Source organism: Microbaculum marinum, assembly GCF_037855135.1.
Classification (GTDB): Bacteria; Pseudomonadota; Alphaproteobacteria; order Rhizobiales; family Tepidamorphaceae; genus Microbaculum; species Microbaculum marinum.
Map to the genome: position 1 here is coordinate 1 of NZ_JAZHOF010000014.1, position 55,511 is coordinate 55,511.

The window sequence follows — 55,511 nt, forward strand, 5'->3', positions numbered from 1 at the left end:
GAATTCCACCCACGGTTCCCGTCCTCCATCAAGGGCGAGGAAGGCGTGCGCCGAGAAGCGTGGCCGCATGATCACGATCCGGTCGTGCTGCAAATGCTGGGGTCGGACCGAATGCGGGGCATCGCCCACCGTTCCCCTCTCCTCGGTGGGTAAGGCGTGTGCGCAGAGGTGGGGCGGCGCGACCCGGTCGTCGGACAGATACTGAGCACAAGGCTGAATTCGCAGCCTCGCCCCCGGTTCCCCCTCCCCCTTGATGGGGGAGGGTCGGGGTGGGGGTGCGCGGGCCGCCGGCTCGATGCCGGCGGGCTGCGGCGGCCGAACCGCGGACTCAACGTCCAATCATGCACCCGACAGGCGGAAACTGCGAGCGGGGTGCCCCTCGCACGCCATCCACCCGCGTCATCCCGGCCGCAGGCGAAGCCGGAGAGCCGGGATCGCCCGGGGCCGCAGAGACTGCCGTCGCAGAGAACCGCCGCGCCGCAATGATGGCACGCAGCCGAAAAAATTTGGGCGGCCGCGGGCAGTTCCTGCCGCCCGCAGTCACGGCACCAGGGGTCGCCTCAGACCGCCCTCGGCCACTCCCGCACGTCAACGAAATGGCCGGCGATCGCCGCTGCTGCGGCCATTTCGGGGGAGACTAGATGGGTGCGGCCCTTGAAGCCCTGGCGGCCCTCGAAGTTGCGGTTCGACGTCGACGCGCACCGCTCGAGCGGCGCCAGCCGGTCGGCGTTCATGGCAAGGCACATCGAGCAGCCCGGTTCGCGCCAGTCGAAGCCGGCCGCCCTGAAGATCGCGTCGAGGCCTTCGGCTTCCGCCTGTTCCTTGACCAGGCCGGATCCCGGCACGACCATCGCGTTGACGTCGGGATGGACCGTGTGGCCCTCCGCGATTCGGGCGGCGGCGCGCAGATCCTCGATCCGCGAATTGGTGCAGGAGCCGATGAAGACCCGCTGCGGCCGGATATCCGTGATCTTCATTCCCGGCGTCAGGCCCATGTATTCCAGCGCCCGGATCTTCGCCTGGCGCAGCCCCTCGTTCTCGATCAGAGAGGGATCGGGGACGACCCCGGCGATCGAGATGACGTCCTCCGGGCTCGTTCCCCACGACACGATCGGCGGCAACGCGGAGCCGTCCAGCGTGACGACATGGTCGAAATAGGCGCCCTCGTCGCTCGGCAGCGTCTCCCAGTAGGCCCGGGCCATGTCCCAGGCCGTGCCCTTGGGCGCCATCGGCCGGCCCTCGATATAGGCATAGGTCTTCTCGTCGGGCGCGATCAGGCCGGCGCGCGCCCCGCCTTCTATCGACATGTTGCAGACCGTCATGCGGCCCTCCATCGACATGTCGCGGAACACCTCGCCGGAATACTCGATGACGTGGCCGGTGCCGCCGGCTGTGCCGATCTCGCCGATGATGGCGAGAATGACGTCCTTCGGCGTGACTCCGTCCGGCAGCTTGCCGTCGACCTGCACCTTCATGTTGCGCGCCTTGCGCTGCATCAGCGTCTGCGTGGCGAGCACGTGCTCGACCTCGGAGGTGCCGATGCCGTGGGCGAGCGCCCCGAAGGCGCCGTGGGTCGAGGTGTGAGAATCGCCGCACACGATGGTGGTGCCGGGCAGGGTGAAGCCCTGTTCCGGGCCGATGACGTGGACGATGCCCTGCCGAATGTCGTTCTCGTCGTAATACTCGACGCCGAACTCGCGGGTGTTCTTCGCCAGCATCTCGATCTGCAGGGCGGCTTCGGGATCGTCGATGCCGTGGCTGCGGTCGGTGGTCGGCACGTTGTGGTCGACGACGGCCAGCGTCTTCTGCGGCGCGCGCACCCTGCGGCCGTTCAGGCGCAGACCTTCGAAGGCCTGCGGGCTCGTCACCTCGTGGATGAGGTGACGGTCGATATAGAGCAGGCAGGTTCCATCCTCGCGGGCTTCGACCAGGTGGTCGTCCCAGATCTTGTCGTAAAGGGTTCTCGGTTCGGACATTGTGCTGAATTCCATCGGGGGGATCTAACTGGCGCAGGCGTCAGGCCGGGCGCACCCGGCCGGGGCGGCGTCAAAGGAAGCCGTCGGCCGCGTGCAGCGAAGGATGAAAGCGCCAGGGCAGCAGCGCGTGGTCGTGCAGCGGCGCCGCGCCGGGGCAGCCCGGCAGCAGGCCGGGCCGTATCGCCCGGCGCCCGGTCGGTGCGCTCGTGAATGTCCGGCGTCGTGTCATGGCGGCAACATAGGACCTGTCCGGCCTTACGGCAACGTTCTTGCGTCGGACCGAATCAGCTCTCCGGATCCTGCAGGACGTGGGCATCGCGGCCTGCGTACCAGCCGGCGACCGCGTTCAGGCTGGCCACGGCGAGGAAGAACGCCGCCGGCAGAACCCAGTTGCCGCCGGCATCGCGCAACAGGCCGGCGACGATCGGGCCGAGAGCGGCGATGATGTAGCCGACGCTCTGCGACATTCCCGACAGGTCCGTCGCCACGTGGCTGTCCGGCGCGCGCAGGACGATGAACAGGATGGCGATGCCGATGGTCGCGCCGAGCCCCAGTCCCTCGATGACCGCAAACAACAGGGCCGTCGACGGCGGCGCGAACAGGAGGCCGAGGAATCCGATGGCCGAAACGGCGATGGAGACGATGGCAACGGCACTCTGGTTGCGCATCCGGGCCGCGAAATGCGGCACGGCAAGTGCGGTCAGCGCCTGCGGGGCGATGGCGATCGCGGTGATGAGGCCGGCCCGGGCGCTGTCGTCGCCGCGCTGCTCCAGGATCAGCGGCATCAGCCCGATCATCATGTAGGCCAGGCAAGACTGCAGCCCCATGAAGCAGGTGACTGCCCAGGCGAGCGGATCGCGCCACAGCCGGCCGGGGCGCGCGGCGCGCGGCGCCGGCGACTGGCGCACGAAGGCCTGCGGCAGCCAGATGATCGCAGCCGCCAGTGCCGGCAGCGCCCAGGCGGCCAGCGACAGCCGCCAGCTTCCCAGCGTCTGCTCAAGCGGAATCGCCAGCCCGGCGCCGATCGCCGCGCCGAGACACAGGTTCATCGTATAGAGCCCGGTCATCGTGCCGGCGTGGCGCGCGAAGTCGCGCTTGACGATGCCGGGCAGCAGCACCTGGATGACGCCGATGCCCAGGCCGGCGAGGATCATGCCGCCGATCAGGGCCCCGAAAGATCCGGTGCCGCGCAACGCGATTCCCGCGGCAAGGACGACCAGCAGCGCCAGGATCACCCGCTCCGGTCCGAACCGCCGGGCAAGCCGTGGCGCGGCGGCCCCGAAGACGCCGAGGCAGATCAGCGAGATCCCGGTCACCCCGCCGGCCAGCGCGGTATCGATGCCGAACTCGCGCATGATCTCCGACAGGAGAGGCCCCGGGCTCGTCAGCGCCGGGCGCAGATTGAGCGAGATCAGGCCGATCGCCGTGACGAGCAGGACGAGCCGTGCCGCACGGGAGTCGGACGCCTTGACGGGAGGCAATGGAGGCATCGGTCCGCTCATACCGCCGGCGCGCGACCGGAGGCGGTCGCCCGCCCGGTTCTGCTGGCTGGCCCGTAGACGGGGCCGGACATATCGGACATCCACCCGCCCTCGCGCCCGCACCGTCGGGGGAAAAACGAAAACGGGCGGCCGATCGGCCGCCCGTCAGGAAAGCATCCCCGGGAAGGAGAACCTCAGTCCTTCTTCTCTTCGGTGGCCTCCTCGGCCGGCGTCTCCGCGGCAGCGTCTTCGGCGGGCGCCTCGTCGACCTGGATCTCGTCGACGGTCGCCTCGGCGATCAGGGCGCGGGCCTGGCCGATCCAGTCCTCGCGCTCGATCCGGCCCTTGAAGTCGAGGACCTCGTCGACCCTGGCGATGTCCTCGTCGGAAAAGTTGGCGATCTGGTCGAACTTGGTGATGCCGAGCTTGTGGAGCTTCTCGACCAGCACCTCGCCGACGCCGTCGATGCGGGTGAGATCGTCCGGAGCGCCCTTCGGACGGAAGAACAGCGCCTTCAGTTCCGCCGGCTTGGCTGCCGCCTCCGTGGCCGCGCCGCGCGCGCCGGCCCGCGTATCGACACGCTCGGCGATACGGGCCGACTTGCCGCGGCGTTCGCGCAGGTAATAGAGCTTTGCACGGCGCACCTTGCCGCGGCGCTTCACCTCGATAGACTCGATGTTCGGCGAATGCACGGGGAAGACGCGCTCGACGCCTTCGCCGTAGGAGATCTTGCGGACCGTGAAGCTCTCGTTGATGCCGTGGCCGCCGCGGGCGATGCAGACGCCTTCATAGGCCTGCACGCGGGTCCGCTCGCCTTCGACGATGCGCACGTTGACGCGCACCGTGTCGCCGGACTGGAACGCCGGCACCGGGCGGCTGGCGGCGAGCGTTGCGGCGTGCTCTTTCTCGATTTCCTGCAGTATGTTCATCTGATTACTTCCTTTAACTCTGCGCTCGTTCCCGGCACCTGAGCCGCCGCCTGCGCATTGGTTGACGTTCGTCTACTTGAAACCTTCTAAATTGTCGAGACGGGCGCCCTGCAGTCTGCTGTAGGACGCCCACAGATCCGGCCGGCGCTGACGGGTAATGCGCTCGGCCTCGGCGCGGCGCCAGCGGGCGACGCGGCCGTGATCGCCGGAGACCAGGACGTCGGGGATCGCCCGGCCTTCCCAGACCTGCGGCCGGGTGTAGTGCGGATATTCGAGCAGCCCCTGCTCGAAGCTCTCCTCCGACGCCGACGCCTCGGCTCCCATCACGCCGGGCAGCAGCCGGACGCAGGCGTCGAGCACGGCCAGCGCGGCGATCTCGCCGCCGGACAGCACGAAGTCGCCGAGCGAGACCTCCTCGAGGCCGCGCGCCTCGATGACGCGCTCGTCGACGCCCTCGAAGCGGCCGCAGACGAGGATCGCGCCGGGACCCTCGCAGAGCGCGCGGACGCGGGCCTGGGTCAGCGGCGCGCCGCGCGGCGACAGCAGGATTCGCGGACGCTGCGGACCGGCGGCCTCGGCGTCGTCTATCGCCGCGGCGACGATATCGGCCTTCATCACCATGCCGGGACCGCCGCCGGCCGGCGTGTCGTCGACGGTGCGGTGGCGGTCGGATGCGAAATCGCGCATGTCGCGGACGTCGAGACGCCACAGGCCGGACTCCAGCGCCCGCCCCGCCAGGGCGAGCCCGAGCGGGCCGGGAAACATGCCCGGATAGATGGTCAGCACGGTGGCGTGCCAGCCGCTCATCTCTCGTCCTCGTCCTCGTCCAGAAGGCCGTCCGGCGGATCGACGATCAGCCGTCCGGCCGCGATATCGACGTCCGGCACCACGGTGCGGTTGAACGGCACGAACACCGTCCGCCGGGACTCCGACAGGGCGACCTCGAGGAGATCACCGCCGCCGAAATCCTGCACCGCCGTCACGGTGCCGATCTTCGCCCCGTCCACGCCCACCGCCGACAGCCCGACCAGGTCGGCGTGGTACCACTCGTCCTCGTCCGGCTCCGGCAGCCTGTCGCGGTCGACATAGAGCCGCCTGTTCTTCAGCGTCTCGGCCGCATCGCGATCGGTGATGCCTTCGATGGAGGCCACCACAACACCCTTGGCCGGCCGCACCGACCGGATCGTCAGCGTCCGTCCGTCTTCCGTCGACAGCGGCCCGTAGGCGGCTATGTCGAGCGGATCGGCGGTCTCGCTCTTGATCCGCACCTCGCCGCGGACCCCGTGCGGGGCGCCGACAACGCCGACACAGACGCGGTTGCTCTTGCCAGTCATCGGCCTTTGCTCCCGCGGGAGACCTCAAGCCGACACCGGAACCCCTCACCCGGCTGCTGCGCAGCCGACCTCTCCCCACGGTAGAGGTGGGTCTCAGCGTATGCCGCCACCTCTCCCCCACGAAGTCGGGTGTTCCCGACTTCGCTGCTTCTGGTAGCAACATCGGAAGCATCCGATGTCGCTGGGGGAGGGCTCGAGCCAACGGCCCAGGTGAGGGTGCTCAGGCCTGTCATCTGGAGCACGCACGCCGATCTTTCCGGAAACGGGCCGCGCTCGTCAGCCGGCGGCCTGTTCCTCGCCCGGCGCGGCTTCGGCGGGAGCCTCCTCGGCGGGCGCTTCCGCCGGAGCCTCGGCGGCGGCCCTGGCCTCTTCCTCGGCCTGGCGCCTCAGCTCGATGCGCTCCTGCGCCTTCTGGCCCGGCTTGCCCTTGTTCGGGTTGTTGCGGGCCGGGCGGGTCATGACGCCGGCGGCGTCGAGGAAACGCAGCACACGATCGGTCGGCGTTGCGCCCTTGGCGAGCCAATCCTTGGCCTTGTCGACGTCGAGGACGACGCGCTCGGCGTGGTCCTTCGGCAAGAGCGGGTTGAAGGTGCCGAGCTTCTCGATGAAGCGGCCGTCGCGCGGGCTGCGGGCATCGGCCACCACGATCCGGTAGAACGGCCGCTTCTTGGCGCCGCCGCGGGCGAGTCTGATTCTCAGGGACATCCAGTTTCTTCCTTTTTTACCGTGTAACTTTCAGAGCTGTTCGTTCGATTTCACCAGAGCCGCGCGCTCTCACTTCTTCTTGCCGAAGCCCGGCAGGCCCTTGGGCAGCCCGGGCAGGCCGCGGCCGGGGACACCCAGGCCGGGCGGCAGTCCGCCGGCGCCCAGTCCGGGCGGCAGCTGCGGCATCTTCGGCATCTCGCCAGGCTGTCCGCCACCCTGCAAGGCGGCGAGTTCCTCCGGCGAAAGGTTCGGCATTCCGGGCGGCATCCCGCCCGGCATTCCCCCAGGCATCCCGCCGAACAGGGCGCCCAGGCCCCGCTTGCCCTTCTTGCCGCCCATGGCCTTCATCATGTCGGCCATCTGGCGGTGCATCTTGAGCAGCTTGTTGACTTCCTCGACGCGCGTGCCGGAGCCGGCGGCGATGCGCTTCTTGCGGCTTGCTTTGAGTATCTCGGGCTTGCGCCGCTCCTGGCGCGTCATCGAAGAGATGATGGCGGCCTGACGCTTGATGACTCGGTCGTCGAGATTGGCGCCCTCGAGCTGCTTCTTCATCTTGCCCATGCCCGGCAGCATGCCCAGCACGCCCTGCATACCGCCGATCTTCTCCATCTGCTTGAGCTGCTCGGCGAGATCGTCGAGATCGAATGCGCCCTTGCGCATCTTCTCGGCCATCTTCTGCGCCTGCTCGGCGTCGATGGATTCGGCGGCCTTCTCGACGAGGCTGACGATGTCGCCCATGCCGAGGATGCGGTTGGCGATGCGTTCGGGATGGAATTCCTCGAGTTCGTCGAGCTTCTCGCCGACGCCGGCGAGCTTGATCGGCTTGCCGGTGACGGCGCGCATCGACAGCGCCGCGCCGCCGCGACCGTCGCCGTCGAGGCGCGTCAGCACGATGCCGGTGAGGCTCAGCCGCTCGTCGAAGGCGCGGGCGAGGTTGACCGCGTCCTGGCCGGTAAGGGCGTCCGCGACCAGCAGCACCTCGTGCGGATCGGTGGCCTTCTCGATCTCGACCATCTCGGCCATCAGCGCCTCGTCGACGAACTGACGGCCGGCGGTGTCGAGCAGGACGACGTCGTAGCCGCCGAGACGGGCGGCCTGCATCGCGCGCTGGGCGATCTGCACGGGCGACTGGCCCGCGACGATCGGCAGGGTGTCGACGGAGACCTGCTCGCCGAGGATCTTGAGCTGTTCCTGGGCGGCGGGACGTCGGGTGTCGAGCGAGGCCATCAGGACCTTGCTTCGGCCCCGCTCGGTCAGCCGCTTGGCGATCTTGGCGGTGGTTGTGGTCTTGCCCGAGCCCTGCAGGCCGACCATCATGATGGCGACCGGCGGGGCGGCGTTCAGGTCGATCGGCCTGGCGTCCGACCCCAACGTCTCGACGAGGGTGTCGTGGACGATCTTGACGACCATCTGGCCGGGTGTCACCGACTTGACGACGTTGGCGCCGACGGCGCGTTCGCGCACGGTCTCGACGAAGTCGCGGACGACGTCGAGCGCGACATCGGCCTCCAGCAGCGCGCGCCGCACCTCGCGCAGCGCCGCCGAGACATCGGCCTCGGTCAGCGCGCCGCGCCGGGTCAGCGTGTCGAGAATGCCGGACAGTCGTTCCTGGAGGCTGTCGAACATCGGCCTGAACTATCCTTCGATCGCTTTGTCGATGGCTTCGTCGAATGGGGCGGTGGCGGCGGCGAACTTGTCCCGGCAGCCGGGATTGCAGAAGCCGACCACCTCACCGCGGTACCGGGTCAGCGAATCCGGGCTCACGGGCTTGCCCGACCAGGGGCAGACCTCGTTGATGCAGTCCTCGATGTTCAGTGTCTCGGCCATGTCAGCCTCGCCACGCCCGTTTATCCAAACGAAAAGCGCACCCGCGGGCGAACCTTCGCTGGCGGGTGTCGATCCCGTCCGCCTCATGTGCGGAGCGACCGTCTCGAATTCAATCCGTGTTCATAGAGAACGGGCGAGTGATACGCGCGAGGGCGGCCGGAGTCAAGAAATGTCGGGATACCGCAAGAAGTCGCTGCGGCATGACGCTTGCGAATGTCCTCCCCTCGTGCCGGCGAAAGGTGGAATCAAAGGCGGCGGCTGCGCCGGGCTTTGACGCTGGATCCCCGTTTTCACGGGGATGAGCGGAGTGTGTGCTTTGACTTGCGGACGAGGTAGCCTGGATGGAGCGGAGAGCAATCCCGGATCGGCCTCGCGATACGGCACCGACGTCTCCCGGATTTCGCTGGCCCTTCATCCGGGCTACGGGCTGGCTCGAAAACGTGCGGTGTCACCACGTTGACGCCCAACATGTTGCCATGCCGATCTCCTGCGCGGTCGAGAAGTCGTACGCCGAAACAGGATATCGTACACTCCCGAACGGCTATGAAGGCGAATTCAGCGATGGTTCCAAGCACGCACGATTTTCGGGTCGAGCTTGAGGCTCAGCTCAGTCGGGCCGAAAGACAAGGTCGGTCACACGTGGAAATAAATGCCGGCGAATTGCACAGGGTAGTCGGCGGTTACCCTGGAGGATCGCATCGAATGCCAATGTGCTGCGGCGCCATGCGGCAGCAGATGACCGCTACTGATGAAATCGTCTTTGCGCCTGAAGCTGGCGATGGAGCGTCACTAACGATTCGCTATACGTTGCCACGATAGATCGCTTGCCGACAATTCTACCATTGCCACTCCGAATCGTCCCATTCGGATACCATGCCGTCCGGAAACAGAGGTGCGTCGTCCCCGGCGGCTGCCATTTGCTTGAAGGCAGCCTCCCAGTCCACTCGTAGCTCAGGATCTCGGCCGTCGCGCATCACTTGTTCGTCGCAGCTGATCCTCACCGCCGCCGGAAGTTGCCGCCGCCACGGCGAGGGCCGCCCGGTGCGGGGCCTGCGGTGCGGTGACGGAAGTTGATGCGCCCGCGCTCCAGGTCGTAGGGGCTCATCTCGACGGTAACGCGATCGCCGGCGATGGTGCGGATGCGGTGCTTGCGCATCTTGCCCGCCGCGTAGGCGAGGATCTCGTGTTCGTTGTCCAGCTTCACACGGAAGTTGCCGTCCGGAAGCACTTCCGTGACGGTTCCTTCGAATTCGAGCATTTCTTCTTTTGCCATTCAGGTCTCCTTGCGGATCTCCTCGTGCCTTATTTGAGGGGCGTTATGCCACGGGTCGGGCGCGAATTCACCCTATCCCTGCATGAAAGGCATGGCGGACAGTGCGTGGCCCGGATTGGCACCCGACTCCCCCGGGCCGGAGCCGCGGCGAGCCGGAGCGACATTGGCCTTGCCCTGCGCGTGCGGCTTCTTGCTGCGCCGGCGGCGGCGGCCGGGGCGGCCGGGATTCGCCGACTTCGGCTTGTCCTCAGCCCTGTAGGCGATCGGGCGGGCATCGCCGGCGGCGTCCGCGGCGGCACCCGATGCCGGTATCGGCATGCGGATCAGCTTCTCGATCGCCTTGAGCAGCGGCCGTTCCTCCACGTCGCAGAAGGCCACGGCGATGCCGTCGCGTCCGGCGCGGGCAGTGCGGCCGATGCGGTGGACATAGGATTCCGGCACGTTGGGCAGGTCGTAGTTGACGACGTGGCTGACGCCCGGGATGTCGAGGCCGCGTGCGGCGATGTCGGTCGCGATGAGCGCGGAGATCTTGCCGGCCCGGAAGGCGGCGAGCGTGCGCTCGCGCTGATTCTGGGACTTGTTGCCGTGGATCGCCGCCGACTTGATGCCGGCCTTGTCGAGCGAGCGCACGACCTTGTCGGCCCCGTGCTTGGTGCGGGTGAAGACCAGCGCCTGCTCGATCGCCGGATCGCTCAGCACCTCGGCGAGGCGTGACGGCTTGTCGGCCCGGTTCACGTGGATGACGGTCTGCTCGACCTTGTCGGCGGTCTTGGCGACCGGGGTCACCGACACGCGGACCGGATCGTTCAGGAACTGACGCGACAGGTCGGCGATCGCCGCCGGCATGGTGGCCGAGAACAGCAGCGTCTGGCGTTCCTCGGGAAGCAGTCTGGCGATCGCGCGGATCGCATGGATGAAGCCCATGTCGAGCATCTGGTCGGCTTCGTCCAGCACCAGCACCTCGACGGAATCGAGCCGCACGGCGCGCTGTTCGACCAGGTCGATGAGGCGACCCGGAGTGGCGACGAGGACGTCGACCCCGTGGCTCATGGCGCGGATTTGGCGGCCCATCGGCACGCCGCCGATGACCAGCTCGACGCGCGGCCTGATATGGCGTCCGTAGCCCTTGAAGGCATCGACGATCTGGCCGGAGAGCTCGCGGGTCGGGCTCAGCACCAGCACCCGGCAGGACTTCGGCGCGACGTGGCCGGCGCTCTTTTCCAGATGCGTCAGGATCGGCAGCGCGAACGCGGCGGTCTTGCCGGTGCCGGTCTGGGCGATGCCGATGAGATCGCGTCCGTTCAACAGATGGGGAATGGCCTGCGCCTGGATCGGTGTCGGCGTTTCGTGGCCGGCTTCATCGAGCGCGCGCATCAGCGGGGCGGACAGGTTCAATTCGGAAAAAGTCGTCAATTAATACGCTTTCGTTGTCGCGCGCCGGCGCACCAACGGGATTGGGCGTCGCGAGCACGCGATTCTGCGGGTGAAGACATCCCGCGCAGCCTGGGTTGTCGATTGGGTCGAAAGAGGTTTGGTCTGGCGGACAGAAAACCCGGGCAGGGCCTCGTGCAACGCGGTCCGCGAGCCTCAAGCGCGCCTTACATGGCGGATTTGCGGAGGTTTTTCAAGATGTAAAGCGAGTCTTTTTGCGGTAGCGAAGACGCGATAGTGTGTTTTGTGCAATTGCAAACCGCGTTCCGAGCCGCCCGACCCCTTACCGCAGCCGAGGAAGCCAGCCGATGATCAGCGAAGACGACGTTCGCGCCCGCGCCTATGCGATGCCGCTCACCAGTCCGGCCTATCCGCCCGGGCCGTACCGGTTCGTCGACCGGGAGTTCTTCATCATCACCTATCGCACCGACCCGGATGCGCTCGCCGAGGTGGTCCCGGCGCCGCTCGAGCTCGGCGCCGACCCGATCGTCAAGTTCGAGGTGATCCGCATGCCCGATTCCACGGGCTTCGGCGACTACACCGAGTCCGGCCAGGTCATTCCGGTCACCTACAAGGGCCAGGCGGGCGGCTACGTGCACGCGATGTATCTCGACGACGATTCGCCGATCGCAGGCGGCCGCGAGCTGTGGGGCTTTCCCAAGAAGCTGGCCAGCCCGAAGCTGCAGGTCGAAAAGGAGACGCTGGTGGGCACGCTCGACTTCGGCGCCATCCGCATCGCCACCGCGACGATGGGCTACAAGCACAAGGCGCTCGCCGAGGCCGACGTGATGCCCTCGCTGACGGGGCCGAGCTTCCTCCTGAAGATCATCCCGCATGTCGACGGCACCCCGCGCGTCTGCGAACTGGTGCGCTACTACATGGAGGACATCGTCTTCAAGGGCGCCTGGACCGGTCCGTCGGCGCTGGAGCTGTTCCACCACGCGCTGGCGCCGGTCGCCCAGCTGCCGGTGCTGAAGGTGCTCGGCGCAACCCACATCCAGACCGACCTGACGCTCGGCCTCGGCGAGGTGGTGCACGACTACCTGGCCTGAGCGCGCTGCCACGACCGTCGCGGGCTCCGGCTTCCTCCAGGGAACGACGGCCACGGCCAGGCATTGTCCCGTCAGGTTCGATCCAGCACGGGATATCTGTCATGGCCAGGCCGAACAGGAGCGAAATGGCAAAACGGCTGCTCGACAGCTACGGACGCACATACAGCGGCGAGCTTAGCATAGACATCGCCCGCAACACGCCCTCGCCGCTGTTCCGCTGGCTGGTCGCCTGCCTGCTGTTCAGCGCCCGGATCCGGGCGGACGCGGCAGCGTCCGCGGCGGCGGCGCTGTCGAAGCAGGGCTGGCGCACGCCGGCCAGGATGATCGACGCCGGCTGGCGGGCCCGCACCGACGTGCTCAACCGGGCCGGCTACGCCCGCTACGACGAGAGCACCTCGCGGATGCTGGAGGACACCGCGCGGCTCTTGCAGGAGAGCTACCGGGGCGACCTGCGCCGGCTGCGCGAGGCGGCCGGCCGCGATTCCGCCGAGGAGCGCCGGCGGCTGAAGGCGTTCAAGGGCATCGGCGACGTCGGCGCCGATCTGTTCTTCCGGGAGATGCAGGCGGTATGGACGGAACTGTATCCGTTCGCCGACAAGCGGGCGCTGCAGGCGGCCGACAAACTGAAACTCGGAGTTGACGCCAGGGCCCTGTCGAAGCTCGTCTCGAAGCAGGACTTCCCGCGCCTGCTGAGCGCGCTGGTGCGGGTCGATCTCGACAAGGGCTACGACACGATCACGGCGAAGGCGGCCTGATCGCCGCGGCAAGGGTGGCGCTGGCCCCCGCAATGGCCATATAACGGGCGCAAGCCGGAGCGACGGGCAGCGACCCGGGCCGGCGCGGAGTTTCGTGATGAGTGCGCCTTCGATCCGCTACCGCAAGATGAACGGGCTCGGCAACGAGATCCTGGTCGTCGACCTGCGCGCGCAATCCGTGTCGCTGACCCCGGCCTTGGTCCGGGAGATCGCCGCGCGGCCGGACACGCATTTCGACCAGATGATGGTGCTGCTGCGCCCGCGCAGCCACGGGACCGACGCCTACGTGCGGATCTTCAACACCGACGGCTCGCTGTCGGCGGCCTGCGGCAACGGCACGCGGTGCATCGCGGCGCTGGCTATGGAGGAGACCGGCAGGTCGGAGGCGACCTTCGAGACCGACGCGGGGCTGCTGCCGTCCTGGGATGCCGGCGACGGGCTGATCACCGTCGACATGGGCGCGCCGAAGTTCGGCTGGAGCGAGATCCCGCTGGCCAGGGAATTTGCCGACACAAGGGCGATCGACCTGCGGGTCGGGCCGGCCGAGGCGCCGATCCTGTCGCAGCCGAGCGTCGCCAACATGGGCAATCCGCACGCGATCTTCTGGGTCGACGACGTCGGGGCCTACGACCTCGCGCGGCTCGGCCCGCAGCTGGAAACCGATCCGGTCTTTCCCGAACGCGCTAACATCAGCCTGGCGCAGGTGACGGCGCCGGACGGGATCACCCTGCGGGTGTGGGAACGCGGCGCCGGCCTGACCCGGGCCTGCGGCTCGGCGGCCTGCGCGGCGGCGGTCGCGGCTGCGCGGCTCGGACTGACCGGACGCTCCGTCACCGTGACGCTTCCCGGCGGCCCGCTTCTGATCGAGTGGCGCGAGCGCGACGATCACGTGCTGATGACCGGCCCCTGGGAATTCGAGCACGAGGGCATGCTGCCGGCCGGATCCCTCGAAACGGCGGCCTGAGCCAATGCCGGAGACATCCAACCGGGCCGATATCCTGACCTTCGGCTGCCGCCTCAATGCGGTGGAATCGGAGACGATCCGCCGCGCCACCGACGAAGCCGGCCTCCGCGACGCCGTCATCGTCAACACATGCGCGGTGACCGGCGAGGCGGTGCGACAGGCGCGCCAGGCGATCCGCCGGGCACGGCGCGACAACCCGACCGCCCGCATCATCGTCACCGGCTGCGCCGCGCAGACCGAGCCCGAGACCTTCGCCGCGATGGCCGAGGTCGATCTGGTCCTCGGCAACGCCGAGAAGCTGCAGCCCGCCAGCTACCGCTTGCCGTTCGACCTGGAGGCCGAGGAGAAGGTCCGGGTCAACGACATCATGGAGCTGACCGAGACCGGCGCCCATCTGGTGGAGAGCTTCGAGGGGCGCACGCGCGCCTTCGTGCAGGTCCAGAACGGCTGCGACCACCGCTGCACCTTCTGCATCATCCCCTACGGCCGCGGCCCCTCCCGCTCGGTGCCGATGGGCGCGGTCGTCGACCAGGTCCGCACGCTGGTCGGCAACGGCTACGCGGAGGTGGTGCTGACCGGCGTCGACCTGACCTCCTACGGCCCCGACCTTCCCGGCGCGCCGCGCTTCGGCACGCTGGTCCGGTCGATCCTTCGCAACGTTCCCGAGCTGCAGAGGCTGCGCCTGTCCTCGATCGATTCGGTCGAGGCCGACGAGGACCTGATGCGGGCGCTTGCCGAGGAGGAGCGCCTGATGCCGCACCTGCACCTGTCGCTGCAGGCCGGCGACGACATGATCCTCAAGCGCATGAAGCGCCGCCACAGCCGGGCGCAGTCGGTGCAGTTCTGCGAGGACGTCCGCAGGCTGCGGCCGGATACCGTGTTCGGCGCCGACCTGATCGCCGGCTTCCCGACCGAGTCCGACGCGATGTTCGAGAACACAAGGCGCATCGTCGAGGATTGCGGCCTGACCCATCTTCACGTGTTTCCGTTCTCGCCGCGCACCGGCACGCCGGCGGCCCGGATGCCGCAGCTCGACCGGCGCCTAGTCAAGGAGCGGGCCGCACGGCTCAGGGACGAAGGCGCACGCGCGCTGTCGCGCCATCTCGACGGCGAGGTCGGCCGGGCGCGGCGAGTCCTCGTCGAGGCGGAAGGCACCGGCCGGACCGAGCAGTTCACGATCGCGAAGCTCGCCGCGGAAACCCGCGTCGGCGCCATCGTCCCGGCCCGCGTCACCGGCCACGACGGCCGCCACCTTCAGGCAGACGTCGAGATGCAGGCGGCATGAGCGGAGACAAGAGTCGGCCGAGCTTCATGGACCGGATGCTCGGGCGCAGCGCTCCCGCGCCGGCGCCGGCACCCGCCGAACCCGCCGCCGAACAGCCGAAGACCGACGAGACCGATGCCGGCCGGCCGGAGTCCGCAGCCGTCGCCGGCAAGCCGAAGAACTGGTTGCAGCGCCTGACCTCCGGCCTCGCCCGCTCCTCCAGCGCGCTTGGCCAAAACCTGACCGCGCTGATCCGCAAGCGCAGGCTCGATGACGAGACGCTGCAGGATCTCGAGGACATCCTCGTGCAGGCCGACCTCGGCGTCGAAACGGCGGTGCGCATCACCGAGCGGCTCGCCCGCGACCGCTACGACAAGGAGATCGACGACGCCGAGCTGCGCGAAGTGCTCGCCTCGGAGATCACCGGCGTGCTGGAGCCGGTGGCGCGGCCGCTGGAGATCGACGGCGCCCGCCGGCCGCATGTGGTCCTCGTCGTCGGCGTCAACGGCTCCGGCAAGACCACGACGATCGGCAAGCTCGCCGCGAAGTTCCGCGCAGATGGCAAGTCGGTGGTGCTCGGCGCCGGCGACACGTTCCGGGCGGCGGCGATCGAACAGCTCAAGATCTGGGGCGAGCGGACCGGATCCACGGTGGTCGCCCGCCCGCAGGGCTCGGACGCCTCGGGCCTGGCCTTCGACGCCCTCAAGCTTGCCAGGGAGCAGAACGCCGACCTGCTGATGCTCGACACCGCAGGGCGCCTGCAGAACAAGGCCAACCTGATGGCGGAACTGGAAAAGATCGTCAGGGTGCTGCGCAAGCAGGACGAGACGGCGCCGCACACGGTGCTGCTGGTGCTGGACGCGACCACCGGCCAGAACGCCATGAACCAGGTGGAGATCTTCACGCAGGTCGCCGGGGTGACCGGCCTGGTCATGACCAAGCTCGACGGCACCGCCCGCGGCGGCATCCTGGTGGCCATCGCCGCCAGGCACGGCCTGCCGGTGCACGCGATCGGGGTCGGCGAGGGAATCGACGACCTGCAGCCCTTCGAGGCGAAGGAGTTCGCCCGGGCGATCGTCGGCGAAACAATCACGGAGGCAGGCGACGATGCGGCCTGAGACGATCGAACGTCATCCCGGTCCGCCGGAGTGGGTGCGCCCGGCGCTGGAGATCGGACCGCTGGTGATCTTCTTCGCGGTGAACTGGAAGCTAGGAATCTTCTGGGCGACCGGCGTGTTCATCCCCGCGACGCTGGTCTCGGTCGCGGTCTCCTGGGCAATGCTGCGCACGACCCCGGTGATGCCGCTGGTGACGGCCGTGTTCGTGACGGTGTTCGGCGGCCTGACGCTCTGGCTGCAGGACGACACCTTCATCAAGATGAAGCCGACCATCGTCAACCTGCTGTTCGCGGCGATGCTGCTGGTCGGGCTCTATTTCCGCCGCGCCTTCCTCAAATACGCCTTCGGCAGCGTCTTCCGGATGACCGAGGAGGGCTGGCGCATCTGCACGCTGAGATGGGCGGCGTTCTTCGTGTTCCTCGCGGTGCTCAACGAGATCGTCTGGCGCACCTTCTCGACCGACACCTGGGTGAGCTTCAAGGTCTTCGCGATCATGCCGTTGACCATGCTGTTCGCCATGGCCCAGCTGCCGTTGCTGAAGAAGTACGGGCTCGACGAGGAGGAAGAAGGCAAGGCGGTCTAGGCGTCCTCGCTTTTCAGCGGCGTCCCGCCGGGCAGTAGATCGCCGTTCTCGCCCTGCGGATTGACGAAGGGCGGCGATGCCTGGCCGAGCTCGGTCGCCCGGTCGTGGTTGAGGGCCCAGTGGACCGACGGGAAGGCGATCTCATCCCACGGAATGCCGTCCCACTCGAAGAGGTCCACGTCCAGGCTCTCCTCACCCGGCGCGAAGCCGCCGACCAGGGTGGCGCGGAAGATCACCTGCACCTGCGACAGGCGGGGGACGGAATAGACGGCCAGGATTCCGGAGATGTCGAGTTCGGCGTTGGCCTCCTCGCGCGCCTCGCGGCGGGCGCCGGCCTCCGGATCCTCGTTCAGCTCCAGGTAGCCGGCCGGCATCGTCCAGAAGCCGCGGCGCGGGTGGATCGCGCGCCGGCACAGCAGCACCTTCGACCCCGATCGCACCACCGAGCCGACCACCACCTTCGGATTGTCGTAGTGGATGAACCCGCAGCGGGTGCACACCCGCCGGGACAGCGTGTCGCCGGGCGGGACGGCGTGATGGAAGTCGGGTTCGTGCTCGGCCATTCGGGGATGGTGCCTTGGAGACGGCGGGAAAATCAATGCGGTTCGGGCCGTGTCGGAGGTCGGGGCCTGCATGGTTCGAGACGCGCCCCTCGGGCGCTCCTCGCCATGAGGGTCAAGGTTTGGCGGCTGGCCGGCGACAACAGTGACGGCTGCACGCATCCACACTCTCGCCTCATCCTGAGGACCGGCGCAGCCGCATCTCGAAGGATCGAGGCCCGGGCGCCGCCGCCCGTTCACCTCTGCGTCGATCGACGTCAGGATGCCGGCTTCGGCGCCAGCGCCTTCTCGATCTCCGGCATCAGCCGCTCGGAAATCGACTGCGGCGTCAGCGGGCCGATATGCTTGTAGACGATCGCGCCGTCGTCATCGACGATGAAGGTCTCCGGCACCCCGTAGACGCCCCAGTCGATCCCGACCCGGCCGTTCGCATCGGCGCCGACCGCCTCGAACGGGTTGCCGTAGCGGCCGAGGAAGCGCCGCGCGTTGTCGGCACCGTCCTTGTAGTTCATGCCGAACAGACGGAACCTGTCGTCGCGGGCGAGCTCGCTCAGCAGCGGATGCTCCTCCCGGCACGGCACGCACCACGAGGCCCAGACATTGACCAGCGTCACGCCGTTGCCCTTCAGGTCGCCGGAGGCGAAGCCGGGCACCTGCCGGCCGTCGCTCTCCAGCCCGTCGAGCGGCGGAAGTTCGAACTGCGGCACCTCGCGGCCGATCAGCGCGGAGGGGATGATCGAGGGATCGCCGGCGTAGAGACGGAACAGCAGCAGGCCCGCCAGCCCGACGAACAGCGCCAGCGGCAACAGCAGCAAAAGCCGCATCGTATCGACGCGCCGCTTGCGGGTCCCCGGCCCGGTGGTCTCGTTCGAACTCATGAGGCCCGGTCGCTCCGGCGGCGGATGCCGCGCCTGTCGAGCTCGTCGAGTGCCGCCTTCTGCGTGCGGCCGTCGGCCACCACCCAGGCGATCAGCCCTACGAGCACGATCGCGGTGACCGCGTAGGCGGCGAAGATGAATCCGTAGTGCGACATCGCGTAATCCTATTCCGCCGGGGCCAGCACGCCGCCTGCCGCCCGAACGCGCATGGCGCGGACGCGGCGGCGCATGATCTCGTTGCGCATCGCCGCCGTATGCAGGGCGAGAAACAGCAGCGTGTAGCCGACCGCCATCACGAGGAGCGGCCACAGCATCGCCGGATCGATCGTCGGCCCGTCGAGGCGGAAGACGCTGGCCGGCTGGTGCAGCGTGTTCCACCATTCCACGGAGAACTTGATGATCGGCACGTTGACGAAGCCGACCAGCGCCAGGATCGCCGCGGGCCGGGCCGCGCGGACCGGGTCGTCGAAGGCGCGCCACAGCGCGATCAGGCCGAGATACATCAGGAACAAGAGCAGCACGGACGTGAGGCGGGCGTCCCAGACCCACCAGGTGCCCCACATCGGCTTGCCCCACAGCGAGCCGGTGACCAGCGCCAGGAATGTGAACGCCGCGCCGATCGGCGCCGCCGCCCTGGCCGAAACGTCGGCGAGCGGATGGCGCCAGACCAGCGTGCCGAGCCCCGACAGGGCGATGATCGTGTAGCACATCATCGCCAGCCAGGCGGCCGGCACGTGGATGTACATGATCAGAACCGTGCGGCCCTGCTGGTAGTCGGCGGGGGCGCGGAACGCCATCACCAGCCCGGCGATCGTCACCAGGGCCGCCGCCGCCCACAGCCAGGGCAGCAGGCGCTTCGACAGCGCCATGAAACGGGTCGGGTTGGCGAGTTCAATCATCGGAATTCGGGGGCTTCTGATCCGCCAGTTACGGCGATTATATCGGCCGTGCGTTGATATGAAACAACTGCGGCATGTTGCTGTATGTCGCCCACCCGGGACGAGGCCGTCATTCCAGCGCCAGGCGCAGGGCGGCGGCGGCCGCGAGCGGCGCCAGCACCAGGCTGAGCAGCGTCAGGGAGCCCAGCACCGCCAGCGGCGTCGATATCGACATCGGTCCGGCGATGGCGGCGCCGGTGGCGCTGACCCCGAAGATCAGTATCGGAACGGTCAGCGGCAGCACCAGCACCGGCACCAGCAGCCCGCCGCGTCTGAGCGCCACCGTCAGCGCGGCGCCGATGGCGCCGACGAAGGTCAGTCCGGGGGTGCCGACCAGCAGCGTCAGCGCCACGGCGACAAGCGCACCGGGCTCGACGTTCAGCATCAGCCCGAGCACCGGCGCGACGATCACCAGCGGCAGGCCCGTCGTCACCCAGTGGGCGGCGGCCTTGACGGCGACAATCACCACCAGCGGCGTCTCGGTCATCGTCATGAGGTCCAGCGAGCCGTCCTCGTGGTCGGCCTGGAACAGCCGGTCGAGGCCGATCAGGCTGGCGAGCAGGGCGCCGACCCACAGGATCGCCGGGCCGACGCGCTGCAGGAGGTTGAGGTCGGGGCCGACCGCGAACGGCATGATGACGACGACGGTCAGGAAGAACACCGCGCCCATCATGGCGCCGCCACCGACCCGCACGGCGAGCCTCACCTCGCGCCTGAACAGCGCCAGCGCCGCGCCGCTCACGCGCCGGCTCCGGGTGGCGCCGCGCCGAGTTGGAGCGTCTGCCCCTCGACCGGCAGGTCGTCGTGTGTCGCGATCATGACGAGACCGCCGGCGTCGAGATGATCGTGGATGAGGACGAACAGGCGGTCGCGCGCCGCCGCGTCGATGGCGGTGGTCGGCTCGTCGAGCAGCCAGAGCGGACGCGGCGCGGCGGCGAGCCGGGCGAGCGCCAGCCGCCGGCGCTGGCCGGCCGACAGGATTCCGGCGGGGAAATCGGCCAGCGGCGCGAGCCCGGCCCGCTCCAGCGCAGCGCCGGCCGTTGCGCGGGTCCCGCCGAGCATGTCCGCCCAGAAGCCGAGGTTCTCCAGCACCGTCAGGGCGGGCTTCAGCGTATCGAGATGGCCGACATAGTGAGCCTGCTCGGCAATCGGCACGTCCTCGGGTCCACCGTCCAGATCGAGATCGCCGGCGCTCGGCCGCAGCAGGCCGGCGACGAGGCGCAGCAGCGACGACTTGCCGGCGCCGTTGGGTCCGCGAAGCTTGATGAGGCTGCCCGCCTCGATCCCGAACGAGACGCCGGAGAACACCTCGCGCCCGCCGCGAACGCAGGCCAGGTCGCGGCCCCTCAGGCGCATGCCGGCGTCCAGCTGCGAGGTCCCGCGGTCGCTGCGGAGGGGGTCGCCATCGGGCGGATCTGCCTTTGCCGTCATTCGCCGTATTGGCACCAGTCTTAGAAATTCTCTATATACGCGGCAAGCGGGGCGCCGAATGATCGACATGAACGGGCCGAAGGCCTATGTCGGACGGGTACTCCGATCCTGCCACTGACCCCCGAACGCAAGAGGCCGAAACACGTGACCTCCACCTCCCTCGACAGTTTCAAGGCGCGCAAGACCCTCAAGGTCGGCAACAAGACGTATGAGTATTACAGTCTGAAGGCCGCCGAGAAGAACGGCTTGAAGGGCATCTCCAGCCTTCCCTATTCGCTCAAGGTTCTGCTCGAGAATCTGCTGCGCAACGAGGACGGGCGTACGGTCAAGAAGGCCGACATCAAGGCGATGGCCGCCTGGCTGAAGAAGAAGCGGTCCGACCGCGAGATCGCCTTCCGGCCGGCCCGCGTGCTGATGCAGGACTTCACCGGCGTGCCGGCGATCGTCGATCTGGCGGCGATGCGCGACGCGATGACCGTGCTCGGGGGGGATCCCAAGAAGATCAATCCGCTGGTGCCGGTCGACCTGGTCATCGACCACTCGGTGATCGTCGACGAGTTCGGCAATGCCCGCGCCTTCCGCGCCAACGTCAAGCACGAATACGAGCGCAACGGCGAGCGCTACCGCTTCCTGCGCTGGGGCCAGGAGGCGTTCGACAACTTCCGCGTGGTTCCGCCGGGCACCGGCATCTGCCACCAGGTGAACCTGGAATATCTCGGCCAGACGGTGTGGACCAAGAAGCAGAAGGTCACTGACGCCAAGGGCAAGACGACCACCGTCGAGCAGGCCTTCCCGGATACGCTGGTGGGCACCGACAGCCACACCACGATGGTCAACGGCCTCTCGGTGCTGGGCTGGGGCGTCGGCGGCATCGAGGCGGAGGCCGCCATGCTCGGCCAGCCGATCTCGATGCTGATCCCCGAGGTGATAGGCTTCAAGCTGACCGGCAAGCTGAAGGAAGGCGTCACCGCCACCGACCTGGTGCTGACCGTGACACAGATGCTGCGGGCGAAGGGCGTTGTCGGCAAGTTCGTCGAGTTCTACGGCGCCGGCCTCAACCACCTGCCGCTCGAGGACCGCGCGACGATCGCCAACATGGCGCCCGAATACGGCGCGACATGCGGCTTCTTCCCGGTCGACGAGGACACGATCCGCTACCTCACCCAGACCGGGCGGGCGAAGGGCCGCGTCGAGCTGGTCGAGGCCTACGCCAAGGCGCAGGGCATGTTCCGCACGCCGCGGGCGGCCGACCCCGAGTTCACCGACTCGCTGCAGCTCGACCTCGGCGACGTCGAGCCGTCGATCGCCGGGCCGAAGCGCCCGCAGGACCGGGTGCTGCTGGCGGAGGCCAAGCCGAAGTTCCTGGAGGCCCTGAACTCGGAATTCGGCAAGGGCGAGGAGGTCGACAAGCGGGCCAAGGTGACCGGCGAGTCGTACGACCTCGGCCACGGCGACGTGGTGATCGCGGCGATCACCTCGTGCACCAACACCTCCAATCCCTACGTCATGATGGCCGCCGGCCTGGTGGCCCGCAACGCCGCCAAGCTCGGCCTGAAGCCAAAGCCGTGGGTGAAGACGTCGCTGGCGCCGGGCAGCCAGGTGGTCGCCGAATACCTTGCCGAGTCAGGCCTGCAGAAGGAGCTCGACAAGGTCGGCTTCAACCTGGTCGGGTTCGGCTGCACCACCTGCATCGGCAATTCCGGGCCGCTGCCCGAGCCGATCTCCAAGACCGTCAACAAGGCAGATCTCGTCGCCTGCTCGGTGCTGTCGGGCAACCGCAACTTCGAGGGTCGCGTCAATCCGGACGTCCGGGCGAACTATCTCGCCTCGCCGCCGCTCGTCGTCGCCTACGCGCTCGCCGGTTCGATGCAGGTGGATATCACCACGGAGCCGCTCGGCACCGACAAGAAGGGCAACCCGGTCTACCTGAAGGACATCTGGCCGAGCGTCCAAGAGGTCGCCGACTTCGTGCGCAACACGATCACCCGCAAGATGTTCCGCGAGAAATATGCCGACGTGTTCAAGGGCGACGCCAACTGGCAGAAGATCAAGGTCCAGGGCGGCCTGACCTACGGCTGGGATTCCGATTCCACCTATGTCCAGAACCCGCCCTACTTCGAGGGCATGGAGCGCCAGCCCGAGCCGATCACCGACATCGAGGGCGCCCGCGTCCTCGGCCTGTTCCTGGACTCGATCACCACCGACCACATCTCGCCGGCCGGTTCGATCAAGGTACAGAGCCCTGCCGGCAGGTACCTGGTCGACCACAACGTCAAGCCGCTCGATTTCAACCAGTACGGCACGCGGCGCGGTAACCACGAGGTGATGATGCGCGGCACCTTCGCCAACATCCGCATCAAGAACCAGATGGTGCCGGGCGTGGAGGGCGGCGTCACCGTCCACTATCCGGACGGCAAGGAGATGTCGATCTACGACGCGGCGATGAAGTACTGGAAGGAGAACGTGCCGCTGGTGGTGTTCGCCGGCAAGGAATACGGCACCGGCTCCTCGCGCGACTGGGCGGCCAAGGGCACGCGCCTGCTCGGCGTGCGCGCCGTCGTGGCGCAATCCTTCGAGCGCATCCATCGCTCAAACCTGATCGGCATGGGCGTGCTGCCGCTGCAGTTCGGCGAGGGCGACTCGTGGCAGAAGCTCGGCCTCAAGGGCGACGAAACCGTCACCATCGAGGGCCTCGCCGACGGGCTGAAGCCGCGCGCCGAACTGACGGTGCAGGTCACCTTCGCCGACGGCAAGACGAAGAAGGTGCCCGTGCTCTGCCGGATCGACACCCTCGACGAGCTGGACTACTTCCACAACGGCGGCATCCTGCACTACGTGCTGCGCAACCTCGCCGCCTGACCGCTCCGTCGCCTGATTGATGGAGGCCCCGGTCCAGTCGGACCGGGTCCTTTTTTGTCGCAACGGCGCAAGGATCCCGCCGGACCAGGAGCGTCACCCCAATGTGACTGGCTTTTGAATTCCGGGACGCGTATTCCGGGGGCCGCACATCGGCCGTCAGCGGCCGGTCCAGTTGGGTGGATTGCAATGACCAGGCACGGCTGTTCAAGATGCGTCCTCGTGGCGGCGGCCACGATGCTCGCGCTCGCCGCGACGGCGCGGGCGCAGGACGAGCGCCTCGACGTGGTGGAGCTGTTCACCAGCCAGGGCTGCTCGTCGTGTCCGGCCGCCGATGCGCTGCTGGGCGAATTGAAGGCACGCGGCGACGTTCTGGCGCTGAGCTACAACATCGACTACTGGGACTATCTCGGCTGGAAGGACACCCTTGCCGATCCGGCCTTCACGGCACGCCAGAAGGCCTATGCGCACGCCCGCGACGACCGCGCCGTCTATACGCCGCAGGCCGTCGTCAACGGCATGATGCACGCGGTCGGCTCGGACCGGACCGGCCTGAGGAACGCCCTGCAGTCGACCGGCGACAGGATCGACCCGAAGGCCATCGACCTGTCGTTGCGCCACGAGGCCGACAAGCTCGTCGTGGAGGCGGGCAAGGCGCGCGGTCTCCTGAACAGGCCGAAGCAGGCCACGCTGTGGCTGGTGGTGTTCGACGAGGCGCGCACGGTGGAGATCGAGCGCGGCGAGAACCGGGGCCGCACGATCACCTACAACAACGTCGTGCGGCGCATCGAGCCGATCGGCACCTGGACCGGCCAGCCGATGACCCTGACGATAGCCATGCCCGCCGATGGCGGCGCACGATGCGCCGTACTCCTGCAGGAGGGCGACGGCACCAGCCCCGGCCCGATCCTGGCGGCGGCGCAGCTGTAGGAGGGGACAGACGGGGTTCGCCGGTTGCCGGCGACGCTCCGGATAGCGCTGCCCCTTCTCCCGCCAGCGCCTCGTGGTTCGGGACGGGCGCCTTGCGCCCTCCTAACCATGAGGCTCGATTTCCTTTCGAACACCCTGAGCACCCCTAAGCCCTCATGGTGAAGAGCTGCGTAGCAACGCCTCGAACCATGAGAGCGGGCCAGCTTCTTCAGGGGGCCAGGCAGTCTCCGGCGCGGTCAGGATCGGTCGGAGAGTGCCTTCAGGGCAGCCCTGCCGCGCGGTGACAGGCGGTAGCCGATGTCGAGGCTTTCGGTCAGGCCGAGTTCCTTGAGCCGCCGCACGCGGGTTTTGAAGTATTTCTTCTCCAGTCCCATCGAGCGGGCGAGTTCGATGGCGCGGGTCCCAGGCTTGTCGGCGATCAGATGCAGCGTCTCGCGCGTCCACGGACCGCCGTCGGAGGCCCGATCCATGCGGTCGAGCCTGGCGGCGATCGCGGCGATATCACCATCGGAAAGGTCGGCGTCCTGTCGCAGCGCGATGCGGGGGTCCGGACCGCCATATTCCAGCGAGATGCGGTAGAGCGTCCCGTCGCGACCGTCGAGCTCCCCGAGCAGCGCCGCGCGGCTTGAGGAGCCGGCGCGGCGGGCATCGGCCTCGGTGATATCGGCCTCGGCGATCTCTTCGATCGACAGGATGCGGACGAGGCCGATCTTCGTGCGCTGTTCGGTGCCGGCCTTGACGGTCGCCCGCTGCCATCGCCGGAACGCCAGGGTGACGTCGCCTGAGCGAATGGCATCGAGCGTTGTCAACCGGAACAGCATCCGACGCAGCCTACTCCTGCGTCGGGGCGGCCGGTTCCGGTGCGGGCGCAGACTGCGCCAGCAGCACCCGTGTCAGCCGGCCAGCGAAGGCGGCCGGATCGCTTGGGGTCTCGCCGTCGAGGATGCAGGCCTCGTCGTAGAGCAGCCAGCTGGCGTCCGCCAGCAGCGCCTTGTCGCTCTGGCCGGCGGCCTGCGCGGCAAGGTGCCGGATCAGGGCGTGGCGGGGGTTGAGCTCGAGCACCGGGGCGGAGCGTTCCGGAGCGCCCTCCTGCTTCGCAAGCATCCGTTCAAGCCGCCGGTCGAGGGCGCCTTCGGTCGCCACCAGGCAGACCGGGCTCTCGGCGAGCCGCGTCGAGGTCCTCACCTCCTTCACCGTGTCGCCGAGCGTCTGCTTGACGAAGGCCGCGAGCGTCGCGACGGAAGCCGGCGAGCCGTCGTCGCCATCGTCCCCGCTGTCGTCGAGCAACGCGACCGCCTCAATGTCGGCGTCACCCTGGCTGACCGAACGAAAGGGCTTGCCATCGAAGCCGGTCGCCATGCGCACCCAGAAATGGTCGACCGGGTCCGACAGCACCAGCACCTCGATGCCGCGGGCGCGGAAGCCCTCGAGGTGCGGGCTGGCGGCGGCCTGGGCGGGAGATTCGCCGGTGACGTAGTAGATCGCCGTCTGGTTCTCGCGCATCGCCGCCACGTAGTCCTTCAGCGAGCGCCAGCCCTCCATGTCGGCGGTGGAATGAAAGCGGGCGAGGCCAAGCAGCGTGTCCCGCCGCTCCATGTCTTCGTAGAGGCCCTCCTTCAGGACCGGACCGAAGTTCGACCAGATCTTCGCGTAGGCGTCCGGGTCCTTGTCGGCGAGCTTGCCGAGTTCCGACAGGATCCGGTTGGCCACCCCCTTGCGGATCTGGGTGAGCAGCGGGCTCTCCTGCAGCATCTCGCGGGAAATGTTGAGCGGCAGGTCGTCGGAATCGACCAGGCCGCGCACGAAGCGCAGGTAGGCCGGCATCAGCTCTGCGTCGTCGGTGATGAAGACGCGGCGCACGTAGAGCCGGGTGCGGCCCTTGCGCGACGGGTCGAACATGTCGAAGGGCTTTTCCGAGGGCACGAACATCAGTACCCGGTAGGTCTGGCGGCCCTCGGCGGCGTAGTGGACGGTGAGTGCCGGCTCGTCCCAGGCGCCCGCGATGTGGCGATAGAATTCGGTGTAGTCCTCGTCCGAAAGCTCCGACTTCGGCTTCAGCCACAGCGCACCGCCGTCGGCGATCTCGCGGCTGACCTCACCTTCCTTGAGGCGGATCGGAACGGGGACGTGGGCCGAATGGGCGCGCACGATCGATTCGATCCGATGCGCCTCCAGGAAATCCTTCGCGTCGTCCTTCAGATGCAGAACGATGCGGGTGCCGCGGGCGGGCGCCAACTCGTCGGGCTCGATGCCGAAGGTGCCGCGGCCATCGGAGCTCCAGCGGTTGCCGGCTTGATCCTTGCCTGCCCTGCGGGAGAGCACGTCGACCCTGTCGGCGACCATGAAGGCCGAATAGAAGCCGATGCCGAAGCGGCCGATCAGGGCAGCCGCGTCGCCGGAACCGCCCTCCGTCCCGGCGGCTTCGTTGTCGAGCGCCTCGACGAAGGCCTGGGTGCCGGAGCGGGCGATGGTGCCGAGATTGGCGGCGAGCTCCTCGCCGGTCATGCCGATGCCGTTGTCCTCTATCGTGAGGGTTCCGGCGTCCTTGTCGGGATGAATGGTGACCGTGAGATCCGGATCGCCGGCCAGAAGCGAATCATCGCGGCGCGATTCGTAGCGCAGCTTCTCGCAGGCGTCGGCGCCGTTGGAGATCAGTTCGCGCAGGAACACCTCGCGGTCGGAGTAGACCGCGTGCACCATCAGGTCGAGGATCTTGCCGACCTCGGCCTCGAAGGCATGGGACGTGGCGGGCTTCGACTTGCCCTTGCCTGCAGATTTCGCGGCCGTTTTCCTGGATGCGGATTTCTTTTCCGTCGTCTCGGTCATCTTGCGTTTCCCGGTTTCCCGCAGCTTCTTCAGTGTCAGGGCGCGAGATAGGGACGACTGGCCACGGATTTCAAGTGCCGGTCTCAAGTGCCTGCGGCAAGAGAGGCGTCGGCCGGACTGAGGGACAAGGCAACCAGAAACAAATCGGGCCGGTCAGGTCCGGCCCTTGCAAAGTGACTGTAGAGGGATTTGAACCAGCTGTACGCTCGTCAAATAAACGGGCCCGGTTCAGAGAAAACCCCGGGGGGCTGGGGGGCTGGGTGTTCCGGAGCCTCCTCGAACCGGGCCTCGAGGCAACGATTGAATGGTCGTATTCCATTCTGGCAGGTGAAGGGCGCCATTGGGGCGGAAATGTGATTTCTTTATCACCCGAAATCGGCGGACCCCGGAGGCCGACAATGGTGGCCAGGAGGCGTCCTTGACGGGGCCCGCAACATTTGACGATCATGTGACAGGAGACCGAAAACAGGGGAGGCGCCATTGAGCGAAACGGATCCCATAGCGTTCCCCGGCGGCCGTGCGTTCGCGGCACGTGCCGCCGTCCCGCAGACCCGGATGCCGGCGGCGTCCAGCGTCTCGTTCAACCGCAGCGAACTCAACGAAATCCTCAAGGTCTACGGCCGCATGGTGGCCGCCGGCGAATGGCGCGACTACGCCATCGACGCGCTGAGGGAGAAGGCCGTTTTCTCGGTCTTCCGGCGCGCCTCGGAGGCGCCGCTCTACCGGATCGAGAAGAACCCGCGGCTGGCCCGGCGACAGGGGGCCTATTCGGTCGTCAGCACCACCGGACTGATCCTCAAGCGCGGCCACGACCTTGCCCGCGTGCTGGGCGCAATCGACAAGCGGCTGAGGCTCGTCGACGCGTAGGGCTGCGCCCGACAGGCGCGGCGGTGCGAATCAGCCGGCCCGTTGCGAGTCGCCGGCAGGTGAGGGGCTCACGCGTCTCTAGGCGGCGCGGTGTCCCCGGCCCCGAGCGGCCGCTGCATCAGCACCGTGGCGCGCCACTGGTCGTGCTTCCAGCCGACCGACTTCAGGGTGCCGGCATGCTCGAAGCCCAGCGCCCGGTGCAGGGCGATCGAGCCGGCGCTGGCCTCGTCGCCGATCACCGCGATCATCTGCCGGAAGCCTTTCGCTTCGGCGACCGCGATCAGCTCCCGCAGCAGCGCGCGCGCGACGCCCCGCCCCCAGGCGGGTCGGGCGACGTAGACCGAATCCTCCACGGTGAAGCGGTAGGCGGGGCGCGGCCGGTAGGCGCCGGCATAGGCGTAGCCGACGACGGCGCCGTCGAGCTCAGCCGCCAGGTACGGGTAGCCGCCGTCGAGCAGCGCCGTCATGCGGCGCGCCATCTCCTCGGTGCCGGGCGGGGCGAGCTCGAAGCTGGCGGTGCCGGTGCGCACGGCGTCCGCGTAGATCTCGACGATGGCGGCGATGTCGTCCGGAACGGCCGGACGCACGGTGACGGCGAACCCGCTCACTTGCTCTCACCCAAGAACTTGGCCCAACAAAAAGGGCCCCGGCGTCGCCGCCGGGGCCCGGATCTCCGACGATGCGGGAGATATTACTGGCGATTGCCGAACAGGCTCAACAGCATCACGAACAGGTTGATGAAGTCGAGGTAGAGCCTGAGCGCGCCCATGATCGCCTTGCGGCCGGACATGGTGCCGTCGTCGTTGGCCGAGTACATCTCCTTGATCTGCTGGGTGTCGTAGGCGGTGAGTCCCGCGAACACCAGCACGCCGATCACCGAGATCGCGAACTGCAGCGCCGAGGAGGCGAGGAAGATGTTCACGACCGAGGCGATGATGACGCCGATCAGGCCCATGAACAGGAAAGAGCCCCAGCCGCTCAGGTCCTTCTTGGTGGTGTAGCCGTAGAGGCTGAGTGCGCCGAACGAGGCGGCGGTGATGAAGAACACCCGCGCGATGCTCGTGCCGGTATAGACCAGGAAGATCGACGACAGCGACAGGCCCATCAGCGCCGCGAAGCCCCAGAACGCGAGCTGCGCCCCGCCGAGGCTCATCGAGTTGAGCCGCGCCGACAGCAGGAAGACCATCGCCAGCGGCGCGAAGATGATCACCCACTTCAGCGGGCTGACGTAGATCGCGTTGCCGAATGCGGTGAGCTGGCCGCCGCTGAACGCCATCGTGAAGGCGCCGAGCGCGACCACGCCGGTCACCGCCAGGCCGATTGCCATGTAGTTGTAGACCTGCAGCATGTAGGCGCGCAGGCCCTCGTCGATCGCGCTGAGGCCAGCGCGTGAGGCGCCCATGCCGTAGCTGCGGGCAGCCTGTTTGTCGAATTCCGCCATGGGATTCCCCTGAGGTTGTAAAGCACGGTTGTTGGTTTGCGCCACGAATATGGTCATTGCCGCGCGGTGCGGCAAGCCTGTTCGCGCCGAATTCGTGCGGAAATAACCTTGCGAAACGTTAAGATCCGCGCCGCGTGCCGGGACCGCTACAGATCGCGCAGGTAGGCGGCCGGCTTGCGGCCGAGCACCCGCCACGTGCCGGCCAGTCCGAGCCCGACGGTGAGCACAAGCGCGCCGCCGACGGCGGAGACCGCAACCAGCGGCAGAAAGACGAAATCGAGCTCCATGACCCGTTCGACGACGATCATGGCGGCGACCGAGCCGGCGATCAGCGCGAAGATCGCCGTGACGATGCCGATGATCGCGAACTCCAGGACGTAGGCGCCGATCAGCCGGCGGCGGGTGGCGCCCAGCGTCTTCAGCACAACCGCGTCATGGATCCGGTGGCGGTGGCTGGCGGCGAGCGCGCCGGCCAGCACCAGGATGCCGGCGGCGATCGTCAGGCCGCTTGCCGCCCGCACCGCCCAGGCGAGCCGGCGCACCAGGCCGTTGACGGTCTCCAGCGCCTCGCGGACCCGCACGGACGTCACGGTCGGGAAGTTCCGCGTCACCTCGCGCATGACGGCGAGTTCGGTGGCGGACTCCGCGCCGCCCGGCATCGTCACCGTGGCGAGCACCATGTGCGGCGCTCCCGTGAAGGTGTTCGCCGAGAACACCATGACGAAGTTGATCGACAGCGACGTCCAGTCGACGGTGCGCAGGTTGGCGATCTCCGCCTTGAAGGTCCTGCCGAGCACGTTGACCTCGATCTCGTCGCCGACGGAGAGACCCAGTTCGCCGGCGAGTTCATCGGCGAAGGACACCAGCGGCGGACCGTCGTAGCCGGCCGGCCACCATGCGCCTTCGGTGACGGTGGTATCGTCGGGCGGCTGGTCGGCATAGGTGATGCCGCGGTCGCCGCGCAGCACCCAGCTCGCCTCCTCCGGCGCGGCGTACTCGCCGACCGGAATGCCTTTCAGGGACACGAAACGGCCGCGCAGCATCGGCACTTCCTCGATCTCGCCGCCGGGCGCCGTCGCCGCCACGGTCTCGCGGAAGCGCCCGGCATCGGCGCGCGGGATGTCGAGGAAGAAGAAGCTCGGCGCGCGGTCCGGCAGCGCCACGGTGAGCTGGCGGGTCAGGTTGCCGTCGATCAGCGCGATGGTGACGAGCAGCGTCAGGCCGAGGCCGAGCGACAGGACGACGCTCGGGGTGACGGCGCCGGGCCGATGGATCGCCGCGGTCGCCAGGCGCAGCTCGATCCAGCGGCTGCGGGGGAAGCGGCGGGCGAGCGCCATGATTCCCGACCCGACGAGACGCAGCACGACGAACGCCGCGATCGTGCCGCCGACGAAGCCGATCGCGATGAAGGGCTCGTAGGCGAGCCCGACCGTCAGGCCGACCAGCGCCAGCAGGACGACCGCCAGCGCCGCGACGTAGACGGGGCGCGGGCGTACGGCGAGGGCGGCGACGTGCTCGCGGTAGAGCGCCGTCGCCGGAATCTCGCGGGCCCGTCCGAGCGGCCACAGCGCGAAGGCGAGTGCAATGAGGGCGCCGTAGGCGAGCGCCTGGACCAGCACGACGGGATAGAGGCCCGGCACCGCGTCGGCGACCGGCAGGATTCCTGCCAGCGCCGAGCCGGCGAGCCAAGGGGTCAATGCGCCCGCCGCAATCCCGACGGCGATCGCGCCGCAGGCCAGCAGGAGGATCTCGGCGAGATAGCTGCGGAAGATCAGGCCGCCGCCGGCGCCGAGGCTCTTCAGCGTCGCGATGGTGTCGCGCCTGCCGTCGAGATAGGCGCTGACCGCGTTGGCAACCCCGACGCCGCCGACCACCAGAGCCGTCAGGCCGACCAGCGTGAGGAACATGGTGAAGCGGAATATCTGGTCCTTGAGGCCGGGCGCCGCATCGTTGCGGTCGCGAATGCGCCAGCCGGCTTCCGGAAATCTCTCCTTTGCCTGCTCCTCGATGGCGGCGACGTCGGCTGCCGAGGCATCGCCGGCAAGCGCCAGCCGGTCGTGCCAGCGCACCAGGCTGCCCGGCTGGATCAGACCGGTGCTCTCGAGGGCCTCCGTCGAGATGACCACCCGGGGGCCCCAGCCGAGGCCACTGCCGAGCCGGTCGGGCTCCAGCGCGATCAGGCCGGTCAGCGCGAACTCGGCATTGCCGATCGAAACCGGATCGCCGACGCCGATCCCCAGCCGCTCCGCAAGTCCCGCGTCGGCGACGAGACCAGCGCGGCCATCGCGGCGGGCGATCAGGTCGTGCAGATTGCCGCCTCCGTCCACTTCGAACGCGCCGAACAGCGGGTAGGCGTCGTCGACGGCCTTCAGCTCGATCAGGGTCTGGGCTTCCCCGTCGGGCGTCCGCGCCATAGCCCGCAGCGTCGCGATCTCCGAGACCTCGCCGAGCGTATCGAGCCAGGCCCGGATCTCCGGATCGAACGGCTGATGAATCCGCGAGAACGACAAGTCGCCGCCGAGGATCGCCTGGCCCTCTTCGGAAATGCCGAGGACCAGCGACCGGGAAACGGAGCCCACTGCAGCGATTGCGGCGACGCCGAGAGCGATGCAGCCGATGAATACGTAGAAGCCCCTGAGGCCGCCGCGGAGCTCGCGAAGCGCCAGACGCAGCGGCAGCGGCAGGCGTTGCGCGAGCGCGGTCATCGGGTGCCGGCCCGGATGGGGGTCATCGCCCTTGCCGTCACTGCGCAGCGACCGCTCGCTCGCGCGGCCGATCATGTCGCCGGGCGCCGTCGATCACGCCGTCCCGCATGGCTATGACCCGGTCGCAGCGTTCCGCCAGCGCGGTGTCGTGGGTGACGAGGACGAGCGTCGTGCCGCGTTCCTGGTGAAGCGCGAACATCAGTTCGACGATCTGTTCGCCGGTGGCGGCGTCGAGATTGCCCGTCGGTTCGTCGGCGAACAGGATCGACGGTTCGACCACCAGCGCCCGGGCGAGCGCGACGCGTTGCTGCTCGCCGCCCGAGAGTTCGGCGGGATAGTGGGTGAGCCGCGGCGCCAGGCCGACGCGGTCGAGTTCCTCGCGGGCCCGGCCCAATGCGTCAGCGTGGCCGGCGAGCTCGAGCGGCACGGCGACGTTCTCCAGCGCGGTCATGTTCTGGATCAGGTGGAAGGACTGGAAGACGATTCCGACATTTGCGCCGCGGAAGCGGGCCAGGGCGTCCTCGTCCATGGTCGCCAGGTCTTCGCCGGCGACGGTCACTTCGCCGGAACCGGGCGGCTCGAGCCCGGCCATTACCATCAGCAGGGTGGATTTGCCGGAGCCGGACGGACCGACTATGCCGACGGCTTCGCCGGCCCCTATATTGAGGTCGACGCCGCGCAGAACGTGCACCCTCGCCGCACCTGTGCCCAGACTGAGATGAACGTTTTGGAGACGGATTGCCTCATGCGACACGGAACACATCTCCCCGGACGTTCGGTTTCGGAAGGCAGACCGGTGTCATATGGGGCATTGGCGGCAAAGCTCCAAGCCGCGTTCGGCGCCTCTCTCGCAATCGTTACGATGATATCCGCTCTCTGGTTCTCCGCCGCGGCCGCCCAGTCCGCCGCAGAGCCCGGCACGATCCGGCTCGTCGCGTTCGGTGACAGCCTGACGGCCGGGTACATGCTCGATCCGGGCGATGCCTTCCCGGCGAAGCTCGAGGCCGCGCTGAAGGCCAGGGGCCACGACGTCGTTGTCGCCAACGCCGGCGTCTCCGGCGACACGACGAGCGCCGGCCTGGCGCGCGTCGACTGGTCGGTGCCGGCCGGCACGGACGGCGTGATCCTGGAACTGGGCGCCAACGACGCACTGCGCGGCATCGACATCGACGTCACGCGCGGGGCGCTGGAGGAAATCGCCGAGCGGTTCCAGGCGCGCGGCCTGCCGGTACTGGTGGCGGGCATGCTGGCGCCGCCAAACATGGGCGCGGCCTACGCGGACGAATTTAATGCGCTCTTCGCGGACCTTGCGCAACGTCACGATTTCATTCTTTATCCGTTTTTCCTGGATGGAATCGCCGCTGCTCCGGACCTCAACCTGGACGACGGCATGCATCCGAATTCACAAGGCGTCGACGTCATCGTCGAACGCATCCTGCCATATGTCGAACGGCTGATCGCCCGGATCGAGGAGCGCCCGCCTTCCCGGACGGACGGTTGAGCGGCGCCGACGACACTCTTTCTGAACAAGGGGGAAACTCATGGAATACCGACGTCTCGGACGAACGGATCTGCGCGTCAGCGCGATCGGACTGGGAACCATGACCTGGGGGGAGCAGAACACAGAAGACGAGGGCCACGAGCAGATGGACTATGCCCTCGACCACGGCATCAACTTCTTCGATGCCGCCGAACTCTACCCGATTCCGCGCAGCCGCGACACGCAGGGGCGCACCGAGGAGTACATCGGCAACTGGTTCAAGTCGCGCGGCACGCGCGACAAGGTGATTCTCGCCTCGAAGATCGTCGGTCGCAGCGAACTCGACTGGTTCCGCGACGACGGCGGCACGACCGACCTGTCGCGCGCCCAGGTGCGCGAGGCGATCGACAAGAGCCTGACGAGGCTGCAGACCGATTACATCGATCTCTACCAGGTGCACTGGCCGGACCGGGCGGTGTCGGGCTTCGGGTCGGTGCCGACGATCTTCAAGAAGACGGAAGGCCCGGAGGTCCCCATCGAGGAGACGCTCGAGGCGCTTGCCGAAGCCGTGAAGGCCGGCAAGATCCGTCATGTCGGCCTGTCGAACGAATCGCCGTGGGGCGCGATGACCTACCTCAGGCTCTCGGAGTCGAAAGGGCTGCCGCGCGTCCAGTCGATCCAGAACGCCTACAGCCTGATCAACCGCACCTTCGAGACGGGGCTTGCCGAAATCGCCCTGCGCGAGGACCTCGGCCTGCTCGCCTATTCGCCGCTCGGGCAGGGCACGCTGACCGGCAAATACCTGAACGGCGCCCGGCCGGAAGGCGCGCGCAGGACGGTCTACAACCAGATGCAGCGGTACGAGAAGCCCGGCACCGAGGAGGCCGTCGCCGCCTACGTCGCGCTGGCCGCGGATGCCGGTCTGGATCCCGCCCAAATGGCGCTGGCCTTCGCGCTCAGCCGGCCCTTCGTCACATCCGTTCTGGTCGGCGCGACCAGCATGGAGCAGCTGAAGACCAATATCGGCGCGGCCGAGGTCGACATCACGGCCGAACTGGAGGACCGTATCGACGGGATCCACCTGATTCGTCAGAATCCCTGCCCCTGAGATGCAGCCATGAGTGCGGACAGCCCATGCCACGTCTCTTCACCGGCCTGGAACTGCCCTCCGGCGCGGTCGCCGCGCTGACAGGGCTGCGCGGCGGGCTGCCCGGCGCGCGCTGGATCGATCCGGAGAACTACCATCTGACGCTGCGGTTCGTCGGCGACGTCGACAACCGGACGGCGCACTCGGTGGCGGAGATCCTCGATCGCATCCAGCGGCCGGCGTTCTCCATTACCCTCGACGGGATCGGCGCGTTCGGCGGCCGCAAACCGCATTCGGTATTTGCCGCCGTGCAGTCCTCGCCGCAACTGTCGGCGCTTCAGGCCGAGCAGGAGCGGCTGATGCAGATGCTGGGCCTGCCGCCGGATTCGCGCAAGTTCGCGCCGCATGTCACGGTGGCGCGGCTGAGGGGCGTTCAGCCGGCGTCGGTCGCCTCCTATATCGAGGCCCGCGGGGGCTTCTACTGGGGGCCGATCGCCATCGAGCGGTTCGTCCTGTTTTCCTCCCGTTCCGGTCAGGGGGGCGGGCCCTATGTGGTGGAGGAAACCTATCCCCTCCAGGGAAGTTACGGTTCCGACGAGGACCCTGAGCGGGACTGATGCGGGAGAGCGACGAGATGGCCGAAAAGCTGACAGAGCAGGAACGATCCGAGGCGCTCGCCGAACTGCCGGGCTGGAGCCAATCGTCGACGCGCGATGCTATCGAGCGGACGTTCACATTCAAGAACTTCAACGAAGCTTTCGGGTTCATGACCCGCGTCGCGCTGGTCGCCGAGAAGATGGATCATCATCCCGAGTGGTCGAACGTCTACAAGACGGTCGAGGTGACGCTTTCCACCCATGACGCGGGGGGGCTGACCGAGCTCGACGTGAAGCTCGCCAAGGCGATGGAGCGGATCGCCGGGCAGATCGGCGTCAAGAACTCGTAGTACCGACGGAGCCCGATCCAGGACTATTTCGGGCCCATGCGCAGTGCGCCGTCGAGCCTGATGCCGGTGCCGTTCAACATGCGGTTCTCGCAAATGGAGCGGACGAGGAGCGCGTATTCCCCCGGATCGCCGAGACGCTGCGGGAACGGGACGCTGTCGGCGAGCGACTGGCGAACGTCCTCGGACAGGCTGTCGAACATCGGCGTGTAGAACAGGCCGGGCATGATCGTCATCGCCCGGATGCCGTCCTTGGCCAGATCGCGCGCCATCGGCAGCGTCATCGACAGCACGCCACCCTTGGATGCCGCATATGCGAGCTGGCCGATCTGGCCGTCCTGGGCGGCCACCGAGGAGGTCATGACGATGACGCCGCGTTCTCCGTCCTTGCCGATCGGCGAGGCTTCGAGCATTCCGGCCGCCGATTTCGACGCGACGTTGAAGGTGCCGAGCAGGTTGACCGCGATGACCTTCTGGAAGGCGCCGGGATTGTGCGCCACGATCGCGCCCGAGTCGCGCTTGCGACCGGCGGTCTTCATGCCGATGGCGATGCCGGCGCAGTTCACGGTCACCCGCTCCTGGCCGTTGGCCGAGCGGGCGGCACTCAGCGCGTCGTCGATGCTGCCGGGATCGGTGACGTCGCATTCGCAGTAGGTCGCACCGATCTCGCCGGCAACGGAGGCGCCGCGCGAGGCGTTCATGTCAAGGATCGCGACCTTGCAGCCGGCTTCCGCAAGCATGCGCGCGGTTGCCTCGCCGAGACCCGACGCGCCCCCCGTGACGACCGCGGCAATGTCCTTTCCAAGTTCCATCGGTCTTCTCCCGCCGAGCGTTTCCCTGCCCAGTGTCTTTAGACGATCGCGATGCCGCTGCAAATGCGGGCGTCTTGCGGAAATCTCCGCAGTCCCCATTTCTTGGGAGCCCCTCCAGATTGGGCGCAAGACGAATATGACGGAGCCGCAGGTGAGCGAGACTGCCAGCTGGATCGGCGCGGAGGCGCAGCTTCCCGCCGTCTACGAAGCCAATCAGCGCAAGGTGCGCAAGGGATTCTGGCCGAAGTTCAGGCGCGTCGCCGCAAGGCTGCCGTTTGCCCAGGATTTGGCGGCGGCCTGGTTCTGCGCCGTCGACCCGGCAACGCCGCTGCGGGTGCGCGCGACGCTGTTCGGCGCGCTCGCCTATTTCGTGCTGCCGTTCGACGTGGTGCCCGACATTCTTGCGGTGGTCGGCTTCACCGACGATGCCTCGCTGCTGTTCGCCGCGCTGACGGTCGTCGCGGCCGGCATCAAGCCCGAGCACCGCAAGCAGGCGGCCGAGGCGCTCGCCACCCTCGACGGCTGACCGGCGAGAACTAGGGAACGATCACGACCTTGCCCTTGGCCTCGCGCCGGGCAAGGACGCCGAGCGCCTCCGGGACCTCCTCGAGAGGATAGGTTCCGTGGATCGCGACCGACAGCCTGCCCTCGGACATCCAGTCCAGGAGCTGGCGGGTGTTGGCGCGGTCGCCATCCGGATCGACGTCGGTGAACCGGCCCCAGAACACGCCGACGACATCGCAGCCCTTCAGCAGCACCAGGTTGAGCGGTATCTTCGGAATGTCGCCGCTCGCGAACCCGATCACCAGGTAGCGGCCCTCCCACGCCGTCGACCGCAGCGCCGCCTCTGCATGGCTGCCGCCGACGGGGTCGTAGACCACGTCGACGCCGTTGCCGCCGGTCAGCTCCTTCAGGCGCGTCTTCAGGTCCTCGGTGCTGTAGTCGATCGTTTCGTCGGCGCCCAGCGACCGGCAGAACTCCAGCTTGTCCGGCGACGAGGCGACCGCGATCACGCGGGCGCCGATGATCTTGCCGATCTCGATGGCCGCCGCGCCGACCCCGCCGGCTGCCCCGAGCACCGCCAGCGTCTCCCCCGCCTTCAGGCGGGCACGGTCCTTGAGCGCGTGCAGCGTCGTTCCGTAGGTGACGATCAGGCCGGCGGCCTGCTGCAGGTCGACGCCGTCGGGCACCCTGACGAGCCTGGCCGCCGACACCGAGACCATTTCCCGGCAGGCGCCCCAGCCGCCGTAGCCCATCACCTTGTCGCCGGGGGCGAATTCGGTGACGTCGCTGGCGACCGACTCCACCACGCCGGAGAACTCCGCCCCGGGCGAGAACGGCAGCTCGGGCTTGAACTGGTACTTGCCCTCGATGATCAGCGTGTCGAAGAAGTTGAGGGCCGCGGCGCGAACCCGGACGACGACCTCTCCGGGCTGCGGGACGGGATCGGGCAGCTCGCGCAGGACCAGGCTGTCGGGTGGCCCAAGCGTTTCGCAGAGAACGGCTTTCATCGGAGGGTCTCCTGGTCGGCTGCGCGGGAGGCGTGATGGTCCAGGGGACATATCGAAGCCGGGCGGCGTCGGCAAGGAACGGCGGGGCGCGAGCCCGCGGTACCGGGCGGACCAGCCGGCCGGGCGAAAGCCCTTGCAAATCAATCACGAATTGTTACAGAACGTCAAAATGTTGCCGCCATTGGTGTGCAACCGATATGAAACCCCGGTGCCGTGGCGGTTGCTCAGATGGTTGCGCTGTGGGGGCTGTTTGACGCAACCGACCGAATCGCGCCGACTCCAGAGAGATATTCCCGCCGGCGGGTTCGCCGCGGCAGAACCGATGCGTGGTAGGCAACAATGATTCAGAAGATCGCTCTTGTATCGACCCTGTCAATTCTGACGACGTTCCTGGCGTCCGCCGGTGCCGTGCAGGCGCAGACGGCGAAGCCGCTTGGCCAGTTCAAGGACTGGGGCGCCTATGTGGCGGAGGCCGGCGGCGGCAAGGTCTGCTACGTGCTGTCGCAGCCCAAGAGCACGGCGCCCGACAACGTCAACCGTGACCCCGTCTACTTCTTCGTGACGACGCGGCCCGGCCAGGGCGTCAAGAACGAGGTGAGCGTCGTCGTCGGCTACCCCTACCAGGAAGAGAGCAAGGCGAGCGCCGTGGTCGGTTCGGACAGCTTCACCCTGTTCACCAAGGACGACGGCGCCTGGGTCGAGAACGCGGCGGAGGAAGCCCGGCTCGTCGCCGCCATGCGGGCCGGCGCGACGATGCAGGTGAAGGGCACCTCCTCGCGCGGCACCGAAACGGTCGACAGCTATTCCCTCTCGGGCATCTCGGCGGCACTCGACCGGATCGCCATCGAATGCAAGTAGCCGGTTAGGCAAGAGACCGGTTTCGTCCTATATTGGAACGGCGCGGCGCGTGACGCTGCGCCTTTTGGTTTTCGCGCCCCTGCACTGCGCCGTCCGAACCGGCGGCTGACCTGCACCCGATCGGATCATGCCGGCAACACTCGATATCGCCCGTCAGAACGCCAACGCGCCGACCCTCGCCGGCGCGCCGGTTGCGGATGCGGCAGCGGCGGAGACCCGGCGCTCGCTCGTCGGCCTGACACGCGCGGCCCTCGGCGAAGCGCTCGCGCAGATAGGCGTGCCCGAGCGGCAGGTCCGCATGCGGGTGAGCCAGCTGTGGAGCTGGATATACAGTCACGGCGCGACCGACTTCGCGGTGATGACGGACATCGGCAAGGATCTGCGCACGCGGCTGGACGCGGCGTTCTCGCTGGCGCGACCGGACATCGTCGTCGAGCAGGTTTCCACGGACGGGACCCGAAAGTGGCTGCTGCGGTTCCCCTCCCGCGGGGCGGGCGAGGCGCCCGTCGACGTCGAGGCGGTCTACATTCCCGAGCACGATCGCGGCACGCTGTGCATTTCGAGCCAGGTCGGCTGCACGCTGACCTGCACGTTCTGCCACACCGGGACGCAGCCCTGGGTGCGCAACCTGACCGCCGAGGAAATCGTCGCGCAGATCCTCGTCGCCCGCGACCGTCTCGGCGACTGGCCGGGTGCGGCGCGGCCTCAGAACGGCTTCGTACCGGATGCCGAACGGGCCATTTCCAACGTCGTCCTCATGGGTATGGGCGAGCCGCTCTACAATTTCGACAACGTCCGCGATGCGGTGCAGATCGCCGCCGACGGCGAGGGGCTGTCTCTGTCCAGGCGACGCATCACCCTGTCGACCTCCGGCGTGGTGCCGCTGATTCCGCGCGCCGGCGAGGAGATGGGCGTGATGCTGGCAATCTCCCTGCATGCGGTCCGCGACGACCTGCGCAACGAACTGGTGCCGCTCAACCGGAAATATCCGATCGCCGCCCTGCTCGACGCCTGCCGGGCCTATCCGGGCCTGTCGAACGCACGGCGCATCACCTTCGAATACGTGATGCTGAAGGGCGTCAACGATTCGCTCCGGGACGCCAGGGAACTGGTGCGGCTGCTGAAGGGCATCCCCGCCAAGATCAACCTCATCCCGTTCAACCCGTGGCCGGGCAGCGCCTACGAGTGCTCCGACTGGGAGACGATCGAGGCCTTCGCCGACGTTGTGAACCGGGCCGGCTACGCGAGCCCGGTCAGGACGCCGCGCGGCCGCGACATCATGGCCGCGTGCGGCCAGCTGAAGTCGGAGTCCGAACGCATTCCGGCCTGGAAGCGCCGCGGCGCCGAGGTTGCGGGCTCACAGGCCGAGGAGGCCCGTTGAGCGCCATAGGCCGCTTTCTCGGCCGGCTGATCACGACCGGTTTCGGCTATGTCGTCGCCTGCGTTGCGGCCGGCATGGCGATCTCGCTCGGCATCGTGCTGCAGGCCTTCATCGAGGGAACGATCGGCATCTCCATGCGCCGGCTGGCGGCGGAGACCCTGTTCGCCGGCGGTATCATCGCCTCGTTCGCCGTCGTCTACGCCTTCGCCCCGGCCGTGGTCGGCATCGTCGTCGCCGAGGTGTTCCGGGTTCGCCGCATGGTCTACTACGTTGCGGCAGGCGGCGTCGCCGGTGCCCTCGCCTATGTCTCCCCGGTCGGCTCCGACATGTCGCGGGGGCCTGAGCTTGCCGGGCATGCGGTCGAGATCGGCCCGCAGTTCGCGCTCTACGTGGCCGCCGGGATCATCGGCGGTATCGTGTACTGGGGATTCTCCGGACGATCGGCCGGCGTCCTGGCGAAATCGCCCTGACTATCCCGCATCCTGCTCGAAGAAGCCCTCGAGCGTATGGTGCCGTGCCCAGTACAGGGCCTGTTCGAGCCGGTCGTTGCCCCAGAACAGTTCTCCGTCTTCCGTCATGAAAGTCGGCGCCCCGAACATGTTCAGCTGCATCGCCGTTTCGGTCTGCGCCTTGAGGCGGGCCTTGTTTTCCGGAGACTCGGAACGCTGCAGCACCGCCTCGGGATCCTGGCCGAGGGAGTGCAGGATGTCGGACAGCACCGCCTTGTCGGAAATCTGGCGTCCTTGGTCGAATTCGGCCAGGTAGACCGCCCTGGTGAAGTCGGCGCCCCAGTCCTCGTCGCAGCCTATAAGGGCGATGCGCGCTGCCGTCAGGCCGTTCTGCGGGAACGGATCGGGGGTCCGGAAGCCCAGTCCCATGGCGGCGGCGATGCGCTCCACGTCGCGCAGCATGTTGCCGCCCTTCAGCGGATAGATGTTGAACGGGGATGTGCTGAGACCCTGACCCGCGAACACCGGTCCGAGCAGGAACGGCTTCCAGCGGACCTCGACGCCGGCGCGTCGGGCGGCGGCCTCGATCCTCATCGCCGTCAGATAGGAGTAGGTGGAGGCGAACTCGAACCAGAAGTCGAGCGCCTTCATGCGCCGGCGCTTTCCGACGCCTGCCTGGCCGCGCGCCTCTGCTTGCGGCGCTTCGCCTTCGGTCCCTTGCCGCCGGCCTTTCCCCCGGCCTTGCGTTTGGACGCGCCCATGGCCTTCTCGACCTCCTCGGCGACCTCGGCGCCGCCGGTCATCTCGCCGAGCGTCCTGCCGTCGTTCCTGAACGGGATCTTCCGGTAGATCTCGTAGATCCGATCGAGTTTCGGAATGTTCAGTTCGGCCGGGTCCGGCAGGGTGCTGGTTTCGGGAACCGACGACTGGTTCAGCATCTTTTCGGGAACCACCTCGCCGACCTTGGTTGCGAGATAGGCGTGGAGGGTCGGGGTGCCTTCATATCGGAAATAGCTGATATCAGGCAGCTTTCCATCCCTGGTAAGGACGAACTCGATGCCGCTGGAGACGTCGGCGAAGGATGGCGGATCCTTCTGGCTCCAGTGATGCAGGAACTCCTCGAAGGAGATCTCGGGGATCATGTTCTGCGGCCGCCCCTTGATCTCGCGCTGTCGGTACCGGTACCAGGAATGCAGCGTGGAGATCGGGTCCCGGACGCAGACCACCTTCTCGAGCGATTCGAAGAACCGGAACTTGCGCTTGAACATCCTGACGGTGATGTGCTTGGCGCGGGGGCCGGAGGCCGACCTGTAGTCGGCATATTTGCCGAATGCCGCTTCGATCGAGGTTGTGCCGGTCTTCGGATTGGCTAGGTAGACGAAGTTGAAACGTTCTGAAATCAGCATAGGGGTCGTCTTTTTCGTTTCTCGCTACTTCGGAAAAATTCGGGCTTGGACGGCAAGCGGACACCGCCCGCACCTCTCGACCGGGTCCGGATTCAGGGCCACGCCGGTTGGTCAATCGATCGCAAACCTCGATGGCTTGCCAATGTGGCGCATTTGCGCCGGCGATGTTTATCGCCGCGCGCGACCTCGATCAATGGCCGCAGCGGCCTGACTCCCTTTAATTCGTGCGGTCCCGGAGATGCCGTCCGGAACCTCGCCGGGGCAGCCGGAGCCGCCACCGGCCAGCCAGGCCCGTCATCCCGGTGGCGCGCCGATCCCAACCGTCCCTCCCCAGCCCTACTGTGAGGCAGGGCAGGTGACCGCATGGCCTGCTGCACAATCGGCCGGCGGATCGCGGCAGGCCGATGGTCCTCGCCGCGTGCCGGGGCGGCTTGCCGGCCGAGCCCGGCGCGTCCTATAAGCCGCCCGGACCGTCTTCCCTGCAACGAGGATCCCATGTCGGACGTAAAGAAGGTCGTGCTTGCCTACTCGGGCGGGCTGGACACCTCGATCATCCTGAAGTGGCTCAAGGAAACCTACGGCTGCGAGGTGGTGACCTTCACCGCCGACCTCGGCCAGGGAGAGGAACTGGAGCCGGCCCGCCGCAAGGCCGAGATGATGGGGATCGAGGAGATCTACATCGAGGACCTGCGCGAGGAGTTCGTCCGCGACTTCGTCTTCCCGATGTTCCGCATGAACGCGCTCTATGAGGGCGTCTACCTGCTCGGCACGTCGATCGCCCGTCCGCTGATCGCCAAGCGCCTCGTAGAGATCGCCCACGAGACCGGCGCCGACGCGATCGCCCATGGAGCAACCGGCAAGGGCAACGACCAGGTCCGCTTCGAGTTGTCGGCCTACGCGCTGGACCCGGACATCAAGATCATCGCGCCGTGGCGGGAATGGGAGTTCAAGTCCCGAACCGACCTGATCGACTTCGCCGAAAAGCACCAGATTACCGTGCCGAAGGACAAGCGCGGCGAGGCGCCGTTCTCCGTCGACGCCAACCTGCTGCACTCCTCGTCGGAAGGAAAGGTGCTGGAGGATCCCTACGAGGAGGCGCCCGACTACGTCTACCAGCGCACGATCAGCCCCGAGGAGGCGCCCGACAAGGCGACCCATATCGAAATCGGCTTCAACTCGGGCGACCCGGTGTCCATCGACGGCCGCGAGATGAGCCCGGCGAGCCTTCTCGGCGTCCTCAACGAACTCGGCCACGACAACGGGGTGGGCCGGCTCGACATGGTCGAGAACCGGTTCGTCGGCATGAAGAACCGCGGCGTCTACGAGACGCCGGGCGGCACCATCTTGCACCATGCGCACCGGGCGATGGAATCGCTGACGCTCGACCGTGGCGCCGCCCACTTGAAGGACGAGCTGATGCCGCGCTACGCGGAGCTCATCTACAACGGCTTCTGGTTCTCGCCGGAGCGCGAGATGATCCAGGCCGCCTGCGACCTCAGCCAGCAGGACGTCGAGGGCACGGTGCGGGTCAAGCTCTACAAGGGCAACGTGACGATCGTCGGCCGGAAATCCGACAGGTCGCTCTATTCGGAAGACCTCGTCACCTTCGAGGACGATCACGGCGCCTACGACCAGAAGGACGCAGCGGGCTTCATCCGGCTGAACGCGCTGCGGCTGAGGACGCTGGCGGCGAGGAAGCGGCGGGACTAGCGCCCGGCCTATTCCTCGGGCAGGCCCGCTTTCCGCAGGCCTTCCCAGTAGATTTCGTGGCCTTTCACCAGTGCCTCCGGCACCGCCTTTCTGAGGCGGGCGATCGACATGTTCGGATAGGCACTTGTGAGCCTGTCGATTGCCGCACGGGCACGGTCGATATCGCCGGCGGTCGCCGCGGTCGTGGCGAGGGCGCGATAGCCCCAGGCGATGGTCGGGCGGGCGCGCAGGCCGGCTTCGACCAGATGCATTGCGCGCTGGTAGTCGCCGAGCTGCTGGTGGGCGATGCCGTTGCCGACCAGGATGTTGAAGGCGAAGGGATCATAAGGACTGAGCTTCAGCGCCCGGTCGAAGGCTTCGACTGCTTCCCGGGGCCGCCGCTCGTAGTGCTGCAGCCAGCCGTAGCGCATCCATCCCCAGGCGTGGTTCGGATCGATCTCCAGGCTGCGCTCGAGCAGCGACCGGGCCATGGGAAAATCCGTGGAGGTGATCGACAGCGCCGCGGCGATGGCGACCATCGTCGAGGGATCGTCGTCCGCCAGGCCGCCGGCCCGCCGTGCCAGCCTGATCGCCTCGGCGCGGGCCGCATCCATGTCGTCGTCCCACATGTAGGACGCATCCTGGGCTCGGCACCAGGCGAGCATGGCGGTGGCGAGCCCGTTCTTCGGCTCGATCCCGATCGCCCGGCCGAACAGTTCCGCGGCCTCGGCGTTGTCGTCGCGCGTATGCGCCCAGAAATGCGGATAGGCGCGCAGGATCAGGTCGTAGGCCTGCAGGTTGTCGGGCCGCTTGCGCAAGGCCCGGTCGATCTCCGCCTGGCGCAGCGAGGGATGCAGGGCCCCGGCCACGGCGCTCGCGACCTCGTCCTGGAAATCGAAGACGTCGCTCGCATCGCCGTCAAACCGGTTCGACCAGAGCTGGGTGCCGGCCTCCGCGTCGATCAGGCCCACCGTTATGCGCGCCCGGTTGCCGGCGCGCCGCACCGCGCCTTCGAGGATGTAGCGCACGCCCAGGGCGCGACCGATCTCGCGGGTGTCCAGCGGCGAGTCGCGCAGCGTCTCGGCCGTCTGGCGGGCGATCACGAAGAAATCGCGGACCCGCGACAGCATCGACGTGATCTCCTCGACCACACCGTCGGCGAAGAATCCCTGCTCCGGATCGCTGGACAGGGTCTTGAAGGGCAGGACGACGATCGACGGGCGCTGGGGTTCCGGCGCGACCGGGCCCGTCGTCACCGGACCCGTCGCCACCGGACCGGCCTTCGCCGGACCAAAAGCCTGCGAACCGGATGTCGACGGAGAGGACTGGGCCGGACCTGACCGCTTCATCGCGGGCTCATCGACGAGCCGCAGCGTCATTTCCTCCGGTTCGGTCCCGAGAATCTCGCGCACCGCCGCGCGGCAGTCCTCCAGATGTCGCAGCGCCGCGTTCCGCCGGCCCGCCGCAAGATCGCCCCGGATCAGCGCGCGATAGGCTTCCTCGCAGGCCGGGTCCTCGGCCAGGAGCCGCTGCGCGAGCCGCGCCACGGACTCCCGCCCGGCCGTGGTGGCTGCCGATGGATCGAACCGGTCGACGAGCGCCAGCGCCATGGCGTGCAGGCTGCGGCGCTCGGCGAGCATCCAGCCTTCGAAGGAGGGGTCCGGCGCCTCGATTCCGGCCAGGAACGGACCGCCATAGAGGCTCGCGGCCTCGGCGGCGCGGTCGGGCCCGTCCACCGGCGCCGCAGCGAACGCCGTCGCATCGCAGAACACCCGATCGGGATCGAGGGCGACGACTTCGGCGGATGCCGACAGCATCGACGGATCGGGCAGCGCCTTGCGCAATGCGGCGAGCGCGTGCCGGAGGCTGCCGCGCCCCTGTTCCTCGCCGCGGTCGCTCCACAACAGCGTCCGCAGCCGGTCGCGGCCGATGCGCATTTCCGGCGCCGTCGCAATCGCCGCCGCCAGCAGGAGCACCTTCCTGGTCGGCACGCGAACCGGTGCGTCCGCGACCCGGACGTCGAGGCCGCCGAGCAGACGAAGGGTCAGCGATCTCCCCGGTTCGAGAATCATGGTTTCGGTCCGGCTTGAGGGCATGGAACATGCTTTTAGCGGATTTTTCACGCCGGCGGGCCGTCTTTTCACGGCGATTGGCGCCCGGGTCGCCGGTCGGTTTCACAGGTGCGGGCGACAGTCACACCATCGAATGACCGATGGAGAGTACCATGACCAGCGCCCATCTCACCGACACGCAGTCCGTTCCCGAAGCCGGTTTCGCCGGTATCCTGCGCGGGCGGATCCACGCACTTGCCGCCTGGTGGAGCCGCTACCGGACCACGCGCATCCTCTCAGGCCTCGACGACCGGACATTGAAGGACATCGGCGCGACGGTGCCGGGCGGCGCATCGGCGGCGGTCGAAGCGCGGGTCCTGCGTCACCTCGAGTCGCTCCGCTGATACGGCGTCATCGACGCCTCGCAGGGCCGGAAAGCCAGCTTCTCCGGCCCCCGCCTTGCCCGAATCCCGTTCCTGGGGTCAACTTCCCGTAAAGAAAGCTCCGGTTACACGACCGGAGAAAGCCACGGCAATCGTGGCGGGAGGAGACGGCCAGTGAAACTCAGGACGACGATGCTCATTCACCCCGTGACGCTGGTGACGCGTTACGGGACCTTCGCCGCCATCATCATCGCCGCCCTCGTCACAGGCATACTGGTGGCGAAGGGGTGGCACGTCCGCTGGCTGTTCTACCCGCTGCTGTTCCTCGCCGCCGTCGGTATCTGGAACCTCTTCCAGAACCGCCACACGCTGTTGCGGAACTATCCGGTGATCGCCTACGTGCGGTGGATTTCGGAGGAACTCAGGCCGTTCCTGCACCAGTACATCGTCGAGAGCAATCTCGAGGGCCGGCCCTACACGCGCGAGCACCGCTCGCTGATCTACCAGCGCGCCAAGGCCGACGTCGACGTCCACCCGTTCGGCACCGAGCTCGACGTCTACGGCGACGAATACGAGTGGATCGCCCACTCGATCGCCGCCCGTCACGTCGATCCGAAGACCTTCCGTGTCGAGGTTGGCGGCGCGCAATGCTCGAAGCCCTATTCCGCCTCGCTGCTGAACATCTCCGCGATGAGCTTCGGCGCGCTCGGCGCTCACGCCATCGAGGCGCTCAATCTGGGCGCCAAGCTCGGCGGCTTCTATCACGACACCGGCGAGGGCTCGATCAGCCCCTATCACCGCAAGAACGGCGGCGATCTCGTCTGGGAACTCGGCTCCGGCTATTTCGGCTGCCGCGACAGGGCCGGCCGCTTCGATCCCAAGCGCTTCGCCGATCAGGCGACCTCCGAGCAGGTCAAGATGATCGAGATCAAGCTCAGCCAGGGCGCCAAGCCCGGGCACGGCGGCGTGCTGCCGGCGGAGAAGGTGACCGCGGAGATCGCCCAGACGCGCGGCGTGCCGATGGGCGAGGACTGCGTGTCGCCGCCCGCGCACTCGGCGTTCTCGACGCCGATCGAGATGATGGAGTTCATCGCCCGGCTGCGCGACCTGTCCGGCGGCAAGCCGGTCGGGTTCAAGCTGTGCATCGGCAATCCCTACGAGCTGATGGCCATCTGCAAGGCGATGATCGAAACGGAGATCCTCGCCGATTTCATCGTCATCGACGGGGCGGAGGGCGGCACCGGGGCGGCGCCGGTGGAATTCTCCGACCATATCGGCATGCCGCTTCGCGAGGGTCTCGTTTTCGCCCAGAACGCCCTCGTCGGGGCAGGCCTGCGCGACAAGCTGCGGCTTGCCTCCAGCGGCAAGGTGTCGAGCGCCTACTACCTCGCCGCAAACATGGCGATCGGCGCGGACTGGTGCAACGCGGCACGCGCCTTCATGTTCTCGCTGGGCTGCGTGATGTCGATGCGCTGCCATACCGGCGAGTGTCCGACCGGCGTGACCACGCACGATCCGCTGCGTCAGCGCGGCCTCGTCGTCCCGGAAAAGGCCAAACGCGTGCAGAACTATCAGCGCGAGACGCTGAATGCGCTGGCGGAGGTGGTCGGCGCCGCCGGCCTCGAGCATCCCCGCGACCTCCGGCCCGCGCACATCTTCCGGCGGACCAGCCCGGTGGAAGCGTTCCAGCTCGACGACATCTACGATTTCATCGCACCCGGCGAATTGCTGGAAAGCCGCAAGCAGACGCGCCTGGTGAAGTCCTGGCGTCGCGCGCAGGCCAATTCCTTCGCTCCCGTCTCCCTCTGACGCCGGCCTGATCGTCCGACCGGACGTCCCCACCGCTTCCGGCCGGCGAGGCGAGCGGGTGCCCGCCCCGTTCCGGCCGCCCGTCGGGAACCGCCATGGCGGCCTCCGCATTTAGCCTGAAGCCGAGGCAGCAGGCATTGGGCGGGTTCCGGGGCGGAGACGGACCGTTGGAGAGCGTGATGACATGCTATCGCTTATCGAAAGTTGCGATTGGACTGGCCACGGCCGTGGCGCTTGCCGGCTGCGGCTACACGCCCGGTGACAGGGCGTTGTCGGGCGGACTGATCGGCGCCGGCACGGGCGCCGGGGTCGCTGCCCTGGCCGGCGGCAATGCCGGTGCCGGTGCGCTGATCGGCGGGGCGGCCGGCGCGGTTACCGGCGCCGTCACGAGACCCGACCAGATCAACCTCGGCACGCCGATCTGGCGCCGCTATTGACGGCAGCGCGGCGCCGGGCCCTTTGCCTCTTCCGTTTTTGCTCGGCAGCCACTATATTGCAGCGCAGCACGTAACACGGGCGCGGCGTCTGGCCGGCGCCCGTTTTTTGGTTTCAGGATCATGCAGCTCCGCAACATCGCCATCATCGCCCATGTCGACCACGGCAAGACCACGCTCGTCGACTGTCTCCTCCAGCAGTCCGGCGCCTTCCGCGAGAATCAGCGGGTCGCCGAAAGAGTCATGGATTCCAACGACCTGGAACGTGAGCGCGGCATCACCATCCTCGCCAAGGCGACCTCGGTGGTCTGGCAAGACACGCGGATCAACATCGTCGACACGCCCGGCCATGCCGATTTCGGCGGCGAGGTCGAACGCATCCTCAACATGGTCGACGGTGCGATCGTGCTTGTCGACGCCGCCGAAGGGCCGATGCCGCAGACCAAGTTCGTGGTCGGCAAGGCTCTCAAGATCGGGCTGAAGCCGATCGTCGCCATCAACAAGGTCGACAAGCCGGATGCCCGCGCCGACGAGGTCGTCAACGAGGTGTTCGACCTGTTCGCCGCGCTCGACGCCACCGACGAGCAACTCGATTTCCCGATCCTCTACGGGTCCGCCAAGCAGGGCTGGATGTCCGCCGATCCGGAGCAGCCCCAGGATTCGATGGCGCCGCTGTTCGACCTGATCCTGAAGCACGTCGCGCCGCCGCAGGTGGAAGCCGGTCCGTTCCGGCTGCTCGGCACCATTCTCGAGGCCAATCCGTATCTCGGCCGGCTGATCACCGGGCGTATCACCTCGGGTACGATCAGGGCGAACCAGCCGATCAAGGTGCTGTCCCGCAAGGGCGACCTGATCGAGCAGGGGCGCATCTCCAAGATCCTCGCCTTCCGCGGCATCGAGCGCACCGCGATCGACGTGGCCGAGGCCGGCGACATCGTCGCGATCGCCGGCCTGTCGAACGGCACCGTCGCCGATACGTTCTGCGCCCCCGAAGTCGAGGCGCCGCTGGTTGCCCAGCCGATCGATCCGCCGACCGTCTCGATGACCTTCCGGGTCAACGATTCGCCGCTTGCGGGCACCGAGGGCGACAAGGTGACGAGCCGCGTCATCCGCGACCGGCTGCTCAAGGAGGCGGAGGGCAACGTCGCCCTGAAGATCGAGGAGACCGAGGACCGCGATTCGTTCGTCGTCTCCGGCCGCGGCGAACTGCAGCTTGCGATCCTCATCGAGACGATGCGGCGCGAGGGCTTCGAGCTTGCCGTGTCGCGCCCCCGCGTCGTGCTGCGCCGCGACCCTGCGACGGGGCAGCTGCTCGAGCCGATCGAGGAAGTTGTCATCGACGTCGACGAGGAGCATTCCGGCGTCGTGGTGCAGAAGCTGTCGGAGCGCAAGGCCGACATGGTCGAGATGCGGCCCTCGGGCGGCGGCCGCCAGCGGCTGGTGTTCCATGCGCCGACGCGCGGCCTGATCGGCTATCAGGGCGAGCTCCTGACCGATACCCGCGGCACCGCCGTCATCAACCGGCTGTTCCACGCCTACCAGCCCTACAAGGGCGACCTGGCCGGCCGCCGCAACGGCGTGCTGATCGCCAACGAGCCCGGCGAGGCGGTGGCCTACGCGCTGTGGAACCTCGAAGACCGCGGCCCGATGATGATCGAGCCGGGCTGGAAGGTCTACCAGGGCATGATCGTCGGCGAGCACACCCGCGAGAACGATCTCGAGGTGAACGTGCTGAAGGGCAAGAAGCTCACCAACATCCGCGCCGCCGGCAAGGACGAGGCGGTCCGCCTCACCCCGCCGATCCGCATGACGCTGGAACGCTCGCTGGCCTGGATCGACGAGGACGAGCTTGTCGAGGTGACGCCGAAATCGATTCGCCTGCGCAAGGCCCACCTGGACCCCCATGCGCGCAAGCGCGCCGAGCGGGCGAAGGAAACCGGCGCGGTGGCTTGAGGGCCTGACCGCGAGGCACCTGCGGCTTCGCGGCAACTCGTCGCGTCCAAAAACCGCCTGCGAGGCGCCGGAGCAAAATTGATCGATTGCCGTCCCACCGGAGCGGCGCTACGCTTTCGATCATGAGCACGACTCTTGTCGACGTTCGACCGGCACGCGCGTCCGATGCCGTCGGGATCTCGGAGGTCCACGACGAGGCCTGGACCGCCGCCTATCGCGGCATCATTCCGCCGATGGCGCTGGAAAAGATGTTGTCGCGGCGCGGGCCCGCCTACTGGCGCCGGCTTACGGCTCGCGGCGGCGCGGGCACGCTTGTTCTGATCTTCGACGGCGACGTGGCGGGCTATGCGACACTTGGGCCGAACCGGACGCGGCGTCTGAGCTATGGCGCGGAAATCTACGAACTCTACCTGCGGCCGTCCCACCAGGGGGTCGGCCTCGGCAAGCGCCTGTTCACCGAAGCGCGCCGGGTGCTGAAGACGAACAAGCTCGACGGACTGGTGGTCTGGGCACTGGATGAGAATGTCCAGGCCCGTCGGTTCTACGCCGGGCTCGGCGGCGCCGAGGTGGCCAAAACGTTGGAGCCGTTCGGCGACGCCAAGCTCCCGAAGGTCGCCTTTGCCTGGAGCTGAGGGTCCGGGCGCGAGGCACCCGCTGTCCCGGTCGCCGTGGTCAGAGCAGGCCGACCGAAGCCAGGAACATATCCACCGAATCCGTGTACTTGCCCGCCAGGCCGAGGTCGGCGTTTATCGCCGAGTGCGACAGCGCCTCGGGGAGCACGGTCGCCCGGCCGCCTAGGTCGCCCACCCTGTCGGCAAATGCTTCGGCACGCGGGCAGGCGGTGGCGCTGAGGCTCGAGCAGACGAGCAGCATGGGTGCGGGCGGATCGGCGAGCCGGTGGAGCGGGGAGGCGTCCCGCCAGAATTCCGGATCGTCGCCGAACACCTTGTCGTAGAACGCCATGTGCTTCCTGCCCATGAGTTCCGAAATGTCGTAGCCGCCGTCGAGCACCACCGTACCGAGCCAGGGAACGGCCCCGTTGCGGGAGGCGATATCGGGATCGGCCGCGAGCAGTGCGGCGAGATGGCCGCCGGACGAGTGACCCATCAGCACGAACCTTCCAGGATCGCCGCCCCAGGATCCGGCCATCGACTGGGCGGCGGCGAGCGCCGCCGCGAGGTCTTCGGCCTGTTCGAGCGGGTCGGCTTCCGGCATCAGCCGCGTGTTGACGGAAATGAATACGTAGCCCCTGTCGAGCCAGTGTCTCGTCTTGTTGGCGACGACGTCGTCGACGGTCTTGTCGCCGACCATCCAGGCGCCGCCATGCAGCATCAGGATCGCCGGCGGGTCGTCGAGCTTCGGCGGCAGATAGATGTCCATCGTCTGCATTGGGTTCGCGCCGTACTCGACGTCGCGCAAGACCCGGCCATCCGACTGGGCGAGGCTTCCGCCGGATGGCAGCGCGGAAAGGCCGAGTGCGACAAACAGTCCGAGAGCAAGGACGGCCAGCGCCCTGCCGGTCCGGCCGCCAAGCCCGGTGAAGCTCGATTTGCTCACCGGCTTCCTCCCGCCTTTCCGAAGATGACGGGGGTTGCCGACCGGCAGTCGAAGCCGGGGCTCAGTCCGTCGGCGGCCTGCCTGGCCAGTTCATTGGCATCGGAGTTGGCCAGGGCGTCCACATAGGCGACGTGGCAGGTGCCGCCCTGCCCGGTCCTGGTGACGACCAGTACCTGGCCCTGCCGTCCGTCGTCGAATTCGGTGAACCATCTCAGTATGGTCGCATAGGGCCGACCGTCGGCACCGAGCCGCCATTCGATGGTGTCGTTGATGCGATTGAAGGGCGGCAGCGTCTGCGACGCGGCGACCTGCCGCCTGGCGTCCTTCCCGAACGAAACCAGATATCGCAGGTCGCCTTCCGCCACCCAGACCGGAATGTCGTTCAGGCCCGGGCAGGACCATGCCATGCTGCCGCTTTCGGTATCCCGGGAGACGACGGCACAGGTATCCAGATCGATCTTCGTATATGTGCTTGTCTGACCAAAGGCCGCTGCCTGACCGGCGACAAGCAACCACAAAGCCGATATTGCAAGCCGGTGCACGTCGCGTCTCCCCGATCTGGTCCATTCCGGCGACGACACTAATAAGGCGGAGCGGCAGCTGCCAAGCCGATCCTCCAGGAAAAGGAGTTCTGACATGCGTATCGATGCCGTACCGATCGGCGACAATCCGCCCGACGAAGTGAACGTGATCGTGGAGGTGCCGGTCGGCGGGGAGCCGATCAAGTACGAGATGGACAAGGCGGCGGGCACCATGTTCGTCGACCGGTTCCTGTACACCCCCATGCGCTATCCAGGCAATTACGGCTTCGTCCCGCACACGCTGTCGGAGGACGGCGACCCGATCGACGTGCTGGTGCCGAACCAGCGCCCGATCATCCCCGGCGCAGTGATGAGCTGCCGGCCGATCGGCGTGCTCGTCATGGAGGACGAGAAGGGGCAGGACGAAAAGATAATCGCGGTTCCCGTCCACCGGCTGACGAGGCGATACGACCGTATCGATTCCTATCGGGATCTGCCCGAGATCACGCTTCACCAGATCCAGCACTTCTTCGAGCACTACAAGGATCTCGAGGAGGGGAAATGGGTCAAGGTCGCCCATTGGGGCGACCGCGAGGAGGCAAGGCGGATGATCGCCGAGTCGATCGAACGCGCCGGCGCCTAGACCGGTTCCAGTCCGTTCTGCCGGCGGGTTGCCTCGACGGTGCTGCGCAGCAGGCAGGCGATGGTCATCGGGCCGACGCCTCCGGGAACCGGCGTGATCGCGCCGGCCACCTCAACCGCCTCGTCGAAGGCGACGTCGCCGACAAGGCGGGTCTTGCCCTCGTCCGTCGGGATCCGGTTGATGCCGACGTCGATGACGGTGGCGCCCGGCCTTATCCAGTCGCCGCGGATCATCTCGGGACGGCCGACCGCGGCAATCAGGAGATCGGCGCGGCGGCACACCTCCGGCAGGTCCCGGGTACGCGAATGGGCAATGGTGACGGTGCAGTTCTCGTTCAGCAGGAGCTGGGCGACCGGCTTGCCGACGATGTTGGAACGGCCGACCACGACGGCCTCCATGCCGCTCAGGTCGGAATGCACCTGCCTGGCGAGGATCACGCATCCGACCGGGGTACACGGCACCAGCGCCGGCAGGCCGGTGGCGAGCCGGCCGGCATTCACGACGTGGAAGCCGTCCACGTCCTTGGCCGGATCGATCGTCGCGATCACGGCGGACGTATCGATGTGACCGGGAAGCGGAAGCTGGACGAGGATGCCGTTGACGGCGGGGTCCGCGTTCAGCTTGGCGACGAGATCGAGCAGTTCGTCCTGGCTTGTGCCGGCATCGAGCTTGTGCTCGTAGGAATTCATGCCCGCCTCGACGGTCTGCCTGCCCTTGTTGCGGACGTAGACGGCGCTCGCGGGATCCTCGCCGACCAGCACCACCGCCAGGCCAGGGGTGATGCCGTGTTCCGACTTCAGCCTCGCCACCGCAGCGGCCACATCCTCGCGAAGGCTCGCCGCCGTCGCCTTGCCGTCGATGATCCGAGCCGTCATTCCGCTTCCCCCTAATTCGGCCTGGTGCCGATCGATTCCGCGAGCGCCGTCAGGGCGCCGGACAATTCGCGAGCGTCGCCGTCAACATGCACCGTCTTGAGCCGGGCCTTGTGGCCCGATGCGACGGCGACGGTCGCCCGCGCGACACCGAGCGCGCCGGCGACAAGCTTTTCCAGCGCAGCGTTCGCCGCGCCCTTCTCCGGCGCGGAGCGGACGCGGGCAGCCAGCACCGACGTGCCGTCGGCGAGCGCGACGATACCGTCAAGGGCGTCGCGGCCGCCCTTCGGCGTCAATCGGACGCGGATGTCGATGCCGTGCGCGCCGGCGCGGTACCAGTCTGTCGAGGCGATCTGCGACAAGTCGGATCAGAACACCGCCGGATAGATGTAGAGGATGATGACGCGCTGGATCAGGAAGATCAGCAGCAGCAGGATGATCGGCGAGATGTCGATGCCGCCGAAATTCGGCAGGAACTGCCGGATCGGCCGCAGTGCCGGCTCCGTCAGCCGCCACAGTGCCTCGCCGACCATGCTGACGAACTGGTTGCGCGTGTTGATGATGTTGAAGGCGATCAGCCAGGAGAAGATCGCCGAGGCGATGACGATCCAAACGTATAGCTGAAGGGCAAGAAGGATGACGTCGAGGATGGCGCGCATGGGTTCGGGTGCTCGTGCGTCGGTCGGCGATACACCGATCTAGCGATCCGGCCTGCCTACCGCAACCCTTTGACGCGCCGGGAGCCCGTTTCGTCCGCCTCGAGCCGGTCTTTTGCTTGACAGTGCAGCGGTGCGGACACTAAATCCGCTTCACCCAGACGGTCGGGGCCGTAGCTCAGTTGGGAGAGCGCCGCGTTCGCAATGCGGAGGTCAGGGGTTCGACCCCCCTCGGCTCCACCAGTCCTTCCACCGTCGGATTGCCTCACCGCGCAGGCCCGAACCGCCAGTGCGGCAGCGCCGCGCATGCTGCGGCGCATCGGCCGGAGCTGAACCTTCGGCGGCCAAGCGGCCGGATCGGAGGGATGGGAGGCAGCGGGAATAGGGGTCGCGATCTTCGCTACCCCCCATCCAATCCGGGCTGACTACGCACGACCAAATGCCAGCCTTCCCATAGCCATGCAACGGGCTTGCCAATCAAGGTAAACGCGGCCGCAGGCCATATCTTGGGTTTGACGGCGATCCTGGCTCCAAATCCGGTATGCCGAACGCTCGCCCATCTCAGACTGCGTCGCGTTTTGCAGTGCGAGTCGCAAAATGCGAATCGCAACCTGGCGCGAGGATCCGGGCTCAGGCGCCGGCGCCAACCGGATCCAGACCGAGCGCGATCCGGCCCGTGAACCGGTGCTGGCGCTTTGGCGGCAGCGGATGGAACTGCCCGCCGTGGACGTCCCGAACGAGACGCTCCAGGCCGAGCTTGCGGAAGAAGCCGGCGCCGCCGGCCGTCTCCAGCGCCTTTTCGGCAGTGGCGAGAACGCGTTCGGCAACGATCGTCTTTCGAACCAGCATGGCGTTTGCAACGTCGAGATCCATGTCGAACGCAAGGTCGTTC

The 55,511-nt window shown here is 67.7% G+C and carries 56 protein-coding genes, 1 tRNA gene and 1 pseudogene (1 of these 58 running past the window's edge); 25 read left to right on the plus strand and 33 right to left on the minus strand.

All coding sequences use genetic code 11. The features are described 5' to 3' along the window. Nucleotides 1–560: 560 nt before the first annotated feature. From leuC to V3328_RS25060, 10 genes and pseudogenes are all read right to left on the minus strand, one after another. Nucleotides 561–1,976 carry a 3-isopropylmalate dehydratase large subunit gene (gene leuC, locus V3328_RS25015; protein WP_340332463.1) on the minus strand — a complete coding sequence of 472 codons (1,416 nt, stop codon included), beginning with the start codon at nt 1,974–1,976 and terminating at the stop codon, nt 561–563. Between the two features lie 284 nt (nt 1,977–2,260). Continuing rightward, on the minus strand, nt 2,261–3,466 hold the full coding sequence (locus tag V3328_RS25020; protein ID WP_340332464.1) for a CynX/NimT family MFS transporter: 1,206 nt from the start codon (nt 3,464–3,466) through the stop codon (nt 2,261–2,263). Nucleotides 3,467–4,020: 554 nt separating this feature from the next. Then, a pseudogene (gene rplS, locus V3328_RS25025) lies at nt 4,021–4,386 on the minus strand (50S ribosomal protein L19); the annotation flags it as partial. Nucleotides 4,387–4,458: 72 nt separating this feature from the next. Beyond that, nucleotides 4,459–5,193 (minus strand): tRNA (guanosine(37)-N1)-methyltransferase TrmD, encoded by a 735-nt coding sequence (gene trmD, locus V3328_RS25030; protein ID WP_340332465.1) that lies wholly within the window; start codon nt 5,191–5,193, stop codon nt 4,459–4,461. Continuing rightward, nucleotides 5,190–5,720 (minus strand): ribosome maturation factor RimM, encoded by a 531-nt coding sequence (rimM, locus tag V3328_RS25035; protein WP_340332466.1) that lies wholly within the window; start codon nt 5,718–5,720, stop codon nt 5,190–5,192. Before rimM ends, trmD begins: the two co-directional genes overlap by 4 nt. Nucleotides 5,721–5,996: 276 nt before the next feature. Beyond that, nucleotides 5,997–6,425: a 30S ribosomal protein S16 gene (rpsP, locus tag V3328_RS25040; protein ID WP_340332467.1), complete on the minus strand. Its 429-nt coding sequence runs from the start codon at nt 6,423–6,425 to the stop codon at nt 5,997–5,999. Nucleotides 6,426–6,494: 69 nt separating this feature from the next. Continuing rightward, nucleotides 6,495–8,051 carry a signal recognition particle protein gene (ffh, locus tag V3328_RS25045; protein WP_340332468.1) on the minus strand — a complete coding sequence of 519 codons (1,557 nt, stop codon included), beginning with the start codon at nt 8,049–8,051 and terminating at the stop codon, nt 6,495–6,497. A 9-nt stretch (nt 8,052–8,060) separates the two neighbouring features. Beyond that, nucleotides 8,061–8,252: a glutathione S-transferase gene (locus tag V3328_RS25050; RefSeq protein ID WP_340332469.1), complete on the minus strand. Its 192-nt coding sequence runs from the start codon at nt 8,250–8,252 to the stop codon at nt 8,061–8,063. Between the two features lie 997 nt (nt 8,253–9,249). Beyond that, nucleotides 9,250–9,525, minus strand: coding sequence for a translation initiation factor IF-1 (gene infA, locus V3328_RS25055; protein ID WP_340332470.1), 276 nt, complete (start codon nt 9,523–9,525; stop codon nt 9,250–9,252). A gap of 72 nt (nt 9,526–9,597) precedes the next feature. Further along, nucleotides 9,598–10,938, minus strand: a complete 1,341-nt coding sequence (locus V3328_RS25060; RefSeq protein ID WP_340332471.1) for a DEAD/DEAH box helicase — start codon at nt 10,936–10,938, stop codon at nt 9,598–9,600. 326 nt (nt 10,939–11,264) lie between these two features. Here V3328_RS25060 and V3328_RS25065 point away from each other — a divergent pair, with 326 nt between their 5' ends. The 6 genes from V3328_RS25065 to V3328_RS25090 all read left to right on the plus strand — a co-directional run bounded on the left by V3328_RS25065 (nt 11,265) and on the right by V3328_RS25090 (nt 16,692). Beyond that, nucleotides 11,265–12,008 carry an acetoacetate decarboxylase gene (locus V3328_RS25065; protein WP_378758842.1) on the plus strand — a complete coding sequence of 248 codons (744 nt, stop codon included), beginning with the start codon at nt 11,265–11,267 and terminating at the stop codon, nt 12,006–12,008. A 101-nt stretch (nt 12,009–12,109) separates the two neighbouring features. Then, a complete protein-coding gene (locus V3328_RS25070) occupies nt 12,110–12,763 on the plus strand; it encodes a hypothetical protein (RefSeq protein ID WP_340332472.1) in 654 nt (217 codons plus the stop codon). Nucleotides 12,764–12,860: 97 nt separating this feature from the next. Then, nucleotides 12,861–13,727 (plus strand): diaminopimelate epimerase, encoded by an 867-nt coding sequence (gene dapF, locus V3328_RS25075; RefSeq protein ID WP_340332473.1) that lies wholly within the window; start codon nt 12,861–12,863, stop codon nt 13,725–13,727. A gap of 4 nt (nt 13,728–13,731) precedes the next feature. Continuing rightward, nucleotides 13,732–15,012: a tRNA (N(6)-L-threonylcarbamoyladenosine(37)-C(2))-methylthiotransferase MtaB gene (gene mtaB / locus V3328_RS25080; RefSeq protein WP_340332474.1), complete on the plus strand. Its 1,281-nt coding sequence runs from the start codon at nt 13,732–13,734 to the stop codon at nt 15,010–15,012. Continuing rightward, nucleotides 15,009–16,109, plus strand: a complete 1,101-nt coding sequence (ftsY, locus tag V3328_RS25085) for a signal recognition particle-docking protein FtsY (RefSeq protein WP_340332475.1) — start codon at nt 15,009–15,011, stop codon at nt 16,107–16,109. The genes mtaB and ftsY overlap by 4 nt, the downstream gene beginning before the upstream one ends. Further along, the gene (locus V3328_RS25090; RefSeq protein WP_340332476.1) at nt 16,099–16,692 is read left to right on the plus strand and encodes a septation protein A; all 594 of its coding nucleotides are present in this window, start codon (nt 16,099–16,101) and stop codon (nt 16,690–16,692) included. Before ftsY ends, V3328_RS25090 begins: the two co-directional genes overlap by 11 nt. On the opposite strand, the gene V3328_RS25095 is transcribed toward V3328_RS25090, so the two are convergent. From V3328_RS25095 to ccmA, 6 genes are all read right to left on the minus strand, one after another. Continuing rightward, complete coding sequence (locus V3328_RS25095) at nt 16,689–17,255, minus strand: NUDIX domain-containing protein (RefSeq protein WP_340332477.1); 567 nt, start codon at nt 17,253–17,255, stop codon at nt 16,689–16,691. The genes V3328_RS25090 and V3328_RS25095 overlap by 4 nt on opposite strands. A gap of 254 nt (nt 17,256–17,509) precedes the next feature. Continuing rightward, nucleotides 17,510–18,130, minus strand: a complete 621-nt coding sequence (locus V3328_RS25100) for a DsbE family thiol:disulfide interchange protein (protein WP_378758841.1) — start codon at nt 18,128–18,130, stop codon at nt 17,510–17,512. Beyond that, on the minus strand, nt 18,127–18,285 hold the full coding sequence (ccmD, locus tag V3328_RS25105) for a heme exporter protein CcmD (protein WP_340332478.1): 159 nt from the start codon (nt 18,283–18,285) through the stop codon (nt 18,127–18,129). Before ccmD ends, V3328_RS25100 begins: the two co-directional genes overlap by 4 nt. A gap of 9 nt (nt 18,286–18,294) precedes the next feature. Continuing rightward, entirely contained in the window at nt 18,295–19,029 is a 735-nt protein-coding gene (locus tag V3328_RS25110) for a heme ABC transporter permease (protein ID WP_340332479.1), read from the minus strand. Nucleotides 19,030–19,138: 109 nt separating this feature from the next. Continuing rightward, entirely contained in the window at nt 19,139–19,810 is a 672-nt protein-coding gene (gene ccmB / locus V3328_RS25115) for a heme exporter protein CcmB (protein ID WP_340332480.1), read from the minus strand. Next, nucleotides 19,807–20,424 (minus strand): heme ABC exporter ATP-binding protein CcmA, encoded by a 618-nt coding sequence (gene ccmA / locus V3328_RS25120; RefSeq protein WP_340332585.1) that lies wholly within the window; start codon nt 20,422–20,424, stop codon nt 19,807–19,809. Before ccmA ends, ccmB begins: the two co-directional genes overlap by 4 nt. Before the next feature lie 219 nt (nt 20,425–20,643). On the opposite strand from ccmA, the gene acnA reads away from it, so the two are divergent. Both acnA and V3328_RS25130 read left to right on the plus strand, forming a co-directional pair. Next, nucleotides 20,644–23,358 carry an aconitate hydratase AcnA gene (gene acnA / locus V3328_RS25125; protein WP_340332481.1) on the plus strand — a complete coding sequence of 905 codons (2,715 nt, stop codon included), beginning with the start codon at nt 20,644–20,646 and terminating at the stop codon, nt 23,356–23,358. Nucleotides 23,359–23,544: 186 nt separating this feature from the next. Next, entirely contained in the window at nt 23,545–24,285 is a 741-nt protein-coding gene (locus V3328_RS25130) for a DUF1223 domain-containing protein (protein ID WP_340332482.1), read from the plus strand. A gap of 236 nt (nt 24,286–24,521) precedes the next feature. Here V3328_RS25130 and V3328_RS25135 read toward each other — a convergent pair whose 3' ends face one another. Then, nucleotides 24,522–25,094 (minus strand): ASCH domain-containing protein, encoded by a 573-nt coding sequence (locus V3328_RS25135; protein WP_340332483.1) that lies wholly within the window; start codon nt 25,092–25,094, stop codon nt 24,522–24,524. Nucleotides 25,095–25,116: 22 nt separating this feature from the next. After that, nucleotides 25,117–27,111, minus strand: coding sequence for a molecular chaperone HtpG (gene htpG / locus V3328_RS25140; protein WP_340332484.1), 1,995 nt, complete (start codon nt 27,109–27,111; stop codon nt 25,117–25,119). A 480-nt stretch (nt 27,112–27,591) separates the two neighbouring features. On the opposite strand from htpG, the gene V3328_RS25145 reads away from it, so the two are divergent. Beyond that, a complete protein-coding gene (locus V3328_RS25145; RefSeq protein ID WP_378758840.1) occupies nt 27,592–27,978 on the plus strand; it encodes a DUF2794 domain-containing protein in 387 nt (128 codons plus the stop codon). 68 nt (nt 27,979–28,046) lie between these two features. On the opposite strand, the gene V3328_RS25150 is transcribed toward V3328_RS25145, so the two are convergent. The 4 genes from V3328_RS25150 to V3328_RS25165 form a co-directional block, all read right to left on the minus strand. Beyond that, entirely contained in the window at nt 28,047–28,586 is a 540-nt protein-coding gene (locus tag V3328_RS25150; RefSeq protein WP_340332485.1) for a GNAT family N-acetyltransferase, read from the minus strand. 83 nt (nt 28,587–28,669) lie between these two features. Then, nucleotides 28,670–29,380, minus strand: coding sequence for a Bax inhibitor-1/YccA family protein (locus tag V3328_RS25155; protein ID WP_378758850.1), 711 nt, complete (start codon nt 29,378–29,380; stop codon nt 28,670–28,672). A 185-nt stretch (nt 29,381–29,565) separates the two neighbouring features. Next, nucleotides 29,566–32,199: an ABC transporter permease gene (locus V3328_RS25160; RefSeq protein WP_340332487.1), complete on the minus strand. Its 2,634-nt coding sequence runs from the start codon at nt 32,197–32,199 to the stop codon at nt 29,566–29,568. Beyond that, complete coding sequence (locus tag V3328_RS25165; RefSeq protein WP_340332488.1) at nt 32,162–32,887, minus strand: ABC transporter ATP-binding protein; 726 nt, start codon at nt 32,885–32,887, stop codon at nt 32,162–32,164. The genes V3328_RS25160 and V3328_RS25165 overlap by 38 nt, the downstream gene beginning before the upstream one ends. Before the next feature lie 99 nt (nt 32,888–32,986). Here V3328_RS25165 and V3328_RS25170 point away from each other — a divergent pair, with 99 nt between their 5' ends. From V3328_RS25170 to V3328_RS25185, 4 genes are read left to right on the plus strand one after another with little or no spacing between them, the layout of a single operon-like run. Then, a complete protein-coding gene (locus V3328_RS25170) occupies nt 32,987–33,625 on the plus strand; it encodes an arylesterase (RefSeq protein ID WP_340332489.1) in 639 nt (212 codons plus the stop codon). A gap of 40 nt (nt 33,626–33,665) precedes the next feature. Continuing rightward, on the plus strand, nt 33,666–34,712 hold the full coding sequence (locus V3328_RS25175) for an NADP(H)-dependent aldo-keto reductase (RefSeq protein WP_340332490.1): 1,047 nt from the start codon (nt 33,666–33,668) through the stop codon (nt 34,710–34,712). Nucleotides 34,713–34,738: 26 nt separating this feature from the next. Then, nucleotides 34,739–35,308 (plus strand): RNA 2',3'-cyclic phosphodiesterase, encoded by a 570-nt coding sequence (thpR, locus tag V3328_RS25180; RefSeq protein ID WP_340332491.1) that lies wholly within the window; start codon nt 34,739–34,741, stop codon nt 35,306–35,308. Between the two features lie 17 nt (nt 35,309–35,325). Further along, entirely contained in the window at nt 35,326–35,637 is a 312-nt protein-coding gene (locus tag V3328_RS25185) for a 4a-hydroxytetrahydrobiopterin dehydratase (RefSeq protein ID WP_340332492.1), read from the plus strand. Between the two features lie 23 nt (nt 35,638–35,660). Here V3328_RS25185 and V3328_RS25190 read toward each other — a convergent pair whose 3' ends face one another. Further along, entirely contained in the window at nt 35,661–36,446 is a 786-nt protein-coding gene (locus tag V3328_RS25190) for an SDR family NAD(P)-dependent oxidoreductase (RefSeq protein WP_340332493.1), read from the minus strand. A gap of 151 nt (nt 36,447–36,597) precedes the next feature. On the opposite strand from V3328_RS25190, the gene V3328_RS25195 reads away from it, so the two are divergent. Continuing rightward, the gene (locus tag V3328_RS25195) at nt 36,598–36,972 is read left to right on the plus strand and encodes a YkvA family protein (protein WP_340332494.1); all 375 of its coding nucleotides are present in this window, start codon (nt 36,598–36,600) and stop codon (nt 36,970–36,972) included. Nucleotides 36,973–36,982: 10 nt separating this feature from the next. On the opposite strand, the gene V3328_RS25200 is transcribed toward V3328_RS25195, so the two are convergent. Then, a complete protein-coding gene (locus tag V3328_RS25200) occupies nt 36,983–37,957 on the minus strand; it encodes an NADPH:quinone oxidoreductase family protein (protein ID WP_340332495.1) in 975 nt (324 codons plus the stop codon). 339 nt (nt 37,958–38,296) lie between these two features. Here V3328_RS25200 and V3328_RS25205 point away from each other — a divergent pair, with 339 nt between their 5' ends. From V3328_RS25205 to V3328_RS25215, 3 genes are all read left to right on the plus strand, one after another. Then, nucleotides 38,297–38,815, plus strand: coding sequence for an invasion associated locus B family protein (locus V3328_RS25205; RefSeq protein WP_340332496.1), 519 nt, complete (start codon nt 38,297–38,299; stop codon nt 38,813–38,815). 127 nt (nt 38,816–38,942) lie between these two features. Beyond that, nucleotides 38,943–40,196 (plus strand): dual-specificity RNA methyltransferase RlmN, encoded by a 1,254-nt coding sequence (rlmN, locus tag V3328_RS25210; protein ID WP_340332497.1) that lies wholly within the window; start codon nt 38,943–38,945, stop codon nt 40,194–40,196. Continuing rightward, entirely contained in the window at nt 40,193–40,666 is a 474-nt protein-coding gene (locus tag V3328_RS25215) for a hypothetical protein (protein ID WP_340332498.1), read from the plus strand. The genes rlmN and V3328_RS25215 overlap by 4 nt, the downstream gene beginning before the upstream one ends. On the opposite strand, the gene V3328_RS25220 is transcribed toward V3328_RS25215, so the two are convergent. Both V3328_RS25220 and V3328_RS25225 read right to left on the minus strand, forming a co-directional pair. Beyond that, nucleotides 40,667–41,296 carry a 2-hydroxychromene-2-carboxylate isomerase gene (locus V3328_RS25220; RefSeq protein WP_340332499.1) on the minus strand — a complete coding sequence of 210 codons (630 nt, stop codon included), beginning with the start codon at nt 41,294–41,296 and terminating at the stop codon, nt 40,667–40,669. Further along, nucleotides 41,293–42,051, minus strand: coding sequence for a sulfotransferase family protein (locus V3328_RS25225; RefSeq protein WP_340332500.1), 759 nt, complete (start codon nt 42,049–42,051; stop codon nt 41,293–41,295). The genes V3328_RS25220 and V3328_RS25225 overlap by 4 nt, the downstream gene beginning before the upstream one ends. 495 nt (nt 42,052–42,546) lie before the next feature. Between V3328_RS25225 and V3328_RS25230 the strand changes: the two genes are divergently transcribed. Further along, complete coding sequence (locus tag V3328_RS25230) at nt 42,547–43,761, plus strand: argininosuccinate synthase (protein ID WP_340332501.1); 1,215 nt, start codon at nt 42,547–42,549, stop codon at nt 43,759–43,761. A gap of 8 nt (nt 43,762–43,769) precedes the next feature. On the opposite strand, the gene V3328_RS25235 is transcribed toward V3328_RS25230, so the two are convergent. Next, complete coding sequence (locus V3328_RS25235; protein ID WP_340332502.1) at nt 43,770–45,812, minus strand: BTAD domain-containing putative transcriptional regulator; 2,043 nt, start codon at nt 45,810–45,812, stop codon at nt 43,770–43,772. A gap of 152 nt (nt 45,813–45,964) precedes the next feature. Between V3328_RS25235 and V3328_RS25240 the strand changes: the two genes are divergently transcribed. The 5 genes from V3328_RS25240 to V3328_RS25260 all read left to right on the plus strand — a co-directional run bounded on the left by V3328_RS25240 (nt 45,965) and on the right by V3328_RS25260 (nt 51,002). Next, nucleotides 45,965–46,195: a DUF1127 domain-containing protein gene (locus V3328_RS25240; protein WP_340332503.1), complete on the plus strand. Its 231-nt coding sequence runs from the start codon at nt 45,965–45,967 to the stop codon at nt 46,193–46,195. Between the two features lie 171 nt (nt 46,196–46,366). Continuing rightward, complete coding sequence (locus tag V3328_RS25245) at nt 46,367–47,983, plus strand: FMN-binding glutamate synthase family protein (protein WP_340332587.1); 1,617 nt, start codon at nt 46,367–46,369, stop codon at nt 47,981–47,983. 179 nt (nt 47,984–48,162) lie between these two features. Further along, nucleotides 48,163–48,420 (plus strand): hypothetical protein, encoded by a 258-nt coding sequence (locus tag V3328_RS25250; RefSeq protein ID WP_340332504.1) that lies wholly within the window; start codon nt 48,163–48,165, stop codon nt 48,418–48,420. 120 nt (nt 48,421–48,540) lie between these two features. Then, complete coding sequence (gene typA / locus V3328_RS25255) at nt 48,541–50,370, plus strand: translational GTPase TypA (protein WP_340332505.1); 1,830 nt, start codon at nt 48,541–48,543, stop codon at nt 50,368–50,370. A gap of 122 nt (nt 50,371–50,492) precedes the next feature. After that, the gene (locus tag V3328_RS25260) at nt 50,493–51,002 is read left to right on the plus strand and encodes a GNAT family N-acetyltransferase (protein ID WP_340332506.1); all 510 of its coding nucleotides are present in this window, start codon (nt 50,493–50,495) and stop codon (nt 51,000–51,002) included. A 40-nt stretch (nt 51,003–51,042) separates the two neighbouring features. Here V3328_RS25260 and V3328_RS25265 read toward each other — a convergent pair whose 3' ends face one another. Both V3328_RS25265 and V3328_RS25270 read right to left on the minus strand, forming a co-directional pair. Then, the gene (locus tag V3328_RS25265) at nt 51,043–51,927 is read right to left on the minus strand and encodes an alpha/beta hydrolase (RefSeq protein ID WP_340332507.1); all 885 of its coding nucleotides are present in this window, start codon (nt 51,925–51,927) and stop codon (nt 51,043–51,045) included. Continuing rightward, complete coding sequence (locus tag V3328_RS25270; protein WP_340332508.1) at nt 51,924–52,334, minus strand: hypothetical protein; 411 nt, start codon at nt 52,332–52,334, stop codon at nt 51,924–51,926. Before V3328_RS25270 ends, V3328_RS25265 begins: the two co-directional genes overlap by 4 nt. 229 nt (nt 52,335–52,563) lie before the next feature. Here V3328_RS25270 and ppa point away from each other — a divergent pair, with 229 nt between their 5' ends. Beyond that, complete coding sequence (gene ppa, locus V3328_RS25275; RefSeq protein ID WP_340332509.1) at nt 52,564–53,091, plus strand: inorganic diphosphatase; 528 nt, start codon at nt 52,564–52,566, stop codon at nt 53,089–53,091. Here ppa and folD read toward each other — a convergent pair. From folD to V3328_RS25290, 3 genes are read right to left on the minus strand one after another with little or no spacing between them, the layout of a single operon-like run. Then, on the minus strand, nt 53,088–53,966 hold the full coding sequence (folD, locus tag V3328_RS25280; RefSeq protein ID WP_340332510.1) for a bifunctional methylenetetrahydrofolate dehydrogenase/methenyltetrahydrofolate cyclohydrolase FolD: 879 nt from the start codon (nt 53,964–53,966) through the stop codon (nt 53,088–53,090). The genes ppa and folD overlap by 4 nt on opposite strands. A gap of 11 nt (nt 53,967–53,977) precedes the next feature. After that, entirely contained in the window at nt 53,978–54,316 is a 339-nt protein-coding gene (locus tag V3328_RS25285; protein WP_422732929.1) for a DUF167 family protein, read from the minus strand. 15 nt (nt 54,317–54,331) lie between these two features. Next, the gene (locus V3328_RS25290) at nt 54,332–54,622 is read right to left on the minus strand and encodes a YggT family protein (protein ID WP_340332512.1); all 291 of its coding nucleotides are present in this window, start codon (nt 54,620–54,622) and stop codon (nt 54,332–54,334) included. Nucleotides 54,623–54,786: 164 nt separating this feature from the next. Here V3328_RS25290 and V3328_RS25295 point away from each other — a divergent pair. Beyond that, nucleotides 54,787–54,862, plus strand: a tRNA-Ala gene (locus V3328_RS25295). A 387-nt stretch (nt 54,863–55,249) separates the two neighbouring features. On the opposite strand, the gene V3328_RS25300 is transcribed toward V3328_RS25295, so the two are convergent. Then, a protein-coding gene (locus tag V3328_RS25300) for an acyl-CoA dehydrogenase family protein (protein WP_340332513.1) crosses the window boundary here: on the minus strand, nt 55,250–55,511 show its 3' portion. It continues 875 nt past the right edge of the window; the window shows 262 of its 1,137 coding nt (coding positions 876–1,137); its start codon lies beyond the right edge, outside the window; the stop codon is at nt 55,250–55,252.

Bases quoted from the DNA above. Each gene is read 5' to 3' on its own strand.
- leuC (WP_340332463.1), bottom strand. From the start codon at position 1,976: ATGTCCGAACCGAGAACCCTTTACGACAAGATCTGGGACGACCACCTG.
- V3328_RS25020 (WP_340332464.1), bottom strand. From the start codon at position 3,466: ATGCCTCCATTGCCTCCCGTCAAGGCGTCCGACTCCCGTGCGGCACGG.
- trmD (WP_340332465.1), bottom strand. From the start codon at position 5,193: ATGAGCGGCTGGCACGCCACCGTGCTGACCATCTATCCGGGCATGTTT.
- rimM (WP_340332466.1), bottom strand. From the start codon at position 5,720: ATGACTGGCAAGAGCAACCGCGTCTGTGTCGGCGTTGTCGGCGCCCCG.
- rpsP (WP_340332467.1), bottom strand. From the start codon at position 6,425: ATGTCCCTGAGAATCAGACTCGCCCGCGGCGGCGCCAAGAAGCGGCCG.
- ffh (WP_340332468.1), bottom strand. From the start codon at position 8,051: ATGTTCGACAGCCTCCAGGAACGACTGTCCGGCATTCTCGACACGCTG.
- V3328_RS25050 (WP_340332469.1), bottom strand. From the start codon at position 8,252: ATGGCCGAGACACTGAACATCGAGGACTGCATCAACGAGGTCTGCCCC.
- infA (WP_340332470.1), bottom strand. From the start codon at position 9,525: ATGGCAAAAGAAGAAATGCTCGAATTCGAAGGAACCGTCACGGAAGTG.
- V3328_RS25065 (WP_378758842.1), top strand. From the start codon at position 11,265: ATGATCAGCGAAGACGACGTTCGCGCCCGCGCCTATGCGATGCCGCTC.
- V3328_RS25070 (WP_340332472.1), top strand. From the start codon at position 12,110: ATGGCCAGGCCGAACAGGAGCGAAATGGCAAAACGGCTGCTCGACAGC.
- dapF (WP_340332473.1), top strand. From the start codon at position 12,861: ATGAGTGCGCCTTCGATCCGCTACCGCAAGATGAACGGGCTCGGCAAC.
- mtaB (WP_340332474.1), top strand. From the start codon at position 13,732: ATGCCGGAGACATCCAACCGGGCCGATATCCTGACCTTCGGCTGCCGC.
- ftsY (WP_340332475.1), top strand. From the start codon at position 15,009: ATGAGCGGAGACAAGAGTCGGCCGAGCTTCATGGACCGGATGCTCGGG.
- V3328_RS25090 (WP_340332476.1), top strand. From the start codon at position 16,099: ATGCGGCCTGAGACGATCGAACGTCATCCCGGTCCGCCGGAGTGGGTG.
- V3328_RS25095 (WP_340332477.1), bottom strand. From the start codon at position 17,255: ATGGCCGAGCACGAACCCGACTTCCATCACGCCGTCCCGCCCGGCGAC.
- V3328_RS25100 (WP_378758841.1), bottom strand. From the start codon at position 18,130: ATGAGTTCGAACGAGACCACCGGGCCGGGGACCCGCAAGCGGCGCGTC.
- ccmD (WP_340332478.1), bottom strand. From the start codon at position 18,285: ATGTCGCACTACGGATTCATCTTCGCCGCCTACGCGGTCACCGCGATC.
- V3328_RS25110 (WP_340332479.1), bottom strand. From the start codon at position 19,029: ATGATTGAACTCGCCAACCCGACCCGTTTCATGGCGCTGTCGAAGCGC.
- ccmA (WP_340332585.1), bottom strand. From the start codon at position 20,424: ATGCGCCTGAGGGGCCGCGACCTGGCCTGCGTTCGCGGCGGGCGCGAG.
- V3328_RS25130 (WP_340332482.1), top strand. From the start codon at position 23,545: ATGACCAGGCACGGCTGTTCAAGATGCGTCCTCGTGGCGGCGGCCACG.
- htpG (WP_340332484.1), bottom strand. From the start codon at position 27,111: ATGACCGAGACGACGGAAAAGAAATCCGCATCCAGGAAAACGGCCGCG.
- V3328_RS25155 (WP_378758850.1), bottom strand. From the start codon at position 29,380: ATGGGCGCCTCACGCGCTGGCCTCAGCGCGATCGACGAGGGCCTGCGC.
- V3328_RS25160 (WP_340332487.1), bottom strand. From the start codon at position 32,199: ATGATCGGCCGCGCGAGCGAGCGGTCGCTGCGCAGTGACGGCAAGGGC.
- V3328_RS25165 (WP_340332488.1), bottom strand. From the start codon at position 32,887: ATGTGTTCCGTGTCGCATGAGGCAATCCGTCTCCAAAACGTTCATCTC.
- V3328_RS25170 (WP_340332489.1), top strand. From the start codon at position 32,987: ATGATATCCGCTCTCTGGTTCTCCGCCGCGGCCGCCCAGTCCGCCGCA.
- V3328_RS25175 (WP_340332490.1), top strand. From the start codon at position 33,666: ATGGAATACCGACGTCTCGGACGAACGGATCTGCGCGTCAGCGCGATC.
- thpR (WP_340332491.1), top strand. From the start codon at position 34,739: ATGCCACGTCTCTTCACCGGCCTGGAACTGCCCTCCGGCGCGGTCGCC.
- V3328_RS25185 (WP_340332492.1), top strand. From the start codon at position 35,326: ATGGCCGAAAAGCTGACAGAGCAGGAACGATCCGAGGCGCTCGCCGAA.
- V3328_RS25190 (WP_340332493.1), bottom strand. From the start codon at position 36,446: ATGGAACTTGGAAAGGACATTGCCGCGGTCGTCACGGGGGGCGCGTCG.
- V3328_RS25200 (WP_340332495.1), bottom strand. From the start codon at position 37,957: ATGAAAGCCGTTCTCTGCGAAACGCTTGGGCCACCCGACAGCCTGGTC.
- V3328_RS25205 (WP_340332496.1), top strand. From the start codon at position 38,297: ATGATTCAGAAGATCGCTCTTGTATCGACCCTGTCAATTCTGACGACG.
- rlmN (WP_340332497.1), top strand. From the start codon at position 38,943: ATGCCGGCAACACTCGATATCGCCCGTCAGAACGCCAACGCGCCGACC.
- V3328_RS25220 (WP_340332499.1), bottom strand. From the start codon at position 41,296: ATGAAGGCGCTCGACTTCTGGTTCGAGTTCGCCTCCACCTACTCCTAT.
- V3328_RS25225 (WP_340332500.1), bottom strand. From the start codon at position 42,051: ATGCTGATTTCAGAACGTTTCAACTTCGTCTACCTAGCCAATCCGAAG.
- V3328_RS25230 (WP_340332501.1), top strand. From the start codon at position 42,547: ATGTCGGACGTAAAGAAGGTCGTGCTTGCCTACTCGGGCGGGCTGGAC.
- V3328_RS25235 (WP_340332502.1), bottom strand. From the start codon at position 45,812: ATGATTCTCGAACCGGGGAGATCGCTGACCCTTCGTCTGCTCGGCGGC.
- V3328_RS25240 (WP_340332503.1), top strand. From the start codon at position 45,965: ATGACCAGCGCCCATCTCACCGACACGCAGTCCGTTCCCGAAGCCGGT.
- V3328_RS25245 (WP_340332587.1), top strand. From the start codon at position 46,367: ATGCTCATTCACCCCGTGACGCTGGTGACGCGTTACGGGACCTTCGCC.
- V3328_RS25250 (WP_340332504.1), top strand. From the start codon at position 48,163: ATGACATGCTATCGCTTATCGAAAGTTGCGATTGGACTGGCCACGGCC.
- typA (WP_340332505.1), top strand. From the start codon at position 48,541: ATGCAGCTCCGCAACATCGCCATCATCGCCCATGTCGACCACGGCAAG.
- V3328_RS25260 (WP_340332506.1), top strand. From the start codon at position 50,493: ATGAGCACGACTCTTGTCGACGTTCGACCGGCACGCGCGTCCGATGCC.
- V3328_RS25270 (WP_340332508.1), bottom strand. From the start codon at position 52,334: ATGGCATGGTCCTGCCCGGGCCTGAACGACATTCCGGTCTGGGTGGCG.
- ppa (WP_340332509.1), top strand. From the start codon at position 52,564: ATGCGTATCGATGCCGTACCGATCGGCGACAATCCGCCCGACGAAGTG.
- folD (WP_340332510.1), bottom strand. From the start codon at position 53,966: ATGACGGCTCGGATCATCGACGGCAAGGCGACGGCGGCGAGCCTTCGC.
- V3328_RS25290 (WP_340332512.1), bottom strand. From the start codon at position 54,622: ATGCGCGCCATCCTCGACGTCATCCTTCTTGCCCTTCAGCTATACGTT.